Source organism: Aeromicrobium marinum DSM 15272, assembly GCF_000160775.2.
Classification (GTDB): domain Bacteria; phylum Actinomycetota; class Actinomycetes; order Propionibacteriales; family Nocardioidaceae; genus Aeromicrobium; species Aeromicrobium marinum.
This window is the reverse complement of sequence record NZ_CM001024.1, coordinates 769,801-825,441: the sequence shown is the minus strand read 5'-3', so window position 1 is coordinate 825,441 and position 55,641 is coordinate 769,801. Positions and strand designations below refer to the sequence as shown.

General features: G+C 71.9%; 55 protein-coding genes (2 of these 55 cut by a window edge). 20 read left to right on the top strand and 35 right to left on the bottom strand.

Annotated elements, in window-relative coordinates:
* The 8 genes from ffh to HMPREF0063_RS04315 all read right to left on the bottom strand — a co-directional run.
* A protein-coding gene (ffh, locus tag HMPREF0063_RS04350) for a signal recognition particle protein (RefSeq protein ID WP_007077440.1) crosses the window boundary here: on the bottom strand, nt 1-286 show its 5' end (the start). 1,250 nt of this gene lie to the left of the window's left edge; only the first 286 of its 1,536 coding nucleotides appear in the window; its start codon is at nt 284-286; its stop codon lies beyond the left edge, outside the window.
* 18 nt (nt 287-304) lie between these two features.
* A complete protein-coding gene (locus tag HMPREF0063_RS04345; protein ID WP_007077439.1) occupies nt 305-2,521 on the bottom strand; it encodes a [protein-PII] uridylyltransferase in 2,217 nt (738 codons plus the stop codon).
* Nucleotides 2,522-2,556: 35 nt separating this feature from the next.
* Nucleotides 2,557-2,895 carry a P-II family nitrogen regulator gene (locus tag HMPREF0063_RS04340; RefSeq protein ID WP_007077438.1) on the bottom strand — a complete coding sequence of 113 codons (339 nt, stop codon included), beginning with the start codon at nt 2,893-2,895 and terminating at the stop codon, nt 2,557-2,559.
* Nucleotide 2,896: 1 nt separating this feature from the next.
* On the bottom strand, nt 2,897-4,138 hold the full coding sequence (locus HMPREF0063_RS04335) for an ammonium transporter (protein ID WP_007077437.1): 1,242 nt from the start codon (nt 4,136-4,138) through the stop codon (nt 2,897-2,899).
* Between the two features lie 124 nt (nt 4,139-4,262).
* Entirely contained in the window at nt 4,263-5,369 is a 1,107-nt protein-coding gene (gene ftsY, locus HMPREF0063_RS04330; protein WP_007077436.1) for a signal recognition particle-docking protein FtsY, read from the bottom strand.
* 30 nt (nt 5,370-5,399) lie between these two features.
* Nucleotides 5,400-5,828, bottom strand: a complete 429-nt coding sequence (locus HMPREF0063_RS04325) for an acyl-CoA thioesterase (RefSeq protein WP_007077435.1) — start codon at nt 5,826-5,828, stop codon at nt 5,400-5,402.
* Entirely contained in the window at nt 5,825-9,382 is a 3,558-nt protein-coding gene (gene smc, locus HMPREF0063_RS04320) for a chromosome segregation protein SMC (protein ID WP_007077434.1), read from the bottom strand. The genes HMPREF0063_RS04325 and smc overlap by 4 nt, the downstream gene beginning before the upstream one ends.
* Before the next feature lie 58 nt (nt 9,383-9,440).
* The gene (locus HMPREF0063_RS04315; RefSeq protein ID WP_040320091.1) at nt 9,441-9,641 is read right to left on the bottom strand and encodes a hypothetical protein; all 201 of its coding nucleotides are present in this window, start codon (nt 9,639-9,641) and stop codon (nt 9,441-9,443) included.
* A 100-nt stretch (nt 9,642-9,741) separates the two neighbouring features.
* Between HMPREF0063_RS04315 and HMPREF0063_RS04310 the strand changes: the two genes are divergently transcribed.
* Together HMPREF0063_RS04310 and HMPREF0063_RS04305 are read left to right on the top strand one after the other, a co-directional pair.
* The gene (locus HMPREF0063_RS04310) at nt 9,742-10,248 is read left to right on the top strand and encodes a PH domain-containing protein (RefSeq protein WP_007077432.1); all 507 of its coding nucleotides are present in this window, start codon (nt 9,742-9,744) and stop codon (nt 10,246-10,248) included.
* Entirely contained in the window at nt 10,232-11,551 is a 1,320-nt protein-coding gene (locus HMPREF0063_RS04305; RefSeq protein WP_007077431.1) for a PH domain-containing protein, read from the top strand. The genes HMPREF0063_RS04310 and HMPREF0063_RS04305 overlap by 17 nt, the downstream gene beginning before the upstream one ends.
* A 3-nt stretch (nt 11,552-11,554) precedes the next feature.
* Here the strand turns inward: HMPREF0063_RS04305 and dusB are convergent, their stop codons facing one another.
* From dusB to HMPREF0063_RS04290, 3 genes are read right to left on the bottom strand one after another with little or no spacing between them, the layout of a single operon-like run.
* Nucleotides 11,555-12,853: a tRNA dihydrouridine synthase DusB gene (gene dusB, locus HMPREF0063_RS04300; protein WP_007077430.1), complete on the bottom strand. Its 1,299-nt coding sequence runs from the start codon at nt 12,851-12,853 to the stop codon at nt 11,555-11,557.
* A complete protein-coding gene (locus HMPREF0063_RS04295; protein ID WP_040320090.1) occupies nt 12,841-13,425 on the bottom strand; it encodes a hypothetical protein in 585 nt (194 codons plus the stop codon). Before HMPREF0063_RS04295 ends, dusB begins: the two co-directional genes overlap by 13 nt.
* Before the next feature lie 25 nt (nt 13,426-13,450).
* Entirely contained in the window at nt 13,451-14,839 is a 1,389-nt protein-coding gene (locus HMPREF0063_RS04290; protein WP_007077428.1) for a glycine--tRNA ligase, read from the bottom strand.
* Nucleotides 14,840-14,964: 125 nt separating this feature from the next.
* Here HMPREF0063_RS04290 and HMPREF0063_RS04285 point away from each other — a divergent pair, with 125 nt between their 5' ends.
* From HMPREF0063_RS04285 to HMPREF0063_RS04265, 5 genes are read left to right on the top strand one after another with little or no spacing between them, the layout of a single operon-like run.
* Nucleotides 14,965-15,939: a metal ABC transporter substrate-binding protein gene (locus HMPREF0063_RS04285; RefSeq protein ID WP_040320089.1), complete on the top strand. Its 975-nt coding sequence runs from the start codon at nt 14,965-14,967 to the stop codon at nt 15,937-15,939.
* A complete protein-coding gene (locus tag HMPREF0063_RS04280) occupies nt 15,936-16,709 on the top strand; it encodes a metal ABC transporter ATP-binding protein (protein ID WP_007077426.1) in 774 nt (257 codons plus the stop codon). The genes HMPREF0063_RS04285 and HMPREF0063_RS04280 overlap by 4 nt, the downstream gene beginning before the upstream one ends.
* Nucleotides 16,709-17,551 carry a metal ABC transporter permease gene (locus HMPREF0063_RS04275; protein WP_007077425.1) on the top strand — a complete coding sequence of 281 codons (843 nt, stop codon included), beginning with the start codon at nt 16,709-16,711 and terminating at the stop codon, nt 17,549-17,551. Before HMPREF0063_RS04280 ends, HMPREF0063_RS04275 begins: the two co-directional genes overlap by 1 nt.
* 16 nt (nt 17,552-17,567) lie before the next feature.
* Nucleotides 17,568-17,966, top strand: a complete 399-nt coding sequence (locus HMPREF0063_RS04270) for a Fur family transcriptional regulator (protein ID WP_007077424.1) — start codon at nt 17,568-17,570, stop codon at nt 17,964-17,966.
* A gap of 31 nt (nt 17,967-17,997) precedes the next feature.
* Nucleotides 17,998-18,435, top strand: coding sequence for a GNAT family N-acetyltransferase (locus HMPREF0063_RS04265; protein ID WP_007077423.1), 438 nt, complete (start codon nt 17,998-18,000; stop codon nt 18,433-18,435).
* A gap of 18 nt (nt 18,436-18,453) precedes the next feature.
* Here the strand turns inward: HMPREF0063_RS04265 and HMPREF0063_RS04260 are convergent, their stop codons facing one another.
* Both HMPREF0063_RS04260 and cimA read right to left on the bottom strand, forming a co-directional pair.
* On the bottom strand, nt 18,454-19,224 hold the full coding sequence (locus HMPREF0063_RS04260) for a hypothetical protein (protein WP_007077422.1): 771 nt from the start codon (nt 19,222-19,224) through the stop codon (nt 18,454-18,456).
* Between the two features lie 11 nt (nt 19,225-19,235).
* Nucleotides 19,236-20,789 carry a citramalate synthase gene (gene cimA, locus HMPREF0063_RS04255; RefSeq protein WP_050760996.1) on the bottom strand — a complete coding sequence of 518 codons (1,554 nt, stop codon included), beginning with the start codon at nt 20,787-20,789 and terminating at the stop codon, nt 19,236-19,238.
* Between the two features lie 203 nt (nt 20,790-20,992).
* Here cimA and HMPREF0063_RS04250 point away from each other — a divergent pair, with 203 nt between their 5' ends.
* Complete coding sequence (locus HMPREF0063_RS04250; RefSeq protein ID WP_156794035.1) at nt 20,993-21,664, top strand: hypothetical protein; 672 nt, start codon at nt 20,993-20,995, stop codon at nt 21,662-21,664.
* Between the two features lie 21 nt (nt 21,665-21,685).
* Here the strand turns inward: HMPREF0063_RS04250 and HMPREF0063_RS04245 are convergent, their stop codons facing one another.
* From HMPREF0063_RS04245 to HMPREF0063_RS04235, 3 genes are read right to left on the bottom strand one after another with little or no spacing between them, the layout of a single operon-like run.
* Entirely contained in the window at nt 21,686-23,098 is a 1,413-nt protein-coding gene (locus HMPREF0063_RS04245; protein ID WP_007077420.1) for an aspartate ammonia-lyase, read from the bottom strand.
* 36 nt (nt 23,099-23,134) lie between these two features.
* On the bottom strand, nt 23,135-24,229 hold the full coding sequence (locus HMPREF0063_RS04240) for a branched-chain amino acid aminotransferase (protein ID WP_040320521.1): 1,095 nt from the start codon (nt 24,227-24,229) through the stop codon (nt 23,135-23,137).
* Nucleotides 24,230-24,273: 44 nt separating this feature from the next.
* Nucleotides 24,274-25,359, bottom strand: a complete 1,086-nt coding sequence (locus HMPREF0063_RS04235) for a 3-isopropylmalate dehydrogenase (RefSeq protein WP_007077418.1) — start codon at nt 25,357-25,359, stop codon at nt 24,274-24,276.
* Nucleotides 25,360-25,793: 434 nt separating this feature from the next.
* Between HMPREF0063_RS04235 and HMPREF0063_RS04230 the strand changes: the two genes are divergently transcribed.
* Nucleotides 25,794-26,357, top strand: a complete 564-nt coding sequence (locus HMPREF0063_RS04230) for an O-methyltransferase (RefSeq protein ID WP_040320085.1) — start codon at nt 25,794-25,796, stop codon at nt 26,355-26,357.
* Here HMPREF0063_RS04230 and HMPREF0063_RS04225 read toward each other — a convergent pair.
* The 3 genes from HMPREF0063_RS04225 to HMPREF0063_RS16535 all read right to left on the bottom strand — a co-directional run bounded on the left by HMPREF0063_RS04225 (nt 26,338) and on the right by HMPREF0063_RS16535 (nt 28,347).
* The gene (locus tag HMPREF0063_RS04225; RefSeq protein ID WP_007077416.1) at nt 26,338-26,763 is read right to left on the bottom strand and encodes a hypothetical protein; all 426 of its coding nucleotides are present in this window, start codon (nt 26,761-26,763) and stop codon (nt 26,338-26,340) included. The two genes, HMPREF0063_RS04230 and HMPREF0063_RS04225, sit on opposite strands and share 20 nt — an antisense overlap.
* A 694-nt stretch (nt 26,764-27,457) precedes the next feature.
* Nucleotides 27,458-28,210, bottom strand: a complete 753-nt coding sequence (gene yczE / locus HMPREF0063_RS17065) for a membrane protein YczE (RefSeq protein ID WP_245527736.1) — start codon at nt 28,208-28,210, stop codon at nt 27,458-27,460.
* On the bottom strand, nt 28,207-28,347 hold the full coding sequence (locus HMPREF0063_RS16535; protein WP_007077413.1) for a hypothetical protein: 141 nt from the start codon (nt 28,345-28,347) through the stop codon (nt 28,207-28,209). Before HMPREF0063_RS16535 ends, yczE begins: the two co-directional genes overlap by 4 nt.
* A 60-nt stretch (nt 28,348-28,407) precedes the next feature.
* On the opposite strand from HMPREF0063_RS16535, the gene yczR reads away from it, so the two are divergent.
* The 6 genes from yczR (at nt 28,408) to HMPREF0063_RS04185 (ending at nt 33,221) form a co-directional block, all read left to right on the top strand.
* Entirely contained in the window at nt 28,408-29,847 is a 1,440-nt protein-coding gene (gene yczR, locus HMPREF0063_RS04210) for a MocR-like transcription factor YczR (RefSeq protein ID WP_007077412.1), read from the top strand.
* Nucleotides 29,848-29,920: 73 nt separating this feature from the next.
* Nucleotides 29,921-30,565, top strand: a complete 645-nt coding sequence (locus tag HMPREF0063_RS04205; protein ID WP_040320083.1) for a hypothetical protein — start codon at nt 29,921-29,923, stop codon at nt 30,563-30,565.
* Nucleotides 30,562-31,194 (top strand): hypothetical protein, encoded by a 633-nt coding sequence (locus tag HMPREF0063_RS04200; RefSeq protein WP_050760906.1) that lies wholly within the window; start codon nt 30,562-30,564, stop codon nt 31,192-31,194. The genes HMPREF0063_RS04205 and HMPREF0063_RS04200 overlap by 4 nt, the downstream gene beginning before the upstream one ends.
* A gap of 31 nt (nt 31,195-31,225) precedes the next feature.
* Entirely contained in the window at nt 31,226-31,522 is a 297-nt protein-coding gene (locus HMPREF0063_RS04195; protein WP_007077411.1) for a hypothetical protein, read from the top strand.
* Nucleotides 31,519-32,868: a hypothetical protein gene (locus HMPREF0063_RS04190; protein ID WP_007077410.1), complete on the top strand. Its 1,350-nt coding sequence runs from the start codon at nt 31,519-31,521 to the stop codon at nt 32,866-32,868. Before HMPREF0063_RS04195 ends, HMPREF0063_RS04190 begins: the two co-directional genes overlap by 4 nt.
* Entirely contained in the window at nt 32,865-33,221 is a 357-nt protein-coding gene (locus HMPREF0063_RS04185; RefSeq protein ID WP_007077409.1) for a hypothetical protein, read from the top strand. Before HMPREF0063_RS04190 ends, HMPREF0063_RS04185 begins: the two co-directional genes overlap by 4 nt.
* Before the next feature lie 24 nt (nt 33,222-33,245).
* On the opposite strand, the gene ilvC is transcribed toward HMPREF0063_RS04185, so the two are convergent.
* Genes ilvC through HMPREF0063_RS04170 form a run of 3 tightly spaced genes read right to left on the bottom strand, consistent with a single transcriptional unit; the run spans nt 33,246 to nt 36,631 of the window.
* Nucleotides 33,246-34,271, bottom strand: coding sequence for a ketol-acid reductoisomerase (gene ilvC / locus HMPREF0063_RS04180; RefSeq protein WP_007077408.1), 1,026 nt, complete (start codon nt 34,269-34,271; stop codon nt 33,246-33,248).
* Between the two features lie 36 nt (nt 34,272-34,307).
* Nucleotides 34,308-34,838: an acetolactate synthase small subunit gene (ilvN, locus tag HMPREF0063_RS04175; RefSeq protein ID WP_007077407.1), complete on the bottom strand. Its 531-nt coding sequence runs from the start codon at nt 34,836-34,838 to the stop codon at nt 34,308-34,310.
* Nucleotides 34,835-36,631 carry an acetolactate synthase large subunit gene (locus HMPREF0063_RS04170; protein WP_007077406.1) on the bottom strand — a complete coding sequence of 599 codons (1,797 nt, stop codon included), beginning with the start codon at nt 36,629-36,631 and terminating at the stop codon, nt 34,835-34,837. Before HMPREF0063_RS04170 ends, ilvN begins: the two co-directional genes overlap by 4 nt.
* 264 nt (nt 36,632-36,895) lie before the next feature.
* On the opposite strand from HMPREF0063_RS04170, the gene HMPREF0063_RS04165 reads away from it, so the two are divergent.
* On the top strand, nt 36,896-37,210 hold the full coding sequence (locus tag HMPREF0063_RS04165; RefSeq protein WP_156794033.1) for a hypothetical protein: 315 nt from the start codon (nt 36,896-36,898) through the stop codon (nt 37,208-37,210).
* Nucleotides 37,211-37,213: 3 nt separating this feature from the next.
* Here HMPREF0063_RS04165 and HMPREF0063_RS04160 read toward each other — a convergent pair whose 3' ends face one another.
* The 4 genes from HMPREF0063_RS04160 to HMPREF0063_RS04145 form a co-directional block, all read right to left on the bottom strand.
* Nucleotides 37,214-38,611 carry an SDR family NAD(P)-dependent oxidoreductase gene (locus HMPREF0063_RS04160; RefSeq protein WP_007077404.1) on the bottom strand — a complete coding sequence of 466 codons (1,398 nt, stop codon included), beginning with the start codon at nt 38,609-38,611 and terminating at the stop codon, nt 37,214-37,216.
* Nucleotides 38,612-38,735: 124 nt separating this feature from the next.
* The gene (gene ilvD, locus HMPREF0063_RS04155; RefSeq protein WP_007077403.1) at nt 38,736-40,448 is read right to left on the bottom strand and encodes a dihydroxy-acid dehydratase; all 1,713 of its coding nucleotides are present in this window, start codon (nt 40,446-40,448) and stop codon (nt 38,736-38,738) included.
* A gap of 14 nt (nt 40,449-40,462) precedes the next feature.
* Nucleotides 40,463-41,158: a hypothetical protein gene (locus HMPREF0063_RS04150; protein ID WP_007077402.1), complete on the bottom strand. Its 696-nt coding sequence runs from the start codon at nt 41,156-41,158 to the stop codon at nt 40,463-40,465.
* The gene (locus tag HMPREF0063_RS04145) at nt 41,155-41,817 is read right to left on the bottom strand and encodes a SatD family protein (RefSeq protein ID WP_007077401.1); all 663 of its coding nucleotides are present in this window, start codon (nt 41,815-41,817) and stop codon (nt 41,155-41,157) included. Before HMPREF0063_RS04145 ends, HMPREF0063_RS04150 begins: the two co-directional genes overlap by 4 nt.
* A gap of 56 nt (nt 41,818-41,873) precedes the next feature.
* On the opposite strand from HMPREF0063_RS04145, the gene HMPREF0063_RS04140 reads away from it, so the two are divergent.
* Together HMPREF0063_RS04140 and HMPREF0063_RS04135 are read left to right on the top strand one after the other, a co-directional pair.
* Nucleotides 41,874-42,719, top strand: coding sequence for an ATP-grasp domain-containing protein (locus HMPREF0063_RS04140; RefSeq protein ID WP_007077400.1), 846 nt, complete (start codon nt 41,874-41,876; stop codon nt 42,717-42,719).
* A 50-nt stretch (nt 42,720-42,769) separates the two neighbouring features.
* Entirely contained in the window at nt 42,770-43,642 is an 873-nt protein-coding gene (locus HMPREF0063_RS04135) for an alpha/beta fold hydrolase (RefSeq protein WP_007077399.1), read from the top strand.
* A gap of 11 nt (nt 43,643-43,653) precedes the next feature.
* Here HMPREF0063_RS04135 and HMPREF0063_RS04130 read toward each other — a convergent pair whose 3' ends face one another.
* Genes HMPREF0063_RS04130 through HMPREF0063_RS04110 form a run of 5 tightly spaced genes read right to left on the bottom strand, consistent with a single transcriptional unit; the run spans nt 43,654 to nt 49,021 of the window.
* Entirely contained in the window at nt 43,654-44,016 is a 363-nt protein-coding gene (locus HMPREF0063_RS04130; RefSeq protein WP_007077398.1) for an MmcQ/YjbR family DNA-binding protein, read from the bottom strand.
* Nucleotides 44,013-45,524: an Asp-tRNA(Asn)/Glu-tRNA(Gln) amidotransferase subunit GatB gene (gene gatB, locus HMPREF0063_RS04125; RefSeq protein ID WP_007077397.1), complete on the bottom strand. Its 1,512-nt coding sequence runs from the start codon at nt 45,522-45,524 to the stop codon at nt 44,013-44,015. The genes HMPREF0063_RS04130 and gatB overlap by 4 nt, the downstream gene beginning before the upstream one ends.
* Nucleotides 45,521-47,005 (bottom strand): Asp-tRNA(Asn)/Glu-tRNA(Gln) amidotransferase subunit GatA, encoded by a 1,485-nt coding sequence (gatA, locus tag HMPREF0063_RS04120; RefSeq protein ID WP_007077396.1) that lies wholly within the window; start codon nt 47,003-47,005, stop codon nt 45,521-45,523. The genes gatB and gatA overlap by 4 nt, the downstream gene beginning before the upstream one ends.
* Nucleotides 47,005-47,310 carry an Asp-tRNA(Asn)/Glu-tRNA(Gln) amidotransferase subunit GatC gene (gene gatC / locus HMPREF0063_RS04115; RefSeq protein ID WP_007077395.1) on the bottom strand — a complete coding sequence of 102 codons (306 nt, stop codon included), beginning with the start codon at nt 47,308-47,310 and terminating at the stop codon, nt 47,005-47,007. The genes gatA and gatC overlap by 1 nt, the downstream gene beginning before the upstream one ends.
* A gap of 46 nt (nt 47,311-47,356) precedes the next feature.
* Nucleotides 47,357-49,021, bottom strand: coding sequence for an NAD(P)/FAD-dependent oxidoreductase (locus HMPREF0063_RS04110; protein ID WP_007077394.1), 1,665 nt, complete (start codon nt 49,019-49,021; stop codon nt 47,357-47,359).
* Nucleotides 49,022-49,055: 34 nt separating this feature from the next.
* On the opposite strand from HMPREF0063_RS04110, the gene HMPREF0063_RS04105 reads away from it, so the two are divergent.
* Both HMPREF0063_RS04105 and ppk2 read left to right on the top strand, forming a co-directional pair.
* Entirely contained in the window at nt 49,056-49,403 is a 348-nt protein-coding gene (locus tag HMPREF0063_RS04105) for a DUF2568 domain-containing protein (protein WP_040320081.1), read from the top strand.
* 45 nt (nt 49,404-49,448) lie between these two features.
* Complete coding sequence (gene ppk2 / locus HMPREF0063_RS04100) at nt 49,449-50,345, top strand: polyphosphate kinase 2 (RefSeq protein ID WP_007077392.1); 897 nt, start codon at nt 49,449-49,451, stop codon at nt 50,343-50,345.
* A 6-nt stretch (nt 50,346-50,351) separates the two neighbouring features.
* Here the strand turns inward: ppk2 and HMPREF0063_RS04095 are convergent, their stop codons facing one another.
* From HMPREF0063_RS04095 to HMPREF0063_RS04080, 4 genes are all read right to left on the bottom strand, one after another.
* Nucleotides 50,352-51,383, bottom strand: coding sequence for a hypothetical protein (locus HMPREF0063_RS04095; protein ID WP_007077391.1), 1,032 nt, complete (start codon nt 51,381-51,383; stop codon nt 50,352-50,354).
* A 37-nt stretch (nt 51,384-51,420) separates the two neighbouring features.
* A complete protein-coding gene (gene ligA / locus HMPREF0063_RS04090; RefSeq protein WP_007077390.1) occupies nt 51,421-53,769 on the bottom strand; it encodes an NAD-dependent DNA ligase LigA in 2,349 nt (782 codons plus the stop codon).
* A gap of 165 nt (nt 53,770-53,934) precedes the next feature.
* Complete coding sequence (locus HMPREF0063_RS04085; protein ID WP_040320516.1) at nt 53,935-54,891, bottom strand: uroporphyrinogen decarboxylase/cobalamine-independent methonine synthase family protein; 957 nt, start codon at nt 54,889-54,891, stop codon at nt 53,935-53,937.
* On the bottom strand, nt 54,888-55,641 hold the 3' portion of the coding sequence (locus HMPREF0063_RS04080; protein WP_040320080.1) for a hypothetical protein. 275 nt of this gene lie beyond the right edge of the window; the window shows 754 of its 1,029 coding nt (coding positions 276-1,029); its start codon lies off the right edge, out of view — the gene reads right to left on this strand; the stop codon is at nt 54,888-54,890. The genes HMPREF0063_RS04085 and HMPREF0063_RS04080 overlap by 4 nt, the downstream gene beginning before the upstream one ends.

Sequence of the window (55,641 nt, the reverse complement as noted above, 5' to 3'; positions counted from 1 at the left end):
CGAAGCGGATGCGGCGGGTCTCGCCGCCGAGGATGCCGATGAGCTCCTCGTTGACGATCTTGACGACCTGCTGCCCGGGGTTCAGCGCACGGCTGACCTCGACCCCGGCGGACCGCTCCTTGACGGTCGCCACGAAGTCGCGGACCACCGACACCGAGACGTCGGCCTCGAGCAGGGCCAGGCGGATCTCGCGGGCGGTCGCGTCGATGTCGGCCTCGGTGAGACGGCCCTTGCCGCGCAGGTTCTTGAACGCGGACTGGAGGCGGTCTTGCAGGGAGTCGAACACGACGACCAGCCTAACCGGTCACGCGAGCGCGACCTCGATCGCGGCACGGAGGTCCTCGGCCGGGCCGGGGCCCAGCTCGTGGCCCGTCTCGTCGACGACGTAGAACACGTCACGGGCCTCGCTGCCGTAGGTGGAGATGTGGGCCGACCGGATCGAATGACCCAGCCCGGCGATCGTGCGGCAGACCTGCCAGATCAGGCCGCGCCGGTCGGTCGCCCGCACGTCGATCATCGTCGCCGTGGCCCTGGCGCGGACCAGCAGCCGGACCCGCGGATCCTCACCGTCGGGAGCCGGCCGGTCGAAGCGGGTCACCAGGTCCAGCTCACCGTCGAGCACGGTTCGAACCCGCTCGCGCAGGCGGACGACGTCGACCTCGGCCCGGGTCACCTCCCACAGCGACGCCGCCGCACCGTCGTGGGTCGCGCTGCGCACCGACAGCAGGTCGAGGCCCGCCACCGCGAGGGCACCGGCGATGCGCGCCATCAGGCCCGGCTCGTCACGGGTGACCACGGTGATGAGCGATCCACCCTGGTGCGGTGCCGCGGTCAGGGCGAAGCCGCGCTCGACCCAGGTCGAGGTGTCCGGATAGGGGACCTCGGCGGGCCACCCTCCGTAGTCGTCCGGGTCGACCGCCGGCCGGCCGGCCAGATGATCGGCCGTCTTGACCACCAGGCCCTCGACGAGGCCGCGCCTCCACCTCGACCACGCCGTGTCGCTGGTGGCGGTCGCGTCGGCCGCCGTCAGGGCCGCCAGCAGGGTGAGGAACTCGGCGTCCTCGACGACGTCGGCCAGGTTGGCGACCGTGGTGGGGTCCTCGATGTCCCGCCGGGTCGCGACGGTCGGCAGCAGCAGGTGCCACCGGACGAGTCGGCCGATGACGGCCGCGTCGGCCTCGTCGAAGCCCCACCGCCTCGCGATCTCGACCGCCATCGGTCGGCCGACGGCCGAGTGGTCACCCTCGCGGCCCTTGCCGATGTCGTGCAGCAGGGCGCCGACCGCGAGCAGGTCGGGGCGCTCGACCCCGCGCATCCGGGCCGCCGCGGCCACGCAGGTGCCGATGCTGTGGCGGTCCACGGTGTGCCGGTGCACCGGTGAGGACGAACCCCGCAGCCGGATGCCGGACCACTCCGGCAACCACCGGTCGACCACCCCGGCGATGTCGAGCTCGTCCCACACCGGCACCAGGCCGGGACCCGACGTCAGGAGGTCGACCACCGCCCGTCGGGCCGACGCCGGCCACGGCTCCGGCAGGTCACCCAACGTCGCCGCCAGTCGGACCGCGGACCCCGATCCCAGTGGGCGGCCGGTCCGGGCCGCCACCACGGCCGCCCGCAGGGCGACCTCGGGGTCACGCCCCGGGTCGGCATCGGCGGTGACGATCACCTCCTCGTCCAGCAGCCCGACGCCCGGCGCCATCGGGGCCACGACGGGTCCGCTGGCGCCGATCCGGGTCGACCGGGGCTTGACCACGTCGTCGAGCCGCCGCCAGGTCAGGGCGCACAGGTGCGCGATCCGCCGGCCGGTCGACCGGACCCGGAGGTCGAGGTCGGCCGGCGCGAGCCCCATCAGACCGGCGATCTCCGGCACGAAGGCGGGATCCAGCAGGTCGGAGTGGCGGCCGGTGACCTCCTGCAGCACGTCCCGCACGTCCAGCAGGTCCCGCCGCAGGGACTCCAGCTCGCCGTGCGGCACGTCGACCAGCCAGGTCGCCACGAGGCCCCGCATGATGACGGCGTCCCGCAGCCCGCCGGCGGAGTTCTTCAGGTCCGGGATCGCCGCGTGCGGCACCCAGCCGGACCGGGCGATGCGGTGCTCGCGGTCGTCACGGATCTGCTCGACCCGCTCCCGCGCGTCGCGCCGGTAGTCCGCCAGCACCTCGCTGCGCAGCGCCATCACCATGCCGGCGTCACCGGCGACGGTCCGGGCGTCCAGCATGCCGAGCGCCACCCGGTGGTCGTCCCGGGCGGCCTGCCGCATGCCGCCGGTGTCACGGACCGAGTGGTCCAGCGCCACCCGGTCGTCCCACAGCGGGTACCAGATCTCGGCGGCGATCCGCGCCACCTCGGCCTCGGGCACCGCGGGATCGTGCACCAGGGCGACGTCCACGTCGCTGTGCGGCGACAGCTCGGACCGGCCGTAGCCGCCCACCGCCACCAGCGCGACGCCGTTGCCGGCGCGGGGGTCGCCCGTCGCGGGGACCGCCGCCGCGAACAGGTCACGCAGGCGGCGGTCCATCGCCAGCGCCCGCTCGGCGCGGGCCTCGGCGAAGGTCAGACCGCGGCCTCGTCGGTCTCGCCGGTGCGCACCCGCACGACCGACTCGACGCCGACGACCCAGACCTTGCCGTCGCCGATCTTGCCGGTCTGCGCCGCCGAGGTGACGGTGCCGACGACCAGGTCGACGTCGGCGTCGTCGACCACGACCTCCAGCCGGATCTTGGGCACGAGCGAGACGTCGTACTCCGCCCCCCGGTAGACCTCGGTGTGGCCCTTCTGCTGGCCGTAGCCGCTGGCCTCCGTGACGGTCATGCCGGCGACACCGGCCGCGGCAAGGGCCTCACGGACCTCTTCCCACTTGTGCGGCTTGATCACCGCGGTCACGAGCTTCATCTCATGCTCCCGTCTTGAAGGGCGAGCCACCCGAACTGGTGTAGTCGTACGCACTCTCCAGGTGCTCTGCCTGGTCGATGCCGGCCAGCTCGACGTCCTCGTCGACGCGGAAGCCCATCGTCTTGTGGATCACGGTACCGATCACCCAGGTGAGGACGAACGAGTAGCCCAGCACCGCGAAGGTCGCGAGGGCCTGCTTGCCCAGCAGACTGAGGTCCCCACCGTAGAACAGGCCGTCCCCGACCGCGAGGAAGCCGATCAGGACCGTCCCCACGATGCCGCCGACCAGGTGGACGCCCACGACGTCGAGGGAGTCGTCGTAGCCGAGCTTGTACTTGAGACCGACGGCGAGCGCGCACAGCACGCCGGCGACGACGCCGAGGGCGATCGACCCGAGCGGCGAGATCGAGCCGGCGGCCGGGGTGACGGCCACGAGACCGGCGATCGCACCGGACGCCGCACCGAGGCTGGTGCCCTTCTTGTCGCGCACGCTCTCGACGAGCAGCCAGCCGAGGATCGCGGCGCCGGTGGCCACGACGGTGTTGACGAACGCCAGACCGGCCAGCCCGTTGGCACCGACGGCCGACCCGGCGTTGAAGCCGAACCACCCGAACCACAGCAGGCCTGCGCCCAGCAGCACGAACGGCAGGTTGTGCGGGCGCATGGGTTCGCGCCGGAAGCCGATGCGCCGGCCGAGCACCAGGGCCAGGGCCAGACCGGCGGCACCGGCGTTGATGTGCACGGCCGTGCCGCCCGCGAAGTCGATGGCCTCGAGCTCGGTCGCGATCCATCCGCCCGTGTCGCCGAAGTCGAAGACCCAGTGCGCGACCGGGAAGTAGACGACCGTCATCCAGACGACCACGAACACCGTCCACGCCGAGAACTTCGCGCGGTCGGCGATCGCACCGCTGATGAGGGCGACCGTGATGATGGCGAACATCAGCTGGAAGCCGATGAAGACGTACTCGGGAATGGTGCCGGCGAGGCTGTCGACGTCGACGCCGTCGAGCCCGGCCTTGCCGAACCCGCCCAGCAGCGAGCTGCCGTCAGGGCCGAAGGCCATGGTGTAGCCGTACAGGACCCACAGGACGGGGACGACGGCCAGCGCGATGAAGCTCATCATCATCATGTTGAGCACGCTCTTGGCGCGGACCATGCCGCCGTAGAAGAACGCCAGCCCGGGCGTCATGAGCAGCACCAGGGCCGAGCTGGTCAGGATCCACGCGGTGTCGCCGGTGTCCATGAAACCTCCGTCAAGCAGGGTCGGGCCGAGTCGCGCCGACGACCCCCAGCGTCGCGCTCGCTCGTTTCCGGTTGCGCACCATCGTGTTACGGCCGTGTTACCCCGTCGTCCTCACCGGACGGACTCACCCCAGCAGGGCGTCCACGAACTCCTCGGCGTCGAACGGAGCCAGGTCGTCCGGGCCCTCGCCCAGGCCGACGTACTTCACCGGGACGCCGAGCTCGCGCTGGACCGCGACCACGATGCCGCCCCGGGCGGTGCCGTCGAGCTTGGTGAGCACGATGCCGGTGACGTCGGTGACCTCGCCGAAGACACGGGCCTGGGTGAGACCGTTCTGACCGGTGGTGGCGTCGATCACCAGCAGCACCTCGGTGACCGGGGCCTGCTTCTCGATGACCCGCTTGACCTTGCCCAGCTCGTCCATGAGGCCGGCCTTGGTGTGCAGGCGTCCGGCGGTGTCGACCAGCACCACGTCAGCGCCGTCGGCGATCCCGCGCTGGACGGCCTCGAAACCGACGCTGGCGGGGTCGCCCCCCTCGGGCCCCCGCACGACGCCGGCACCGACCCGCTCCCCCCAGGTCTGCAGCTGGTCGGCCGCGGCCGCACGGAAGGTGTCGGCCGCGCCCAGCACGACCGTGCGCTCCTCCGCCACGAGCACCCGGGCCAGCCGTCCGACGGTGGTGGTCTTGCCGGTGCCGTTGACGCCGACGACCAGGACGACCCCCGGCCTGCCGTCGGCACCGGTTGATCGCAGGGACCGGTCGAGCGACGGGTCGACCAGCGCCAGCAGCTCCTCGCGCAGCGCGACACGGGCCGCCGCCGGGTCGTGCACACCCTCGACCCGCAGGCGGGTGCGCAGCCGGTCGACCAGCTCGGTGGTGGGACCGACCCCGACGTCGGCCGCCAGCAGGGTCTCCTCGATCTCGGTCCAGGCGTCCTCGTCGAGCGTCGACCGCCCCAGGATCGCGAGCAGACCCTGGCCCAGCGTGCTGTTCGACCGCGCCAGCCGGGCCCGGAGACGGACCAGGCGGCCCTGCGGGGACTCCGGTCGCTCCACCGTGTCGGTGGCCTCGGCGAGCTGCTCCGGGTGGTGGATCTCGGCCTCGGTCTCGGCCAACGACTCCGGGGTGGGCGGCAGCTCACCCCGACCCCGACGCACGAGGAGGGAACCACCGACGCCGAGCAGGACGACGGCGACGGCCAGGACGACAAGCAGGATCTCGGTGGTCACCCACCCACCCTAGAGCGGCGAGGGCCGGGTTCAGGTGAGGGGAGCCAGCGCCTCGCGGATCAGCTCGGGCACCGGGGTGGGGGTGCGGTCCGGCCCCGCCACGTACACGTGGACGAATCGTCCGACCGCCGCCGGCTCGTCGCTCTCGCCCTGGAAGAGACCGATCTCGTAGACGACGCTGGACGTGCCGAGCCGGGTCACCCGCAGGCCCGCCTCGACGTCCCCGGGGAACCTCAGCTCGCGCAGGAAGCGGCAGCCGGTCTCGGCGACCACCCCGTAGGTGTCCAGGGCACGGATGTCGGTGCCGGTGGCCTCGATCAGGTAGCCGTTGACGGCGGTGTCGAAGTACGAGTAGTAGACGACGTTGTTGACGTGTCCGTAGACGTCCTCGTCCTCCCACCGGGTGCTGATGCGGCGCAGCACGGGGAAGTCGCCGCGGACCGGCTCGGTCGTGCTCATCGGGCGGACTCCTCCTCGCGCAGCCGCTGGCTGATGACCGCGGAGACACCGTCGCCGCGCATCGAGACGCCGTACAGCGCGTCGGCGACCTCCATCGTCCGCTTCTGGTGGGTGATGACGATGAGCTGGGAGTTGGCCCGCAGCTCCTCGTAGATCTCCAGGAGCCGGCCCAGGTTGGTGTCGTCGAGGGCCGCCTCCACCTCGTCGAGGATGTAGAACGGGCTCGGCCGCGCCTTGAACAGCGCCACGAGGAAGGCCACGGCGACCAGCGAGCGTTCTCCGCCGGACAGCAGCGACAGCCGCTTGACCTTCTTGCCGGGCGGCCTGGCCTCCACCTCGATGCCCGTGGTGAGCATGTTCTGCGGGTCGGTCAGGATCATCCGGCCCTCGCCACCGGGGAACAACCGGCTGAAGACCCCCTCGAAGGCCGCGGACACGTCGTACCAGGCCTCGGTGAAGACCTGCTCGACCCGGGCGTCGACCTCCTCGACGATGTCGAGCAGGTCCTGTCGGGTGCGCCGGAGGTCGGCCAGCTGGTCGGACAGGAACTGGTGACGCTCCTCCAGGGCGCTGAACTCCTCCAACGCCAACGGGTTGACCTTGCCCAGCATCGCCATGGCGCGTTCGGCGGTCCGCAACCGCTTGACCTGCTCGTCCCGGACGTAGGGCACGGGCGGCAGCGTCACGTCGGGGTCGGCGTCCGGCTCGATGCTGGCCGGCACGGGGACCTCCGGCCCGTACTCGGCCACGAGCGCCTCGACCTCGAGGCCGAGCTCCTCGAGCGCACGGGCCTGCAGGCCCTCCAGCCGCATCCGCAGCTCGGCCCGGGCCAGCTCGTCGCGGTGGACCGAGTCGGTGAGCGTGTCGAGCTCGCTGCTCAGCTCCCGCAGGCGCCCGCGGACCTCGCGCAGCTCGATCTCGCTGCCGCTGCGCGACTGCTCGATCTCGGACCGCAGGGTCGCCGCGCGGTCGATCGAGATCTCGAGCTGGGCCAGCACCAGGTCGGTGGCATCGATGACGACCCGCGCCGTCGCCGCCTCCCGCACCTGCCGTTCGCGGCGCGCCTGGGCGATCCGGCGGGACTCCCGCTCGGCCTCGGCCGCCTCGAACAGGGCCGTGACCTGACCCTCCAGCGCCCTGGCCCGCTCCTCGTTGGTGCGCAGGGCCAGACGTGCGTCGGTCTCGGTCCGGCGTGCGGCCGACGCCTGTTCGGCCAGCTGCTCCAGCTCGGTGGTGTCGGGCTCGGTCTCGGGGGCGGACTCCGCCCGGGTGAGGCGGTCCTCCATCTCGGCCAGTCCGGCGACGTCCCGCTCCCGGGCGGCCTCGGCGACCTCGATGGCCTGCGTCAGACGCTCGGCCTCGCCACGCGCCGCGCGCGCGGTCGACCCGAGCCGGCCGAGCGACTCGGCCACCGCGGCCATCTCGGCGTCGGACTCGTGCAGCTGCTCCAGCAGGTCGTCGACCGCCTTCTGTGCGACCGCGCGCCGCTCGACCACCTGCTGCTGCTCGAACCGCAGCCGCTCGGACTCGTGCACGACGGCAGCCAGGTCGGACCGTGCCTCGTCGATCGCGGCCTTGACCTCGATGAGGCTCTGCGTGGAGGAGGACCCGCCCGACGCGAAGTGGGCCCCGAGGACGTCGCCGTCACGCGTCACGGCCGTGACGTCGGAGGCCTGGCGCACCAGGACGCGGGCGCGGTCGAGGTCGTCGACGACGGCCACCTTGAACAACAACCGCCGCAACGCCCCGGCCAGCGCCGGCGGGCCGTCGACGAGGTCGACGGCGTAGGTGGCTCCGTCGGGGAGACCGGGCCAGGTGGAGTCGTCGACGTCGTCGGTCGTGCCCAGCAGCAGACCGGCGCGACCGAGGTCCTCGGTCTTCAGCTTCTCCATCGCCGAGACGGCCGTGTCGAGGTGGTCCACCGCCACGGCGTCGGCCGCAGAGCCCAGCGCGGACGCCAGCGCGGTCTCGTACCCGGACCGCACGACCAGCAGGGCGGCGACCGATCCCAGCATCCCGCTGATCTGGTCGGTGGCCGCGAGCAGCGCGCCGGCACCGTCCTTGCGGGCCAGGCCGAGCTCGAGCGCCTCGACCCTGGCCGCCAGCGCCGCCTGGCGCCGGTCGGCGACCTGCAGGTCGGTGGCCAGTGCCGCGGCCGCGGCATCGACCTCGCCCAGCGACACCTCGGCCTGCTCCAGCTCGGAGTCCAGGCCCGACTCGCCGGCGTTGAGACCGGCGATCTGGTGCTCCAGGGTCGTGAACTCGTGCTGCGCCTGGTCGGCGCGGTGGACCGCCTCGTCCCGGGCGACGGTCAGTCGTCCGATCTCCTCCCCCGCGGCCTCGGCCCGGCTGCGGATGGCGTTGACCTGCCCGTGCAGACGAGCCAGGCCCTCGCGCTGGTCGGCGGCGGCGCGCAACAGGCCGGCGACCCGCCGCTCCTCGGCGGAGTAGGCGGTCTCGGCCTCGCCGCGGGCGGCCACGGCCGCGTCCAGGGCCGCGCCGGCGGCGGCGACCTTCCCGGCCAGGACACCGTGCTCCTCGGCCGCCCGGCGCGCGTCGGCCTCCAGCTCCTCGGGCTCGCGGCCGGAGCGCTGCTCGTCGGTCTCGACGGCGGCGAGGCGCACCCGCTCGGTGGCCAGGCCGGCCGTTCCCCGGAGCCGCTCGCGGACGCCGGACAACGCGTACCAGGCCTCCTGCGCAGCGGAGAGGCGCGGCGAGTCGTCCCGCAGCCGGTCCTCCAGCTCGGTCTCGGTGCGACGGGCGGCGGCGATCGACGACTCGACCGCGGCCCGTCGGGCCTTCAGGGCCTGTTCGTCGGCCAGCTCGGTCTCGATCACGTGCTGCGCCGAGACGACGTCGTCGGCGAGGAGACGGGCCCGCGCGTCGCGGACGTCGGCCTGGATCACCGCCGCCCTGCGGGCCACCTCGGCCTGGCGGCCCAGCGGCTTGAGCTGTCGTCGCAGCTCGTTGAGCACGTCGGTCAGGCGCGTCAGGTTGCCCTGCGTGGAGTCCAGCTTGCGCAGCGCCTTCTCCTTGCGCTTGCGGTGCTTGAGGACGCCTGCGGCCTCCTCGATGAACCCCCGGCGCTCCTCGGGCGTCGCCCGCAGCACGCTGTCGAGCTGACCCTGGCCGACGATGACGTGCATCTCGCGGCCGATGCCGGAGTCGCTGAGCAGGTCCTGGACGTCCAGGAGACGACAGGTGGTGCCGTTGATGGCGTACTCCGACCCACCGTTGCGGAACATGGTCCGGCTGATCGTGACCTCGGCGTACTCGATCGGCAGCGCCCCGTCGGAGTTGTCGATCGTGAGCACGACCTCGGCCCGTCCCAGCGGCGGGCGGCCGGACGTACCGGCGAAGATGACGTCCTCCATCTTGCCGCCACGCAGCGACTTGGCGCCCTGCTCGCCCATGACCCACGACAAGGCGTCGACGACGTTGGACTTGCCGGACCCGTTGGGCCCGACGACGCAGGTGATGCCGGTCTCGAACTCCAGCGTCGTGGTGGACGCGAAGGACTTGAAGCCCCGGAGCGTGAGGCTCTTCAGGTACACACGGGCTCCTCGGTCGGACGGGTCGAGGACACCCTAGTGCGTCCGCCGCGTCACGAGGTCAGTGAGCGACCGGTTCCATCAGGTCGGAGGCGTTGACGCTCTCGACCCGCTCGCGCAGGGCCTGGAGGAGTCCGTCGTTCTCGGTCTTGAGCCGGCCCACCTCCGCCTCGAGGTCGGCGACGCGCCGACGCAGGGTCGCGGTCTGCTGCAGTTCTGCGGGCGTGGGACCGCCGATGAAACCGACGAGGGCCTTGGCCATGGAGATCCTCCACATAGCGGTACGACGAGGGCGGAAGGTCCGTTCCGCGTCTCCCAGTGTCCCACCGTCGGCCGCCGCGGGTCAAACGTAGGGTGGCGCCATGGACTCCCTCTTCCGGCCCGACGTGGGCACCTGGACCCCGGTGTCGCCCCGGCTCGCCACCGCCCGTCGGGGCCTGGGCCTGGTGTGGATCGTCGTGCTCTGGGCCGCAGCCGCCGCCGGCACCGGGATTCCGGTCGCGACGACCGACGACTGGCCGTGGTGGCCTCTCGCCGCCGTGACGGTCGTGGCCGTGGCCGCGGGCGTCGCCCTGTGGGTCTGGGCCGGACGCAACCGGCGCTCGTGGGGCTACCTGGAGGCCGAGTCCGACCTGCTCGTGACCCGGGGGGTCATGTTCCGCCGACTCGTGGCGATCCCCTACGGCCGGATGCAGTTCGTCGACGTGTCCGCCGGTCCCGTCGCCCGACGGCTCGGCATCGCCACGGTCACCCTGCACACCGCCAGCACCGAGACCGCGGCCGACATCCCCGGCGTGCCGGCCGACGAGGCCCGCCGCCTGCGCAACCGGCTGACCGAGATCGGTGAGAGCCATGGCGCCGGACTCTGAACCCGCACCGTCCGAGGAACGGGGTTCGCGCACCCACCCGGTCACCGGCGTGATCCAGGGCCTGATCTGGAGCGGAGCGATCCTGGTGGCCCTCCTCGGTCAGCAGGTGTTCGGAGGCGACGGCATCGACCTGCCGGGGTGGTACTGGATCGTCCTCGGGCTGCTGGGGGCCGTGGCGGTCGGACAGGCTGCGGGGTTCGCCTCCTGGTGGTTCCTGCGGTACGTCATCGACCACGAGGAGCTGCGGGTCACGTCGGGCGTCCTCACGAAGACGTCACGCCGGGTCTCGTTCGAGCGGATCCAGTCCGTCGACCTCGCCGAGCCGCTCCTCGCGAGGCTCGCCGGCCTCGCGGAGGTCCGGGTCGAGACCGCGGGCGGCAAGGACTCGCGGACGGCGTTGCGGTTCCTCACCAGGCCCCAGGCGATCGCCGTCCGCCGCCTCCTGCTGGAGCGGGCCCACGGTCGAAGCGGTGAGGAGCCCGAGGACGACGTCGACCGGGCGATCCTGGCCCTGGTCACCCCCGACCGGATCGTCATCGGCACCCTGCTGAGCCTGGACTTCGCCCTGGCGGCCGTCGGCAGCGTCGTGGTGCTGTCGTCCCTGCTGTGGACGACCCAGCTGCTGCTGTTCGCCGGCGGCCTCTTCGCCCTCGGCAGCTTCCTCGTGCGGATCGTCTCCGACCGGGTGATCACCCAGTGGGGATTCCGGCTGAGCCGCGGTGGACGCGGGCTGCGCATCGAACGCGGGCTGCTGTCGAGGACCTCCCAGACGATTCCGTTCGACCGGGTGCAGGGCATCCGGGTCACCGAACCGGTCGTCTGGCGACGCTTCGGCTGGCGGCGGCTCGAGGTCGACGTCGCCGGCTACTCGGGGGGCTCCGACGGCGAGTCCGGAGGACTCACCAACAACACCCTGCTGCCCATCGCCGACGCCGACCTCGCGAACACCGTCATCGACGAGCTCGTCCCCGGGATCGCCGTCGAACCGGCGGGCCGGGTCGGCGCGTCGTCGCGGTCGTGGCCGTTCGCGCCGATCGGCTGGCGGTACCGCTGGGTCGCGGCCGACGACTCGGGCTTCGTCGCCCGGACGGGCTGGATCGCCCGGCACACCGATCTCGTGCCGCACGCCCGCACCCAGTCGGTCGAGGTCCGGCAGGGACCGCTGCAGCGTCGTCTCGGGGTCGCCACGCTCGAGGTGCACACGCCCGACGGCCCGGTCAACGCCGACGGTCGTCACCTGCCGCAGTCCGACGCGCTGCGGGTCGCGCTGGAGCAGCTCGACCGCGCCCGCGCCGCCCGGTAGGACTCAGCCGCCCGAGGTCGCGTCCTCGGCCGCCGGGTCGAGGGCACCGGTGAACTCGCGGTCGTCCAGCCAGCCGTCCGGAAGCACCACCCGCTTGGGCGTGCCCTGTCGACCGCGAGGACGCCCCAGCTCGGTGACCGGGAAGGCCTCGGTGGGATCCAGCTCGACGAGCAGCTCGTCGAGCGCGGCGTACGAGGAGACCTGACCCAACCGCTGGCGCACCGACGGCCCGGCGGGGAACCCCTTGAGGTACCAGGCGACGTGCTTGCGGAACTCCACGCAGCCACGCTCCTCGCCCAGCCAGCCCCCGAGCAGCTCGGCGTGCCGGCGCATGATCGCCATCACCTCCCCGAGCGTGGGCAGCGCCGGCACGGTCTCCTCCCCGGTGAAGGCGGCGGCGAGGTCGCGGAAGAGCCACGGCCTCCCGAGACAGCCGCGGCCGACCACGACGCCGTCGCAGCCGGTCTCGCGGACCATCCGGAGGGCGTCGGCGGCCTCCCAGACGTCCCCGTTGCCGAGCACCGGGATCGACACCGCCGCCTTCAGCGCGGCGATCGCCGCCCAGTCGGCCTCGCCGGAGTAGTGCTGCACCGCGGTGCGACCGTGCAGCGCGATGGCCGCGCACCCGGAGTCCTCGGCGATGTGGCCGGCGTCGAGGTAGGTCAGGTGGTCGTCGTCGATGCCCTTGCGGGTCTTCATCGTCACGGGAACACCGAACGGTGCCGCTGCAGCCACTGCCTCGGTGAGGATGCGACCGAGCAGGGTCGCCTTCCACGGCAGCGCCGCTCCCCCGCCCTTGCGGGTGACCTTGGGGACCGGGCACCCGAAGTTGAGGTCGACGTGGTCGACACCGTGGTCGCCGCACAGGATCGCCACCGCGCGTCCGACCGTGGCCGGGTCGATGCCGTACAGCTGCACGGACCGCACCCGCTCGTTGGGGGCGAAGGTCAGCATCCCCAGGCTGGTGCGGTCACCCTCGACGACCCCGCGGGACGTGATCATCTCGCACACGTACAGGCCGGCTTGTCCTGAGGTGCGAGCCTGCGAGCCTCGAAGGGCCTGTCCTGAGGTGCGAGCCTGCGAGCCTCGAAGGGCCTGTCCTGAGGTGCGAGCCTGCGAGCCTCGAAGGGCCTGTCCTGAGGTGCGAGCCTGCGAGCCTCGAAGGGCGCCCTGCTCGGCACAGAGCTGGCGGAAGGCCGCGTTGGTGACTCCGGCCATGGGGGCCAGCACCACCGGCACGTCGACGGTCAGGTCGCCCAGGCGCAGCGGGCCGGGCAGCGCGGCGTCGCTCACGGGCTCCATCGGATGGCGTCGGCCGACGACCCGGGCTGCAGGTCGACCGACACGAGGGCGTTGCCGGCGGCCACCAGGTACACCAGGCACAGCGTCGCCTCGGAGTCGGGCAGGAAGCTCTCGGGCAGGGTGCCGTTGGGGCAGGGCGCGAACTGACCCACCACCTCGTTCGGCGGCAGGAGCACGTTCTTGTCGTCCCTGGCGAAGATCGGCAGGGCGACGCCGCCCAGGCCGGCCGGCCCCTCGTTGACGACCGTCAGGTCGACGTAGAACGGCGTCGACTGCAGGGCTGCCTCGTCGAGCGAGAAGAACCGGAAGTCCTCGATGGCGCCGCGGCGGACCGCCGAGACCGTCACGGTCACGGCGCTGGCCGCTCCGTCGCCGACCTGGTAGACCACCGTGGCCGGCTCGTCCTCGGTGAGCTGCGTGCCGCCGGGGGTGATCTCGACACCCGCCGGCAGGTCGAAGCCGGCGGGCACGGAGGCACGCGGTTCGGGCTCCTCGTCGCCACCCCCACAGGCTGCGAGGAGGGTGACGAGGGCGACGGACACGGCTGCCGCAGCGGTGCGCATGGTCTTCACGAGCCGATTCTGACCCTCGGCCGGGTCAGCAGCCGGGCAGGCGCGCCGCGAGCCACTCGCGGACCTGCGTGAGGGCGACCCGCTCCTGCTGCATGGAGTCCCGCTCGCGGATGGTGACGGCCTGGTCGTCGAGCGTGTCGAAGTCGACCGTGACGCAGAACGGCGTGCCGATCTCGTCCTGGCGTCGGTACCGCTTGCCGATCGCCGCCGAGTCGTCGAAGTCGACGTTCCAGTAGCCCCGCAGCTCGGTGGCGAGACTGCGGGCCGCCGGCGAGAGCTGCTCGTTGCGCGACAGCGGGAGCACCGCGACCTTGCAGGGGGCCAGGCGGGGGTCGAGCCGCAGCACCGTGCGGGTGTCGACACCGCCCTTGGAGTTGGGCGCCTCGTCCTCGGCGTAGGCGTCGACGAGGAAGGCCATCATCGACCGGTTGACCCCGGCCGCGGGCTCGATGACGTAGGGGAACCAGCGGTCGCCGGACTCCTGGTCGAAGTACCGCAGGTCCTTGCCCGAGTGCGAGCTGTGCGTCGACAGGTCGAAGTCGGTGCGGTTGGCGACGCCCTCGAGCTCGCCCCACTCCGAGCCCTGGAAGCCGAAGCGGTACTCGATGTCGACGGTCCGCTTGGCGTAGTGCGAGAGCTTCTCGGCGGGGTGCTCGAAGAACCGCAGGTTGTCGGCCGCGATGCCCAGGTCGGTGTACCACCGCATGCGCTCGCCCAACCAGTACTCGTGCGCCTCCTCGTCGGCGCCCGGGGCGACGAAGTACTCCATCTCCATCTGCTCGAACTCGCGGGTGCGGAAGATGAAGTTGCCGGGGGTGATCTCGTTGCGGAAGCTCTTGCCGATCTGGCCGATGCCGAACGGGGGCTTGCGGCGCGAGCTGGTCATGACCTGGGCGAAGTTGACGAAGATGCCCTGCGCGGTCTCCGGGCGCAGGTAGTGCAGGCCCTCCGCCGACTCCACCGGGCCCAGGTGCGTCTTCAGCAGGCCGTTGAACATCTTCGGCTCGGTCCACTGCCCCTTGGTGCCGCAGTTGGCGCACACCAGCAGGTCCATGCCGACGGCGTCGGGGTCGTCCAGGCCCTTCTTCTCCGCGTACGCCTCCTGCAGGTGGTCCTGCCGGTACCGGCGGTGGCACGACAGACACTCCACGAGCGGGTCGACGAAGGCCGACAGGTGCCCTGAGGCCTCCCACACCGCGGGCGGGAGCACGACGGAGGAGTCGAGGCCGACGACGTCGTCGCGGCCCTGGACCATCGTGCGCCACCACTGGCGCTTGATGTTCTCCTTGAGCTCGACCCCGAGCGGCCCGTAGTCCCACGCGGACTTGGTACCGCCGTAGATCTCACCGCACTGGTAGACGAACCCGCGTCGCTTGCACAGGCTGATGACGGTGTCGATCGTCGAGGTGGCCATGGGTGGGCACTCCGTTCCGGCTGGATGTCGGGGGACGGTCCAGACTAGCGCTCGTGCGGGCAGCGACCCTGACCGGTCAGGTGCTCGATTTGACAATGGTTCCCATGCGCAGGGAGGCTGGTCCCATGCATGACTCCCCCCGCGCCCGGCTCGCCCGCACCGCCGCTGTCCTCACCGCCCCGCTGCTGGTCCTCCCGGCCTGTGGAGCCGCGGCCGACGGCGACGACGGGGTGACCGTCCTGACCTCGGCCTACCCCTTCACGTTCGTCGCCGAGCGGGTCGCCGGCGACCTGGCCACGGTCGAGAACGTCACCGCCCCGGGGGTCGACCCGCACGACGTCGAGCTGACCGGACGGCAGGTGGCCGCGTTCGGCTCGGCCGACGTGATCGTCTACACCGAGTCGTTCCAGCCCGCCGTCGATGCCGCCGTCGAGCAGGCCGACCGCGACGCCGGGGTCGTCGAGCTCGGTGAGGTCGTCGGGCTGCTGGAGGGCGACGAGGAGCACGACCACGAGGGCGAGGAGCACTCCGACGAGGAGGGCCACTCCGACGAGGACCACGAGGGCCACGACCACGGCGGGGTCGACCCGCACTTCTGGCTGGACCCGTCCCGCATGGCCTCAGCGGCCGAGGCCGTCCGCGACGCGCTGGTCTCCGCCGACGCGGACAACGCCGACACCTACCAGGCGAACGCCGCCTCGCTGGTCGCGGAGCTGGAGACCCTCGACGAGGACTACACGGCCGGGCTGGCCACCTGCGAGCGACGCAGCATCGTCACGTCGCACGAGGCCTTCGCGTACCTCGCCGACACCTACGACCTGCAGCAGTACCCGATCGCCGGGCTCAACCCGTCGGACGAGCCGACCGGGGCGCAGCTGGCCGCGATCACCGACCTCGTCGAGGACCAGGGCATCACGACGGTGTTCACCGAGGAGCTGGTCAGCGCGGCCATCGCCGACACCGTGGCCTCGGCCACCGGCGCCAGGACGGCTACGCTCGACCCGATCGAGGGACTGTCCGACGAGACGGCCGACGACGACTACCTGACCATCATGGAGCGCAACCTCGACGCCGTCCGAGAGGCCAACGGCTGTTCATGACCGATCCTGACGAGGCACCCGCGCTGCGCATCCGGGGCCTCGACGTCGATCTCGCGGGTCGACCTGTCCTCCGGCAGGTCGACCTCGACGTCTCCCGGGGCGAGCTCGTGGCCCTGCTGGGGGCGAACGGGTCGGGCAAGTCCACGATCGTGCGCAGCGCGGTCGGCCTGGTCCCCCGTCGGTCCGGCACGATCGAGCTGTTCGGCACGCCACTGGAGTCGTTCACCCACCGGCACCGGCTCGGTTACGTGCCCCAACGGTCGTCGGAGGCCTCGGGGGTCCCCGCCTCCGTCCGTGAGGTCGTCATGAGCGGCCGGCTGTCGTTGCGTCGCTTCCTCGGTCCGGCTCGACGGGCCGACCGTGACGCCGTCGAGGCCGCCGTGGCGAAGGTCGGGCTCGGCGACCACCTGACCACCCCGGTCACCGAGCTGTCGGGCGGCCAGCACCAACGCGCCCTGATCGCTCGCGCCCTGGTCACCGACCCCGATCTGCTGGTGATGGACGAACCGACCGCCGGGGTCGACCAGGCCAACACCGAGGCCCTCGCCGACCTCCTCGCGACGTTCACCGCGGCCGGCGGTGCCGTCCTGCTGGTCGAGCACGAGCTGGGCCCTCTGCGCCCCGTCGTCGACCGGGCCGTCGTGGTCGACCGTGGCCGGATCACCTTCGCCGGCGTCCCCGCCGCCGCCCCCGAGGACGACGCGCACGGCCACCCGCACTCCGGCGCCCCTCCCCGGCTGTCCCCCTTCCCCGGTGAGGCGATCATCTGATGTTGGAGCTGCTGCAGTACGACTTCATGCGGTACGCCCTCGTGGCCGCCGTGGTCACCGGGGTCACCGCGCCCGCGATCGGCACGTTCGTCGTGCAGCGCCGACTCGCCCTGCTCGGCGACGGCCTCGGCCACGTGGCGCTGACGGGGGTGGCCCTGGGTCTGCTGACCGGTCTCGCGCCGGTGCTCACCGCGGTGCTGGTGGCCGCTGCCGGCGCGGTCCTGATCGAGGTGCTGCGGATCTACGGACGGACCAGCGGCGACGTCGCCCTGGCGATGTTGTTCTACGGCGGACTCGCCGGCGGGGTGCTGCTGACGAACCTCGCGGGTGACAGCGCCAGCGTCCTCAACAGCTACCTGTTCGGGTCGATCGTCACGGTCGACCGTGACGACCTCGTGGCCGTGGTCGTGCTGGGCGCCGTCGTCCTCGCCGTGACCCTGCTGCTCACCCCCCAGCTGTTCGCCGTCTGCCAGGACGAGGAGCACGCCCGGGTCAGCGGCGTGCCCACCCGGCTCTACGGCATCCTGGTCGCCGTCCTCGCGGCCGTGACCATCACCGTGGCCATGCGGACCGTCGGCCTGCTGCTGGTCTCGGCCCTGATGGTGGTGCCCGTCGCCGCGGCCCAGCAGGTCAGCCGGACCTTCCGCGGCACCCACCTGCTCGCGATGCTGCTCGGCCTGGCGGCTGCGGTCGGCGGCGTCGTCGTGAGCTTCGAGATCGACACCCAGCCCGGTCCGACGATCGTGCTCCTCGCGCTGGGCACCTTCGCGGTCCTGGCCCTCGGCCGTGGCGTGCGCTCGCGCCTGCTCCGCCGTCGGGACCGACCACTAGAGTTGGCCTGAGGAGGTCTGCACAGCCATGGTCGAAGCACCCCGCAACACCCGCCAGCGCCGAGCGGTCGCCGCGATCCTCGCCGATCTCGACGGGTTCGCGAGCGCCCAGGAGATCCACGACATCCTGCGGCATCGCGGCGAGTCGGTCGGCCTGTCCACCGTGTACCGCAACCTGCAGGCCCTGGCCGACGCCGCAGAGGTCGACGCCCTGCGCAACGACGACGGCGAGGTCCTGTACCGCCAGTGCAGCTCGGGCCACCATCACCACCTGGTGTGCCGCACCTGCGGCCGCACGGTCGAGGTCGAGGGACCCACGGTCGAGCGCTGGGCCGACGGCGTCGCCGAGAAGCACGGGTTCTCCGACGTCGCCCACACCCTGGAGATCTTCGGTTCCTGCGCCACGTGCACCGCGGCCGCCCGTTGACGATGCGCACCGTCCAGGTCGGGGTGGCGTGATGGACCCGACCTTCGTGGCCGGCGACCGACTCTCTGCGGCCGACGTGTACGCCGTCTGGCAGGTCCGCGACCTCGTCTTCGCCGTCGAGCAGCGCTGCGACGAGCCGGACGTCGACGGACTCGACCTGCTGGCCGGCACGACCCACGGCTGGTTCGCCGACGACGCCGGCCTCTCCAGCTACCTGCGCACGTTCGTGGCGACCGACGGCATCCGCCGGATCGGACGGGTCTGCACCCGTCGCGACGCTCGGGGACGTGGACTCTCCGGCCGACTGATCACCGCGGTCCACGACCGGTGGGGCGACGATGAGCTGCGCCTGGGCGCCCAGGCCTACCTCGAGCAGTGGTACGCCGGGTTCGGCTACACGCGGTGCGGCGACCCCTACGTCGAGGCCGGCATCGACCACGTGCCGATGCGGCGTCCCGGGACGTCCTGACCCACGGCAGGCCCGAGGTCAGGGCAGGTCGATCGCGTCGACGGCCACGGCGAGATCGCTCTCGACCGTCAGCCCGTAGGCACGGACCGCCTCGCTCGCCAGGTTGAACTGGTCGGAGTAGCCGAACGAGTAGCTCTGCCCGAGACGGGCGAGGGACGCGAGGATCGACGACTGGTCGATGACGTACTGCACGGCGGCGCTGACCGTGGCGGCGAGGTCCTCCTGCCCCGGCGGCACCGGGGTCGACTCGAACGCGGCCAGTCCCCGTTCGAAGGTCGGGATGACCTCGGCCTCCACCGGCTCCCCCGACGTCAGGGTGTCGGTGCCGACGATGTCCGTGATCCTCAGGGCCAGCACCTCCTCCGCTGCGGCGATGAACGGTTCGGCCACCACCGCGGTGTCGAGCACGGCCATCAGCTCGCGGTACGGGTCCAGCAGGGTCACGGCGGTCGCCTGGGCGTCGCGGTAGGTCGACGAGGTCAGCTCGCCCTCCGGGGTGGCCGGCGCCAGCACCGGCGGATCGGCGATCGCCGTCTCGACCGCTGCCCGCAGATCTGCGGGATCGGCGTCGATGTTCGCGTCGACCACGGCGACCACCCCCGCGCGGAACTCCGTCACCTCCGCGAAGTAGGCCAGGGCCGCCGCATCGGCCTCACCGGTCTGGTCGACCTGGCGCTGCTGCTCGCGGATGATGAGCGCCCCGACGACCGAGATGACCAGCACGGAGATGACGACCGGCAGCAGCACCGCCCACCGGCGCCGCCTCAGGGCCGCCGTCTCCGCCTGCACCGCTCCGGCGATCAGGCGTTGACCCGGGACACGCCGTGACGGCGCAGTCCGTAGGTGAGGGCGTCGACGAGGGCCTGCCAGGAGGCCTCGATCATGTTGGCCCCGACTCCCACCGTGACCCACGAGTCCTTGCCGTCCGACGTCTCGATCAGCACCCGGGTCACGGCGTCCGTGCCGTGCCCCTGGTCGAGGATCCGCACCCGGAAGTCCGTGAGGTGGAACCGGGCGACATCGGGATAGAGCTGGTCGATGGCCTGGCGCAGCGCGTGGTCGAGGGCGTTGACCGGGCCGTTGCCCTCGCCGATGACGGCCAGCCGCTGGCCGCCGGCCACGAGCTTCACGGTGGCCTCCGCCGACGCACCGGCCGCTGCGGACTCCGCGATGACCCGCCACGACTCGACGTCGAAGTAGGTGGGCCGGCCACCCTCCATCTCCTCGGCGAGCAGCAGCTCGAACGACGCGTCCGCGGCCTCGAAGGTGTATCCGGCCTGCTCCAGCTGCTTGACGCGGTCGGTGACCCGGGCCAACCGGGTCGGGTCGTCGGTGAGGTCGAAGCCCAGCTCGCGGCCCTTGAGCTCGATGGTGGCCCGGCCGGCCATCTCCGAGACGAGCAGGCGCATGTCGTTGCCGACCAGGGCCGGGTCGATGTGCTGGTAGAGGTCGGGGTCCACCCGGATGGCGCTGGCGTGCAGGCCGGCCTTGTGGGCGAACGACGACACCCCGGTGTACGGCTGCCGGGCGGACGGCGGGTAGTTGGTGATCTCGGCGATCGCGTGGGAGATGCGGGTGGCATCGGCCAGACGGCCTGCGGGCAGGACCGGACGACCCAGCTTGAGCTCGAGGTTCGCGATCGACGTGACGAGGTCGGCGTTGCCGGTCCGCTCCCCGTACCCGTTGATGCAGCCCTGCAGGTGGGTGACTCCGGCCAGCACCGCGGCCATCGAGTTCGCCACGGCGCACCCGGTGTCGTTGTGGGCGTGGATGCCCAACCGGGTGCCGGTGGCGGCCAGCACGTCGGCCACCACGTCGGTGACCTGGTGCGGCAGCATGCCGCCGTTGGTGTCGCACAGCACGACCACCTCGGCGCCCGCCTCCGCAGCCGCGCCGGCCACCTCGACGGCGTAGTCGCGGTTGGCCAGGTACCCGTCGAAGAAGTGCTCGAGGTCGACGAAGACCCGCTGACCCTCCCCCCGCAGGTGGGTGACGGTGTCGCGGACCATCGCCAGGTTCTCGGCCAGGGTCGTGCGCAGCGCGAGCTCGACGTGCCGGTCGTGGCTCTTGGCGACCAGGGTCACCACGGGCGCTCCGCTCTCGCGCAGGGCGGCCACCAGCGGGTCGTCGGCGGCGACCGCGCCGGCCCGGCGGGTCGCACCGAAGGCCGCGAGCGTCGCGTGCTGCAGGTCCAGCTCCTTGGCGGCGAGGGCGAAGAACTCGGTGTCCTTGGGGTTGGATCCCGGCCAGCCGCCCTCGATGTAGCCCACGCCGAGGTCGTCGAGGTGCCGCGCGATGTGCATCTTGTCCTGCACCGAGAGGTTGAGCCCCTCCTGCTGGGCGCCGTCGCGCATCGTGGTGTCGTAGACGTGGAAGTCGTTCACGGTGGTTCCTCTGACATGAAAAAAGCCCCCCGAGGGTCGGGAGGCAGCGCGTCGGGTCGGTGGTTCAGGACCCGGCGCGCCCGGCAATGATGAGGGCGATGCTCGTCACGAGGGTCAGTCTAGACTCGTCGCCGAGGCTTGCCAAGACCGGCGGCCCGGGACGAGGTGCACCGGTGAGCGTTCCGCTCCGTACGACGTGTCACTGCCTGCACGCCGTGCTGACCGCCGAACCGCTGGACCGGGTCGACGACTGGGCCGTCCCGGAGGCCGGTCTGCTGAGGCGTTTCGGCGCCACGGCCGACGACCTCGACCGGGTCAGCGCCCGCCCGCACGTGATGGTCCTGCACCGGTCCGGGCCGCTCGACACCGCCGCGGCGACCGCCGTCGGAGCCCGGCTCGAGGCGTTGACCATCGCCGAGCAGCACGACGGCGTCGTGCTCGATCTCGGCGTGCCCCGCGTGGTCACCCACCCGGCGTCGGCGACCGACCTGGCCGTTGCCACCCAGTGGGTGGGCTTCGACCTCGCTGACGGCGTGATCGCGTCGCACGGCCTGGAGGCCTTCGGACTGCCGGAGGTGATGTGCCGGGACGTGACGGCCGAGGCTGCGCCGGTCACGCTCGCCGCCCTCACCGGCCTCACCCACCGGCTGCTGACCGAGTGGCCCGAGCACGATCCGGTGGGACCGGCCAGCGTGACCCTGCGCGACGTCGGCTACGGGCTCGGCGACGCGGCCTCGGCCGAGGCGGTGGCCGACACCTCGGTGATGCTCGCGATCACCCACGACTCGGCGACCGACCGCCTGGTCGTCACGTTCTTCGAGGACCCGGCCGTCCTGTTCGGCTGAGCCATCGGTGCACGCCGGGCGCTACGGGGTGGGAGGCTTCGGCCCCAGGTTGGCCAGCGTCTCGGGCCGCAGGATGGCCTCGAGCTGTTCGGCGGGCAGCAGCCGACGCTCCAGCACCAGCTCGACCACCCCCCGACCGGTGGCGAGCGCCTCCTTGGCCAGCTCGGTGGCCACGGCGTACCCGATGAAGGGGTTGAGCGCCGTGACCAGACCGATCGAGTGCTCGACGTCGGCCCGCATCACCTCCACGTTGGCGGTGATGCCGTCGACGCACCGGACGGCGAGGACGTCCACGGCCTGCTGGAGCCGGCTGATGCCGGCCGCCAACGAGAAGCAGATGACCGGCTCGAACGCGTTCAGCTGCAGCTGTCCCGACTCCGCCGCCATCGACACCGTGACGTCGTGGCCGATGATCTGGAAGGCCACCTGGTTGACGACCTCCGGGATGACCGGGTTGACCTTGCCCGGCATGATGCTGGACCCGGCCTGCACCGGCGGCAGGTTGATCTCGTTGAGGCCGGCCCGGGGTCCGGAGGACAACAGGCGCAGGTCGTTGCAGATCTTGCTGAGCTTGACCGCGACCCGCTTCAGGGTGCCCGACACCTGGACGAAGGCCCCGCAGTCCTGGGTCGCCTCGATCAGGTCGACCGCCGTCTCCAACGGCAGTCCGGTGAGGCGGACGAGATGCTCACAGGCGATGTCGACGTAGCCGACCGGTGCGTTGAGCATCGTGCCGATGGCCGTCGCCCCCAGATTGATCTCGTGGAGCAGCCGGACGGCCTCGGACAGGCGGTCCCGGTCCTCGCCGATCATCAGGGCGTAGGTCGTGAACTCCTGACCCAGGGTCATCGGCACCGCGTCCTGCATCTGCGTGCGCCCCATCTTCAGCACCGTGCGGAACTCGACCGCCTTGGCGGCGAACGACGCCTGCAGCCGCCCCATCGCGGCCAGCAGCTCCTCGGTGGCGAGGATCAGCGAGATCTTCACGGCCGTCGGGTACACGTCGTTGGTGGACTGGCTGAGGTTGACGTGCTCGTTGGGGTGCAGCACGTGGTACTCGCCGCGCCGGCGGCCCATCAGCTCCAGGGCGCGGTTCGCGATGACCTCGTTGGCGTTCATGTTGGTCGAGGTCCCGGCGCCGCCCTGGATGACGTCCACGACGAACTGGTCGCGCAGGGCGCCGCTCCGGATCTCCTCGCACGCCGACCGGATGGCCTCGTGCCGCTCGTCGTCGAGCAGGCCCAGCTGGTGGTTGGTCGCGGCGGCCGCCTCCTTGACGGCCGCCAGCGCCTCCACCAGGAACGGACTCTCGCTGATCGGGATCCCGGTGATCGGGAAGTTCTCGAGGGCGCGCAGCGTGTGGACGCCCCAGTAGACGTCGTCCGGCACCTCGCGGTCGCCGATCAGGTCGTGTTCGAGCCGTGTGGGTCCCATGGGACCGACGATAGGCCCGCCCGGACGGGGGCCGGGTCAGGCGACCCGGGTCATCCAGCCGTGTCGGTCCTCGGCCCGCCCGTACTGGATGTCGACGAGCGCGGACCGGATCTCGTGGGTGACCTTGCCCGCGTCGCCGTCGGCGGAGACCGCCTCGCCGCCGTCCCACTTCAACCGGCCGACCGGGGTGACCACTGCGGCGGTGCCGCACGCGAACACCTCGGTGATGGTGCCGTCCGCGACGCCGTCGCGCCACTCGTCGATGCTGACCCGTCGTTCGACCACGTCGTGCCCGAGGTCGGCGGCCAGTGTGATGATCGAGGAGCGGGTGATGCCCTCGAGGATCGACCCGGAGAGCTCAGGGGTGACGATGGAGCCGTCAGCCTGCACGAAGTACAGGTTCATGCCGCCGAGCTCCTCGACCCACCGGTGCTCGACGGAGTCGAGGAAGGCCACCTGCTGACAGCCGTTGCGGGTCGCCTCCTGCTGCGGCAGCAGGCTGGAGGCGTAGTTGCCGCCGCACTTGGCCGCGCCGGTGCCGCCGGCCCCGGCGCGCGAGTACTCCTCGGACAACCAGATGTCGACCGGCTTCAGACCGCCCGGGAAGTACGCACCCGCCGGCGACGCGATGACCGAGTAGGTCACGTGCTGGCTCGGCCGGACACCGAGGAAGGCCTCGGAGGCGAACATGAACGGGCGCAGGTAGAGACTCGTCTCCTCGCCGCTCGGGACCCACGCGGCGTCGGCCGCCACGAGGGCCTCGATCGATCCGGTGAACCAGTCGGTCGGCAGCTCCGGCAGCGCCAGTCGGTGGGCCGACCGCTGCATCCGCTCGGCGTTGTCCTCCGGCCTGAAGCACCAGACCGAGTCGTCGGCGTGGCGGTAGGCCTTCAGCCCCTCGAAGATCTCCTGCGCGTAGTGCAGGACCGCCGTCGCGGGATCGAGCGAGAGCGGCCCGTAGGGCACCACCCGCGCGTCGGCCCACCCGGTCTCGGGGGTCCACTCGGCGAGGAACATGTGGTCGGTGAAGTGCCGGCCGAAACCCGGGTCGGCGAGGACGGCGTCGCGTTCGGCGTCGGTCCGACCGCCGGTGTTCGGCGTGACGGTGCAGCGGAACGGCGTGGAGGTCATGGCGTTCACGGTAGTGCTTTCTGTGCAGGAGGGAAGGGGCGGCGTCAGGCCACCGGTACGCCTCCGGCGACAGCCGCTGCGATGGCTGCGCCGACCTCCTCGGTGCTGCGGGCCGTGGTGGATCCGGCCCGTCCGGCGATGTCGGCCTCGACCGCGGCCGTGATGCGTGCAGCCGCCTCCGGCACGCCGAGGTGGTCCAGCAGCAGGGCGCCGGAGAGGATCGCGGCCGTCGGGTCGGCCCGGTGCTGACCAGCGATGTCGGGCGCCGACCCGTGGACCGGCTCGAACATGCTGGGCGCGGTGCCGTCGGGGTTGATGTTGCCGCTGGCGGCCAGACCGATGCCACCGGTCACGGCGGCCGCGAGGTCGGTCAGGATGTCGCCGAACAGGTTGTCGGTCACGATCACGTCGAACCGTGCCGGGTCGGTGGCGAGGAAGATCGTGGCGGCGTCGACGTGCAGGTAGTCGACGGTCACGTCGGGGAACTCCGCGGCCACGGCGTCGACGGTGCGGCTCCACAGGTGGCCGGCGTGCACCAGCACGTTGTTCTTGTGCACCAGCGTGAGCCGGCGACGCGGGCGCGCCTGGGCCCGTGCGAACGCGTCCCGCACGACCCGCTCGACGCCGAACGCCGTGTTGATGCTGACCTCGGTGGCCATCTCGTGCGGCGTGCCCACCCGGATCGCCCCGCCATTGCCCACGTACGGCCCCTCGGTGCCCTCGCGGACCACGACGAAGTCGATGTCACCCTTGGCCAGGACGCTGTCGGCCAGCGGGGTGGGCACCCCGGGGTAGAGCTTGCTCGGCCGCAGGTTGACGTAGTGGTCGAGCTCGAACCGCAGGCGCAGGAGCAGCCCCCGCTCCAGCACACCGGACGGGACGCCCGGGTCGCCGATGGCTCCCAGGAGGATCGCGTCATGCCCGCGGATCTCGGTCAGCACCGAGTCCGGCAGGGTCTCCCCCGTCGCGTGCCAACGACGGGCACCGAGGTCGTACTCGGTGCGGTCGAAGGCCAGGTCGTACGCCGGCGCGACGACGTCGAGCACCGCCAGGGCCTGGGCGGTGACTTCTGGACCGATGCCGTCGCCGGCGACGACGGCGAGGGAGTGGGTGCGGGTCATGGGCAGCATCCTAGGTCGGCGAGTCTCAGGATCTGAAACTCGCGTCTCGACATGTGGTCAGTTGTCGTCGGGTCGCTCGGCGAGCTCGACCTCGACGGGCACGGCCTCGTCACGCAGGTGGGCCGGTCCCCATTCGAGCGGTCGCTGGTTCATGGTGGTGCTCCTTCTCGGGCGGTGCGGATCGCCAGTACGGATCGACTGGAGGGTGCGGGACCGGGGGTCGACCGCTGGGTCCGCCGGGCCACGAGAGCCGGGGTGCCGGAGAGGAGAAGGAACAGATCAGGTCGTGATCATCGATCCTGCGGCGGAATCAGCGGGCCAACGCCAGAACTCCGCGGCAGGAGAGGCCCTAGGAGGCCCTGCCGCGGCAGGCGATGGATACGACCTGGTTCCGCATGCTGGGCAGCATACCTCGTCGGGCGCCACCGTGCCAGACTGACGCCGTGCCTTCCCCCGTCGAGATCCCTGCACTGGTGAGCCGCACCCTCGACCTCTCGCGTCAGCGCGGATTCATCAGCTCCACCCGGCACGAGACCGGCCGCCTGCTCGCGACGCTCGCGGCGACCCGCGAGGGGACGCTCGCCGAGCTGGGCACCGGCACCGGGGTGGGTTCGGCGTGGTTGTCCAGCGGTGCCGCCGCCGGCACCCGCATCGTCAGCGCCGAGCTGGACACCTCGCTGGCCGCGGACGTGCAGAAGATCTTCGCCGCCGTCGACAACGTCGAGATCGTCCCCGGGGACTGGTCGACGCTGGAGCGGTACGCACCGTTCTCGCTGTTGTTCGTCGACGTCCGCGAGGTCATGGCCGACATCGACGTGCTGGCCGGCCTGATCGAGCCGGGAGGCATCGCGGTGCTCGACGACTTCGTGCCGTCATCGGCCTGGCCCCCCATCGTCGACGGCCAGGTCGACACCATCCGCGAGCAGTGGCTCACCGACGACCGTTTCATCGCCGTCGAGATGATGATCTCGGTCGACGCGAGCCTGCTCATCGCCGCGCGGCGCTGAGCACCCGCCGCAGGGCACCGAATGGGGCCACGAGCAGGCGCCCCACCCGGAAGGTCCAGCTGGCCCGCATCCGCTGGAACTCGACGGCATGGGTCTGCACCAGCGAGTCCTTCTCGACGTGCAGGGCCGCGAGGTCGCGGGCCAGCGCCTCACGGTGCCGGACCTCCTCGTGGTGCCTCCCCCACAGGCGGTAGTAGCGACCGGCGAAGAACTGCGCGCTTCGCAGGGACCGCAGGAAGCTCTCCGTGAAGGGCTCGACCTCTCGGGGCCCGGCCTGCTGCAGGATCCGGGGCAGCACCTGCTCCACCGAGAAGTCGGCCACGAACCCGTCGCGCCGCTCGGCCTGGAAGGCGACGGCGTCCGCGAACCCGCCCACGATCTCACCGGCGATCTCCTCGCCGCCCAACCGGCGGCTGTACCGGCCCGAGAAGTTGCGTCGGCGCGCCTCGTCGAACGTCTCCGCGGTGAGTTACCCCTGCCCGCCGAAATGGTCGTACACGTAGACCGGGCGACCCGCGACCAGGCAGTACTGGACCGTCTTGCCGATGGTCACGACCACGTCGAACCGGTCGAGGACCTCGGCCGTCACGAGAGCGTACTCGTCCTGGCCGGAACCGAAGTGGACGACCTCCAGCCCCTTGTCGCGCAACAGCGCCTTGGCCTCCTCGACCTCGGGGGTCACGTGGTTGGACACGACGAGGATGCGCTCGGGGCTGCCGGACGACACGTAGGGGCTCCGGGCGAAGGCCCGGGGCGCGGGGTTGGAGAACAGGTCGGTGGGAGGTCGTCCGGAGAAGAAAGGAAGAAGCTCGTCTCGGGTCGCGGGCGAGATGAAGGTGCTGAGCGATGCCAGTCGCTCCTCCAGGCCGTGGAGGTAGGGATGCTCGTCCGGGGCGTAGTCCAGCGGCGACATGTGGTGGAACACGAACACGGGCAGGCGCGAGGGCCAGGACCGCATCAGGGAGTCGACGACCGGCAGGGGCAGGACCTGGCTGTTGACCCAGACCAGGTCGAAGTCGTCGAGGGTGATCCCCGCGGCCGACGTCGCTGCCTCGTCGAGCAGGTCGATGCCGTGGTCCCGGAACGCCGCCGCCGCCGGCTCACCGACGAAGGCTGCGTAGACGACGACGCTCGCGCCCCGCGACCGCAGCTCGTCCGCGAGCTCGAGCGTCACGATCGTCGACCCCATGAACTCCTGGACGATCGAGTGGCAGATCAGCACTCGCGTCCCGCTCGTCACGTCCATGGTGACGACCATCTTGGCACGGACGCGGCGTCGTCGTGGCCGCCAGGAAGAACTGCACCAGTGGCCCGATGGCCAGGGCGTAGACCACCGTGCCGACCCCGACCGTGCCGCCGAGCACGAAGCCCAGCACCAGCACCGTGAGCTCGAGCCCGGTACGGACGAGGCGGACGCTGAGGCCGGTGCGCCGCACGACGCCCGACCAGAGTCCGTCCCGCGGCCCGGTGCCGAGGTCGGCACCGATGTACAAGGCACCGGCCAGCCCGTTGCCCACCGTGCCGACGACCAGGAAGCCGATCTGCACGATCAGGTCGTCCGGGGTCGGCACCCACGCCAGCGTCACGTCGGCGGCGATCCCGATCAGCAGCACGTTGAGCACCGTGCCGACGCCGGGGCGTTGACGCAGCGGGATCCACAGCAGCAGCACCGCCGCACCCACCACGATGACGACCTGGCCGAACGTCAGCGGCAGCCGGTCGGCCAGCCCTTCGTGGAACACGTCCCAGGGGTCGAGTCCGAGGCCGGCCTCGACGAGCAGCGCCATGGTCGCGCCGTAGAGCCACAGCCCCACGACCAGCCGCAGCAGACGACCGGACAGCGAGCGGTTCACCGCGGCCACGTCCGTCCGGCCTGCTCGGACTCCGTGCGGGCGGGCGGGGGCCGCCAGCCGTAGCCGTCCCGTGCGGTGACGAGACCGACGGCACCGGCGGCGAGGAGGAGGAGCACGGTCACCACGATCCAGGTCATGGGTCCATCGTGAAGTCAAGTGGCTACCTTTTACATAGCCACTTGTGGGACAGTGGACCCATGACGGAGATCTCGGCCGGACGCCTCGCCCAGCTGCTCGGCCCGCTCGACCTGACCGGAACGGCCTACCGCGAGATCTCCGAGCGGATCCGCCTGCTGGTCGTCGACGGTCGCCTGACCGACGGGGCCCGTCTGCCCAGCGAGCGCGAGCTCGCGGCGTCCCTCGGCGTGAGCCGCACGACCACGGCCCGGGTCTACGCCGAGCTGCGCGAGGCCGACCTGATCAGCTCACGGCGAGGGTCGGGCAGCGTCGTCCGGCTCCCGCTGCACCGGTCGTCGGCCAGCAGCCTCATCATCACGCCCGACGACGCCGACACGATCGCCTGGACCTACTCGGCACCGGTCGGGCCACCCGGGATGGCCCGAGCCTTCGAGCGGGCGGCCGGTGCCCTCCCCGCCCTCCTCGGCACGACGGGGTACCTGCCCGACGGCCTGCCCGCCCTCCGCGAGGTGCTCGCCCAGCAGTACCGCGACCGTGGGCTGCCGACCGACCCGGACCAGATCATCGTCACCAACGGGGCGATGGGAGCCATCTCGCTGATCGCTCGTGCCCTGGTGTCCCGCGCCGACCGCGTCCTCGTCGAGGGCATCAGCTATCCCCACGCCCACGAGGCCTTCGTGGCCGCGGGGGCGCGACTGTCGGCGCTCCCCGTGGACGAGCGGCCGTGGGACCTCGAGGCGGCGAGGGGCCTGCTGCGGTCGGCACCCCACCGCGCGGCCTACCTCGTGCCGGAGTTCCACAACCCGACGGCCGCCGTGATGAGCCACGAGGAACGCTCGGGATGGGCCCGCGAGCTGGCGCGCCACGACGTGCTGCCGGTGGTCGACGAGTCGCTGTACGCGGTGAATCTCGACGGGGTGGACCTGCCCGAGCCGTTCGCCTGCTTCGACCCACGGGCCATCCTCGTCGGCTCGTCGTCCAAGCCGTTCTGGGGCGGCCTGCGGGTGGGCTGGATCCGTACGCCGCGGACCCACGTGATGCCCTTGATCCAGGCCCGGATGCACGACGACCTCGGATCGTCGGCATTCGACCAGCTCGTGCTGACCGAGCTGCTGACCGACGGTGGACAGACCGCAGCGGCCGGACGCGCCACCCTGCGGGCCGCCCGCGACCACCTGCTGGCCGAGCTGGCGCGGCAGCTGCCGGACTTCACGGCGCCGTGCCCCGCCGGCGGCCTCAACCTGTGGGTCAGGCTGCCCGACCGGATGTCGTCGCGGCTGACCGCAGCGGCCGGTCGACACGGCCTCCTGCTCACTCCGGGCCCGCGCTTCCTCGCGGTGGCCGCGCGAGCCGGGGAGCAGCACCTCCGACTGGCCTACACCCAGTCGCACGACACACTCACCGAAGCCGTGGCGCGGTTGTCGTCGGCCTACGACGACGTCCGCGACGGGGTGACGGCACGGCCCGCGCACAGCTCGACCCTCGACCTCATCGCCTGATCCCGCCGGGTGCGGTCTGCGGCTATCGTGGGTCCGTTACATCACTTCGCGCGACGAACCCGGGGATCCTCACGTGACCGCACTCGATGACCTGCCGCACGTCCGGATCGACGCCGATCCCGCGATCTGGCTGCGGGGTCCGTCACCGGACGCGACCGACGACCAGCGACGCGCGTGGATGCTCGGGGCCCAGCACGCCGTCTCGACCGACCTCGACCTCGAGCACGCCAAGGGTGGCGCGGACTACCGGGAGTACCTCTCGCAGGTGCTGACGGCCTTCTCCGACTGGTCGACGCCGGCCAACGTGACCTTCCTCCGGTTCCGGCACCAGGGCGACACGCCGCTGCCGGTCTCGCTCGAGCTGTTCTCGCCCGACGACCTCGCGGAGATCGACGCCGCCACGGACGAGGTGTCCGCTGCGGGCACCTCCGCGGCCGGCCGGGTCGTCGAGGCCTTGGTGACCGATCCCGACCACCCCGCCACGGTGGGCGAGGTCTCCCGCGAGGACGTCGGGGAGAGCGGGTGGCAACGCCTCGTGTACTGGGTCGAGGACCCGAGGGGCGGGGTGGTCGGCCACGTGCGGCACGTCCGGCACTTCGAGTCGTCCGGGGTCGTGGCCGTGGTCCGGTTCGGCGGACTCGATCCCGCCAGGACCCTGGAGGCGCTCGACGACGTCGACCGGCTCGCCCTCGGGATCGTGGTGGGGGACGAGTCGTGACCGCCACCGCCCAGGCCGAGGGATACCTCCTCGCCGTCCCGCCGCCGTGGCGTCGCATCCCACTCGACGCCGGTGCCGAGTCCGCGATCGCAGGCATCGTCGACGACGTCGCGGAGCGCCACACCCCCCGCGGGGTCTCCCCCGACGAGGTCGGGCCCAGGAAGCGTGAGCTGGTCCGCGAGCTGATGACCCAGGTCGCCCGGGCGCGCGACAACGGCGGCGTGGACCTCTACCTGCCGCTCGACGCGATCCACGGGTACACGGTCCAGGCGTCCTTCGTCGTGAGTCGGGTCGTGCCGGACGCGAACCTGTCCGTCGACGAGATCCCGCAGGTGATGGCCTCGCTGCTGCGCGACGGCGCGACCCGCCCGGCCACGGTGGCCGACACCGTGTGGGTCCGTCGCGAGCGGGCCGTACCGCGCGGGGAGGACGACGCCGTCGACTCGGTGCGGGTCGAGTACTTCACCGCAGTCCCGGGTCAGGCACGGTCCTGGGTCCTCGTCTCCTTCTCGTCGGTCGGCGCGCCGATCGTCGGACCGGCCGGCGAGGGCAACATGCTCGTCGAGCTCTTCGACGCCGTCATGACCACCTGGCGATGGCGGTACGAACCGGCGGAGGAGCCCGGATGACCACGACGACGAGCACGGGGGGCAGGACGCCATGGGCGACGCAGACCTGAGGGTCGACTACTACCGCCTCGAGGAGAGCGAGCGGGTGCTCGCGACCCTCAAGAGCGACTTCGACAACATCAAGGACGACACCAGCAACAGCGTGGACGTCTGGAGTCACGCCGACGTGGCCGACGCCATGGGCGACTTCCAGGGCAACATGGACTACAACCGGCGCAAGCTCTCCGAGAAGATCAGCGACTGCGGCGAGAAGATCGCCGCAACGTTGGAGACCTTCCGCGAGGCGGACCAGGACCTGGCTGACTCCTTCGACGAGGAGCGGCAGTGACCCGGCGTCAGGGTGAGTGGCACCTGCTGGGCCACGACAGCGACCCGGTGCCGGGCAGCTGGACCGAGATCGAGGACGAGGCGGCCCGCATCACCGGCATCGCCGAGACGATCGCCGACCAGGTCACGCGGCTGCGCCGGATCGCCGAGGACGACCAGATCCTCCGCGGTGAGTACGCCGACGGGCTGAGGGACTCGTGCGGGAGCCTGGCCGACGACCTCGGCCGCGTCCAGGGCCGCTTCGAGGCGGTCGGTGAGGAGCTCGAGGGCTGGTGGGACCCGGTCAAGACCGCCCGCACCGCGACGTGGAACGCCTTGCAGGACGCCGAGGCCGCCCAGGCAGTGATCGACGCCAACCCCGAGCCCGGTCCACCGCTCCCCGGCGCACCGGCGCCGACCGACGACCAGGAGACCGCGGAACAGATCCGCGCGGGTAAGCACTCGGGCGCCGTGACGGATCTCTCCGCGGCCCGCACCGCCTTCTCCACGGCCATGGACGCCTACGAGGATAAGGCGGGTCGGGTCGCCCGGGCCATCCGGGATGCCTGCGACGACGACTTCAAGGACAGCCGCTGGGACACGTTCAAGAACTGGGTGGACGCCAACGCCGACTGGCTCAAGAAGATCGCCGACATCATCAGCATCATCGTCACGGTCGTGGCGGTCATCGCGCTGTTCTGCACCCCGGCGGGCTGGATCATCGCCCTCGTGGCGGGGCTGGCGCTGCTCGGTCTGGGGATCAGGTTCGCGCTGGCCGCCTCGGGCAACGGGTCCTGGACCGACTTCGCACTCGACCTCGTCGGCATCCTCACCCTGGGGACCGGCAAGATCGCCACGAGTCTGGCGAAGCTGGGACGCGGGATGACGTTGAAGAGGGTCGCTCCCGTGGCCGGCAACCTGGCGCGCACGAAGGCGGTCACCGCGGCCCGGTCGGCCTTCGCCAACGCCACTCTGCGCCACAAACCGATGGTCTGGCTGACCCGCTCCAACCCGCTGTCCCGGTGGATGGCCGGACGCTCGGCCTACACGACCGAGAAGCTCGCCTGGCTGACGAAGGAGCTGCCGACGTCCAAGCCGCTGCAGGGACTGCGGTCGGGCCTGGACATGGAGGCGGCCGCCCTGCGCACCGAGCTCGACGACATCGCGGCGCGCTTCGGGCCCGGTCTGGTCGACGGACTGCACGGAGGCGCGACGACGGTCGCCGAGAACGTGGCGCGGATCGGCACCGGGATCGACTTCACCGACACGATCCTGGGCGACAACACCGCCGTCGACTACGACGGTGTGGGGCCCTACAGCGATCTCAAGGACCAGTGGACCTACGGTCCGGGCGGACACCTGCGATGAGTGCGACGCAGCCGAGGTCGCCCCGCTGGGTCGCGCTTCCCAGCCTCGCCGGTGCGCTCGGCGTCCTCGTGCTGCTGGTCCTGCACCTGCTGCCCGACGGCGCCGATCCGTGGCTCGCGTGGCTCATGGTGCTGGTGCCGCTGACCGCGATGGGCGTCCTGGCGCGGTCGTGGCGGCGGCGACTGCCGGTCACGGCGTACGAGCTCGAGTGGGTCCGCGTCGGCATCGTCGTCCTGTCGATCGCCGGGCTCGCCGGGATCAGCGGCGGCGCGATACCCCTGACCGTTCCGGCCGGCGTCGTCCTCGGGGTCTGGACGGTCCGCGAGCACCGCCGATCCTCCCCTTCGCGCTGAGCGAAGGGGAGGGCCGGGCCGCCGTCAGCGGGCCGCTGAACCCTCGACGTAGTCGGCGTCGGCCTGCTTCCACGCGAAGTGCGAGCGCAGCACCTTGCCGGTCGCCTCGATCGAGTGCCCGGCCTCCTTCTCGCGCAGCGACAGGAACTCGGTCGCGCCGGCGTCCTGGTCGTCGATGAACCGCTTGGCGAAGGTGCCGTCCTGGATGTCGGCGAGCACGGCCTGCATACGCTCCTTGACGCCGGCGTCGATGACCCGCGGACCGGAGACGTAGTCGCCGTACTCGGCGGTGTCGGAGATGCTCCAGCGCTGCTTGGCGATGCCGCCCTCCCACATCAGGTCGACGATCAGCTTGAGCTCGTGCAGCACCTCGAAGTAGGCGATCTCGGGCTGGTAGCCGGCCTCGGTCAGGGTCTCGAACCCGGCCTGGACGAGGTGCGACATGCCGCCGCACAGCACGGCCTGCTCGCCGAACAGGTCGGTCTCGGTCTCCTCGGTGAAGGTCGTCTTGATGACACCCGCCCGGGTGCCGCCGATCGCCTTGGCGTACGACAGCGCCAGGTCCCACGCGGCGCCGCTGGCGTCCTGCTCGACCGCGATGATGTCGGGGATGCCGCGACCGGCGACGAACTCGCGGCGCACCGTGTGACCGGGGGCCTTCGGCGCCACGAGGATCACGTCGACGCCCTCGGGCGCCTCGATGTAGCCGTAGCGGATGTTGAAGCCGTGACCGAAGACGAGCGTGTCGCCGGGCGTGAGCGCCGGGGCGATCGACTCGGCGTACACGTGACGCTGCACCTGGTCGGGCGTCAGGATGACGACGACGTCGGCCTCCTCCACCGCCTCGGCGACCGTGAGGACCCGCAGACCCTCGGCCTCGGCCTTCGCGCGGCTCTTGGAGCCCTCGGCCAGCCCGACCCGCACGTCGACGCCGGAGTCGCGCAGGTTGAGCGCATGGGCGTGACCCTGGCTCCCGTAGCCGATGACGGCCACGTTCTTGCCCTGGATGATGGACAGGTCGGCGTCGTCGTCGTAGAACAGCTCGGGCACGGGGTCTCCTAGGTGGCGGTGAGGGGTCGGGGGTGGTCAGACGGCCTGCGAGCCGGGGACGGCACGCAGGCTGCGGTCGGTGATGGAGCGGGAGCCGCGGCCGATCGCGACCCGGCCGGACTGGGCGATCTCGCGGATGCCGAACGGCTCCAGCACCTTGAGCATCGCGGTGAGCTTGCCGGAGTCGCCGGTGGCCTCGATGGTGACGGCGTCGGTGGCGACGTCGACGACCTTCGCACGGAACAGCTGGACGGTCTCGAGGACCTGACCGCGCGTGGCCGGGTCGGTCTTGACCTTGATCAGCATCAGCTCGCGCTCGACGGCCGAACCGGAGTCCAGCTCGACGATCTTGAGCACGTTGACGAGCTTGTTGAGCTGCTTGGTGACCTGCTCGAGCGGCAGCTCGTCGACGTTGACGACGATCGTCATGCGCGAGATCTCGGGGATCTCGGTGGGTCCGACCGCCAGCGACTCGATGTTGAAACCGCGACGCATGAACAGGCTGGAGACCCGGGCGAGCACGCCGGGCGTGTTCTCGACCAGGACCGAGAGGGTGTGTTGGGTCACAGCTCGTCCTTGTCCCACTCGGGTGCGAGGTCCCGGGCGATCTTGATGTCGTCGTTGCTGGTGCCGGCGGCGACCATCGGCCAGACCATCGCGTCGCGCTCGACCACGAAGTCGATGACGACCGGCCGGTCGGTGATGGCCATGGCCTGCTCGATCACGGCGTCGAGGTCGGCCGGGTCGTCGCACCGCAGCCCCACGCAGCCGTAGGCGTCCGCGAGCTTGACGAAGTCCGGGATCCGGCGCGCGCCGATGGACTCCGGGCCGGTGTTGAGGTCGGTGTTGGAGTAGCGGCCCTCGTAGAACAGGGTCTGCCACTGGCGCACCATGCCGAGCGAGGAGTTGTTGATCACGGCCACCTTGACCGGGATGCCCTCGAGCGCGCACGTGGCGAGCTCCTGGTTGGTCATCTGGAAGCACCCGTCGCCGTCGATGGCCCACACGACCCGGTCGGGGTCGCCGACCTGTGCGCCCATCGCGGCCGGCACGGCGTAGCCCATCGTGCCGGCGCCGCCGGAGTTGAGCCACTGACGCGGCCGCTCGTACTCCACGTAGTGCGCCGCCCACATCTGGTGCTGTCCGACACCGGCCACGTAGATCGCCTCGGGCCCGGCGATGGCGCTGATGCGCTCGATGACCGTCTGGGGGGCGAGCCCCTCGGCGGGAGCGTCGTAGTCGACCGGGAACTTGGCCTTGACGCCCAGCATCTGCTCGCGCCACGCGGTGTAGTCGCCGCGGACGCCGTCCTCGGCCTGGGCCGCCAGGGTCGTGACGAGGTCCGCGATGACCTCCTTGCAGTCGCCCACGATCGGCACGTCCGCGGCGCGGTTCTTGGAGATCTCGGCCGGGTCGATGTCGGCGTGGATGATGCGCGCGAGCGGCGCGAAGGTCTCGAGCACCCCGGTGACCCGGTCGTCGAAGCGGGCGCCGAGGCTGATCAGCAGGTCGCTCTTCTGCAGGGCCGCCACCGCGGCGACCGTGCCGTGCATGCCGGGCATCCCCAGGTGCAGCTCGTGGGAGTCCGGGAAGGCTCCCCGGGCCATCAGCGTCGTGACCACCGGGATGCCGGTGGCCTCCGCCAGCAGCTTCAGCTCCGCCGACGCGTCGGCCTTGATGACGCCCCCGCCGACGTAGAGGACCGGGCGCTCGGACTCGGCCATCAGTCGGGCCGCCTCGCGCACCTGCTTGCCGTGCGGACGGGTCGTGGGGCGGTAGCCCGGCAGGGCCAGCTCGTGCGGCCACTCGAACGTCGTCGTGGCCTGCAGGGCGTCCTTGGCGATGTCCACCAGGACCGGACCGGGTCGGCCCGTGCCGGCGATGTGGAACGCCTCGGCGATCACCCGGGGAATCTGGGCGGCATCGGTGACCAGGTAGCTGTGCTTGGTGATCGGCATCGTGATGCCGCGGATGTCGGCCTCCTGGAAGCCGTCGGTCCCGATCAGGTGGGACGACACCTGGCCGGTGATCGCGACGATCGGCACCGAGTCCATGTAGGCGTCGGCGATCGCGGTGACCAGGTTGGTCGCACCGGGACCGGAGGTCGCCATGCAGACCCCCACCCGTCCGGTCGCCATCGCGTAGCCCTGGGCCGCGTGGCCCGCCCCCTGCTCGTGACGCACCAGGATGTGGCGGATCGTGGAGTCGAACAGCGGGTCGTAGGCCGGAAGGATCGCGCCGCCGGGAATCCCGAAGATGACCTCGACGTCGGCATGCTCCAGCGCGCGGACGAGAGCCTGGGCACCGCTGACCTGCTCGGTGGGGGGATCGATCTGCAGACCTGTCGTCTGGCCGGTCATGGGGTGTCCTTCGGTGGGTGCTCGGTGGTGCGTGTACGGGCGGTTCGTCACATAAAAAAACCCCTCGGCCGTGAGGCAAGCGAGGGAGACGTGGGACCCTGCGGGGTCGTCACGTCATACGGGTACGAGAAGGTGCGCGGACACGCGACCAGTGTGACTCCCGGCCACGACGTGGTCAAGTCGCGAGACGACCGGTACCACGATGTGGACCCAGTCTCGCCGTTCACCTCTTCCGGAGGCTCCCGAGACGCTTCAATGGACCCCATGAAGAAGACGCTGGCAGCCAGCCTCACCGTGTCCGTGCTCGTCATGACCGCCGCCTGCGGCGGAGGCGGGCGCCCGTCGGTGGACGAGCTGCGCGACTCGATGGTCTCCGGCGACACCGTCATCCCCGTGCCCGAGCAGGCGGCGGAGTGCTTCGCGGAGGTGCTGGTCGACTCCGACCTGTCCGACGAGACGCTGCAGGCCATCGTCGAGCAGGACGAGGACTACGAGGGCTCGGACGAGGAGCAGGGCAAGCTGCAGGACCTGTCGGCCGACGTGGTCGAGCAGTGCGCCGGCGAGCTCGGGGCCGAGTAGCCGTCACCAGGGGGACGCGACGTAGTCCTTGAGGAACACGCCGTGGACGTCCTCCCCCGCCTCGCCACGCACGATCGGGTCGTAGACCCGGGCGGCGCCGTCGACCAGGTCCAGGGGCGCCTTGAAGCCCTCGGCCGCCAGCCGCACCTTGGTCACGTGGGGCCGCTCGTCGGTGATCCAACCGGTGTCGACGGCCGTCATGAGGATGCCGTCGTTCTCCAGCATCTCGGCGGCACTGGTGCGGGTCAGCATGTTGAGCGCCGCCTTGGCCATGTTGGTGTGCGGGTGGCCCGGGCCCTTGTAGCGGCGGCCGAACTGACCCTCCATCGCCGACACGTTGACGACGTGCTTGCGACGGGCCGGTGACGCGGCCAGAGCCGGCCGGAGCCGACTGACGAGGATGAACGGCGCGACGCTGTTGCACAGCTGCACCTCCAACAGCTCGAGGGCGTCGACCTCGCCGACGGTCTGCACCCAGCTGTTGGTGTCGACCACGTCCGGCAGCAGCCCACCGGCATCGATCCGCTCCAGGTCCGCCGATCCGGCCGACAGCGCCTGGGCGGTCAGCTCGTCGGCGGTGCGGGCGTCGCCGGCCAGGACCGGGTGGGCCCCGACCGAGCCGACGAGGGCCGCGGGGTGGGCGTCGCTGGTGTGCCCGAAGGTCACCAGCTCGACGGGGCTGCCGAGAGGCAGCGGGGCGGACTCGGCGTCGGCGATCGGCTGGTAGGCCCCGGGGGTCCGCTTGACCGTCTGGGCGGCGTTGTTGATGAGGATGTCCAGCGGACCGGCCGCGGCCACCTCGTCGGCCAGACCGATCACCTGGGACGGATCACGAAGGTCGATGCCCACCACCTTCAGCCGGTGCAACCAGTCGTCGGCGTCGGGCATCTGCGAGAACCGGCGGACGGCGTCCCGCGGGAACCGGGTCGTGATGGTGGTGTGGGCACCGTCGCGCAGCAACCGCAGGGCGATGTACATGCCGATCTTGGCGCGGCCCCCGGTCAGGAGCGCACGACGTCCCGTGAGGTCCGTGCGCGCGTCCCGACGCGCATGGTTCAGCGCGGAGCACGCCGGACACAGCTGGTGGTAGAAGGCGTCGACCCGCGTGAACTTGTCCTTGCAGATGTAGCACCCCCGCGGCACCAGCAGCGTCCCCGCCGTGGCCCCGGGCGCGGTCGACGTCAGCGGCAGCCCGGCGGTCTCGTCGTCGATGCGCTGGGCCGACCCGGTGGCCGTGAGCTCGACGACGGCACGGTCGGCCGCCGCCTCCTCCTCCCGCTTGCGCCGGCGTCGCTCACGCTTGGCGTCCTTGAAGAATCCGCCGGTCGCCCGGCGCAGGGCGATGTAGGTGGGATCGTCCTCGTCGAGCGCCGCGGCCCGGCCGAGCACGTCGAGCGCCACGGCCAGCTCGTCCTCGCTGACCCGCTGGGAGTGACGTTTCTGCCCCGGATCGCTGGATTCTGGGGCCGAAACGTCACTCCCAGCGGGGGCGGAAGGTGCTGCGGGGTCGGGAGTGCCGGTCACGTCAGGTGCACACGGCGCCGTCGGCGGCCGACGACACCAGCTTGCGGTACTTGGCCAGCACGCCGGTCGTGTACTTGGGCGGCATCGGCTCCCAGCCGACCTTGCGTGCCTCCAGCTCCTCGGCGTCCACCTCGACCTCGAGGGTCCGGTTGGCCACGTCGAGGGTGATCGGGTCACCGTCGCGCACGAAGGCGATGGGCCCGCCGTCGACGGCCTCGGGAGCCACGTGACCGACGCAGAGGCCGGTCGTACCGCCGGAGAACCGGCCGTCCGTCAGCAGCAGCACGTCCTTGCCGAGCCCGGCCCCCTTGATCGCGCCGGTGATGGCGAGCATCTCGCGCATCCCCGGCCCGCCCTTGGGGCCCTCGTTGCGGATGACCACCACGTCGCCGGCGACGATGGTGCCACCGGCCAGAGCGTCCATCGCGGCTCGCTCGCCGTCGAACACGCGGGCCGTCCCGCGGAAGACGTCGGAGTCGAATCCCGCGCTCTTGACGACCGCCCCCTCGGGAGCGAGCGAACCGTGCAGGATGGTGAGCCCGCCGGTGCGGTGGATCGGACGGTCGACCGGGCGGATGACGTCGCCGTCGACGGTCGACTCGATGTGCGCGAGGTTCTCCGCCATCGTCCGTCCCGTGACCGTCAGGCAGTCGCCGTCCATCAGACCGGCGTCGAGCAGGGCCTTCATGACGACGGCGATGCCGCCGACCTTGTCGACGTCGTTCATGACGTACCGGCCGAACGGCTTGAGGTCGCCCAGGTGGGGCACCTTGTCGCCGATGCGGTTGAAGTCCGCCAGGGTCAGGTCGACCTCGGCCTCCCGCGCGATGGCGAGCAGGTGCAGGACCGCGTTCGTCGAGCCGCCGAGCGCCATGACCAGGGCGATGGCGTTCTCGAACGCCGGCTTGGTCATGATCTGGCGCGCCGTGATGCCGCGGCGCAGCAGCCCGACCACGGCCTCGCCCGAGGCGATCGCGAACTCGTCGCGACGGCTGTCGATCGCCGGCGGGGCCGACGAGCCCGGCAGGCTCATACCGAGGGCCTCCGCGGCCGAGGCCATCGTGTTGGCCGTGAACATCCCGCCACAGGCACCCTCGCCCGGGCAGATCGCGCGCTCGATGCGGTCGACCTCCTCGCGGGTGATGAGCCCCTTGAGGCAGGCTCCCACCGCCTCGAAGGCGTCGATGATCGTGACGTCCTTGCCGTCGACGTTGCCCGGCATGATCGATCCGGCGTAGACGAACACGCTGGCCAGGTCGAGCCGGGCCGCGGCCATCAGCATGCCCGGGAGGCTCTTGTCGCACCCGGCCAGCAGCACCGAGCCGTCGAGCCGCTCGGCCATCATCACGGTCTCGACGGAGTCGGCGATGACCTCACGACTGACCAGCGAGAAGTGCATGCCCTCGTGGCCCATGCTGATGCCGTCGGAGACGCTGATGGTCCCGAACTCCAGCGGGTAGCCGCCGCCGGCGTGCACCCCCTCCTTGGCACGCTTGGCGAGCCGGTCCAGCGAGAGGTTGCACGGGGTGATCTCGTTCCAGCTCGACGCGACGCCGATCTGGGGCTTCGGCCAGTCGTCGTCGCCCATCCCGACGGCGCGCAGCATGCCGCGCGAGGCGGTCGCCTCGAGTCCGTCGGTGACGGTGCGGCTGCGGGGCTTGATGTCGACGGCGTCGTCGCCTGCGGGCGGGTCAGTGGGGGTCTGGCTGGACATGCGCCCAAGGGTACTCAGAACAGCGGGACGAACAGCAGGGCGAGGCCCCAGCTGACGAAGCTGCCGACCAGCACGTACTCGGCCTTGGTGCCCGACGGCTCGTCACGCGAGATCTCGGGGTACCGCAGGATGCCCTTGGCGGCCACCAGCGCAGCGAAGGCCGCGAACTGACCTGACACCGCGAGGGCGAAGACGAAGATGCGCTCCAACGGTCCGAGGATCCGGCCGCCGGCCAGGGTGCGCTCGGTGGCGAGCACCTCGGTGCCGGCGCCGTCGAGCACGGCTCGGACCACCACGTTGGCCGAGCGCTGCAGGAACAGCAGCACGCCGATGCCCAGTGCGAACCGGTCGAGGCCGACCTCGGCCAACCCGGGGACGTCGAGGGAGTCGAACCAGCGGTCGAGCGGGGCCGACCCGGTGGGCAGGTACTGGCCGGCTCCGACCGCGACGAGGACGGCCGCCACGAGGACCGCCAGGGAGGCCGTTCGCCACGCCCGGTCGCGCTGCCCCTGCAGCCACAGGCTGGTGACGGCCGTACCGGCGGCGGCCACCCAGGCGGTGTGCCATCCCAGCCCCAGGCCGATGCCTGCGCCGACGAGCACGGCGCCGGCCACGGCGACGGGCAGGTCGGCGCGCCGACCGGTGGCGGTGTCGCGGCGTACCAGGTCGGCCGACCCGACGGCGGCCAGCACGAGCGCCAGCGCGATCACGACGCGCCCGCCGTGGTCGCTGCGCTGATCTGCTCGAGGCCGTCGAGCACGCTCCACGCTCCCGCCCGCCGCAGGCTCTGGGACACCGCCGAGGCCGAGATGCCCTCGCGCGCCGCGAGGTCCTTCTGCGTCTCACCCTGCAGGAGACCGAGCACGAGACGCCGCTGGCGCTCGTCGCAGCGACTGACCAGCTCGTCGCGCGCCAGCAGGTAGGCGTTGACCATCCCGACCTCCTCGTCGCCGGACTCCACCAACCACGTCCGGAGGCCGGGGTGCCGGCCGTCCTCTCGGCGCTTGACCTCGACGACCGCCTCACGGGCCGACCACCAGGCCGGTCCGTCCTGGGTCAGACCGTAGTCGGAGGTGCCGACGATCTCCAGCCTCCCCCGCCCCAGGCCCGCGCGGCAGTCCCAGGGCAGGGGCAGCGCGAGGCGGATCAGGAGGGTGGCCCGCAACGCGTCGGCCACGGTGGCGTAGACGGCCTGGAACTCGTCGCCGATCGTGGGCTCTGGATCCTGAAGGGCCGGCACCGCCTCGGCGGCCGTGGCCAGGGCCACCAGCAGCGCGTCCTGCACCTCACGCCGCGACGTCGCCCGGCGTGATCCGACCAGGTCGCCGATCACCGCCACCACCGATGAAGTCGATACCTTCATATCCATGTGATGAAGTGTAACGCTTCACTTGATGGAAGTGAAGCCCGCTCTAGAGTGCACCCATGCGCATCGCCGTCGCCACGAGCCGTGACCACCGCACCGAGGATCCCGACCTGCCCCTCCTGAGAGCCGCCGCCGAGGACACGGGGGTACGGCTCGACGTGGTCCCGTGGGACGACCCGGACATCGACTTCGACCACTACGACCTGACGATCATCCGGTCCTGCTGGGACTACGTGCCGCGCCGCACGGAGTTCCTCGCCTGGACCGAACGCGTCCCCCGGTTGCACAACTCCGCGGCCGTCGTCGCGTGGAACACCGACAAGACCTACCTCCGCCAGCTCGAGCGCTCCGGCGTCACGATCATCGGGACCCAGTGGTCGGTGCGCACCGGTGACGACCTGGGCGACCACGCCGAGTGGGTCGTGAAGCCCACGATCTCGGCCGGCTCGGCCGACACCGCCCGGTGGTCGACCGCGGCGGAGGTGCACGCCCACAGCGAACGGCTGCTCGACGCGGGCCGCCCGACCATGACCCAGCCCTACGTCGACAGCGTCGACACCCACGGCGAGACGGCCCTGGTGTACCTGGGTGGCACCTTCTCCCACGCCATCCGCAAGGGGCCCATGCTGGCCCGCGGACAGGCCGCCCGGGCGGCACCGGAGATGCGTGAGGCGATCAGCCCCCGGACCCCCACCTCCGACGAGCTGGCCCTGGGCCGACGGACCCTCGACGTGACCTGCGACCTGCTCGACACCGAGCTGCTGTACGCCCGGGTGGACGTGGTCACCGACCGCGACGGACAGGTCCGCCTCATGGAGCTGGAGCTCACCGAGCCCTCCCTGTTCCTGCCGCACTCGACCGACGGTGCCGCCCGGCTGATCGAGGCCGCGGTGCGCCGGGGCTGACCCGGACGCGCCGGACCGACGACCGCGGGTCGCCGTGGGATGATGCTGCCGTGACGACCTCGTTCCTCCGCCTGTACGACGTGACCAGCGCCGACGGGACCCGGCTGCGCGCCTGGACCAACGACGGCGACGGCCCGGTCGTGATCGTCTCGAACGGGCTCGGCACGCCGCCCCAGGCCTGGCCCCTGCTCCTGCAGCCGGGCAGCGGCCTCCGGGTCGTCGGCTGGAACCACCGCGGCGTCGGCGGATCCGAACGGCCCGCCAACGGACGCATCGACATGGACGCCCACATCGAGGACATCACCGCGGTGATGGACGACATCGGCGTCGAGTCCGCCGTGGTCGTCGGGTGGTCGTTCGGCGTCAACGTGGCCTTCGAGCTGGCCTACCGCGATCCGTCGCGGGTCCAGGGCATCCTGGCGGTCGCCGGCGTCCCCGGTTCCACCTTCTCGACGATGCTGGCTCCGCTCAAGGTCCCGCCCCGGGTCGCCGAGAACCTCATGGTCACCCTGACCCGGGCCACCACCGTCACCGGGCACGGCATCGCCCCGCTCAGCCGTCGGTGGCCTTGGACCCGGTTCACCGCCGACCTGGTCCGCATGTCCCGGTTCATCTCCCCCGCCGCCGACTCCGCCGAGCTGCAGACCGTGCTGCAGGAGTTCTTCACCACCCATCCGGCGTGGTACGCCCGACTCGCGCTGTCGGCCTCGGAGCACTCCCGGGTGTCCCTGTCGGGCATCACCGTGCCGACGACGTTCCTCGCCGGCACGCGCGACCTGCTGGCCGGATCGGCCGCCATGCGGTCAGCTGCCGAGCGCATCCCGGGGGCCCGCTTCCGCGAGATCCGGGCGACCCACTTCATCCCCGTCGAGCACCCCGAGCTCGTCCTGGCCGAGCTGAGGGCCCTCATCGAACGGGTCTGACCTTCCGGCCGTCAGGAGGGATCCGCGCGGCGGCGCTGGGCCGGTCGGGCCACCGTCTGCCACGCGTCGGCCATCAGGTCCGCCACCTCGTCCCAGTCGGTGTCGGCGTCCAACCGCACGCCGAGCCAGCCCCGTCCGCCGACGTAGGGCGGTGCGAAGAACCTCGCGGGGTCCTGCGCCACCAGGTCGGCCTGCCGGCCGGGTGGGGCGGCGAGCCACACCGCGACGTGGTCCGCACCGTGGTGGTGGTCGTCGAACGACGCGAACTGCGGCGCGCGGCCGATGAACCACGCCGCCGTGCCGTGGCTGACCCGTTCGGTCGCCTCCGGCAGGGCCAGGGCCAGCGCGCGCACGCGTTCCACGAGGACTGTCACGACAGCTTCTGCAGGACCAGCTCGCGGACCCGACCGGCGTCGGCCTGTCCGCGCATCTCCTTCATGACGGCGCCGATCAACGCTCCTGCCGCCGCCACCTTGCCGTCGCGGATCTTCTGGGCGACGTCGGGGTTGGCCTCGATGGCCCGGTCGACCGCGTCGCCGAGGGCACCGTCGTCGGAGACGACCTCGAGGCCCCGGGCGACGACGACCTCCTCCGGGGAGCCCTCACCGGCGATGACGCCGTCGAAGACCTCCCGTGCGAGCTTGTCGTTGATGCGTCCGGCGTCGATCAGCGCCTGGACACCAGCGACGTCGGCCGGCGAGATCCCGAGGTCCGCCAGCTCGCGTCCCGTGTCGTTGGAGCGTCGCGCCAGGTCGCCCAGCCACCACTTGCGGGCGATCTGCGCGGACGTGCCGGCCTCGATCGTGGCAGCGACCAGGTCGAGCGCTCCGGCACCGATCGTGTCGCGCATCTCGAGATCGCCGAACCCCCACTCGCCCTGCAGTCGCCGGAGCCGCTCCGCGGGCGGTTCCGGCAGGGTGGTCCTCAGCTCCTCGACCCAGGCCCGGCTCGGCGCCACCGGCGCCAGGTCCGGCTCCGGGAAGTACCGGTAGTCGTCGGCGTCGGACTTCTCACGTCCCGGCGAGGTGCTGCCGTCGGACTCGTGGAAGTGCCGGGTCTCCTGCAGGACCGATCCACCGCCGTCCAGCACCGCCGCGTGCCGGCCGACCTCGAACCGCACCGCCCGCTCGACCGAACGGAACGAGTTCACGTTCTTGGTCTCGCTGCGGGTCCCGAGCGTGCTCGTGCCCGACGGCTTGAGCGAGAGGTTCACGTCCGCGCGCAGCGAACCCTGGTCCATGCGGGCGTCGGACACCCCGAGCGCCACCATCAGGTCACGCAGGTGGTTGACGTAGGCGCGCGCGACGGCCGGAGCGTGCTGGGCCGGCACCTCGATCGTGCGGGTCACGATCTCGATCAGCGGGATCCCGGCACGGTTGTAGTCCAGCAACGAGTGGTCGGCGCCCTGGATGCGCCCCGTCGCTCCCCCGACGTGCAACGACTTGCCGGTGTCCTCCTCCATGTGCGCGCGCTCGATCTCGATGCGGAAGGTCGAGACCGATCCGTCGTCGAGCACGACCTCCACCTCGGTCCAGCCGTCGGCCGCGATCGGCTCGTCGTACTGCGAGGTCTGGAAGTTCTTCGGCATGTCGGGGTAGAAGTAGTTCTTGCGGGCGAACCGGCACCACTCGGCGATCTCGCAGTTGAGCGCCAGTCCGATGCGGATCGCGGACTCGACCGCCTTGGCGTTGACGACCGGCAGGGCACCGGGCAGGCCCAGACACACCGGGCACACCTGGGTGTTCGGCTCGGCGCCGAACTCCGTCGGACAGCCGCAGAACATCTTGGTGGCGGTGTTCAGCTCGACATGGACCTCCAGGCCCATCACCGGGTCGTACCGGGTGATCGCCTCGTCGAACGGCACCAGCGAAGTGGTGGTCATCGGATCTCCTCCGGGCTCAGGTGCTGGCCCCACGTGTCGACGAGCATCGCCTCCAGCGCAGCGGCGACGTTGTACAGCCGGTCGTCGGCCAGGGCGGGGGCCAGGAACTGCACCCCGACCGGGAGGCCGTCGGCGAGCCCGGCCGGTACCGAGATGCCGGGGACGCCGGCCAGGTTGGCCGGGATGGTCGCCACGTCGGCGAGGTACATCGCCAGCGGGTCGTCGAGCTTGTCGCCCAGCGGCCACGCCGTGGTGGGGGCGGTCGGCGAGATCAGCACGTCGACCTGATCGAACGCGGCGGCGAAGTCCTGGGCGATGAGCGTCCGCACCTGCTGGGCCGACCCGTAGTAGGCGTCGTAGTAGCCGCTGGACAGGGCGTAGGTGCCCAGGATGATGCGCCGCTTGACCTCGTCGCCGAAGCCGGCGTCGCGCGTCGCGGCCATGACCTGCTCGGCGCTGGGCTGCTCGACCCCCTCGGGGAAGGTGCGCAGCCCGAACCGCATCGCGTCGAACTTGGCGAGGTTCGACGACACCTCGCTCGGCATCACGAGGTAGTAGGCGGCGATGCCGTGGACGAAGTTCGGGCACGACACCTCCACGACCTCGGCGCCGGCGCCGGTGAGCAGCGCGACGGCCTCGTCGAAGCGGTCGCGCACCCCTGGCTGGAACCCCTCGCCACCGAGCTCACGGACGACGCCGATGCGCAGGCCGGCGACGTCCGCGCGTCGGGCGGCCGCCACGACGGGCGGCACCGGAGCGGTCAGACTGGTGGAGTCGCGGGGATCGTGGCCGGCGATCAGCTCGTGCAGGAGGGCGGCATCGAGCACGGTGCGCGTGACCGGCCCGGCCTGGTCGAGGCTGCTGGCCATCGCGACGAGGCCGTAGCGACTCACGCCGCCGTAGGTCGGCTTGACCCCGACCGTCCCCGTCATCGCCCCGGGCTGGCGGATCGATCCGCCCGTGTCGGTGCCGATCGCGAGCGGGACCTCGAAGGCGGCCACGGCGGCCGCGGAGCCGCCGCCCGAGCCACCGGGGATCCGGCCGGTGTCCCAGGGGTTGCGGGTGGGCCCGAACGCGGAGTGCTCGGTCGACGAGCCCATCGCGAACTCGTCCATGTTGGTCTTGCCGACGATCGGGAGGCCGGCGGCGCGCAGACGACTGACGACCGTCGCGTCGTACGGCGGGACCCAGCCGTCGAGGATGCGCGACCCGCAGGTGGTCGGCTGGCCGACCGTCGTGACGATGTCCTTGACCGCGATCGGCACGCCGGCCAGGGCCGGCAGCTGCTCGCCGGCGGCGCGGCGGGCGTCGACGTCACGAGCCGTCGCCAGGGCCCCCTCGGCGTCGACGTGGAGGAAGGCATGGATCGCGCCGTCGACGGCGTCGATCCGGTCGAGGCTCGCCTGCGTGGCCTCCACCGAGGTCAGGTCGCCGTTCGCCAGACGGGCCGCCAGGTCGGCGGCGCTGAGGGTGTGCACCATCAGTCCTCCCCGAGGATGCGGGGGACGAGGAACCGCTGGTCCTCGCTGGCGGGGGCACCGGCCAGCGCGTCGTCCGGGGTCAGCCCGGGCACCACGATGTCCTCGCGGAACACGTTGACGATCGGCTGCGGGTGGCTCATCGGGCGGATCTGTGGTCCGGCGGCGTCCTGGACGGCCGCGACGTGCTGGAGGATCGCGGGCAGCTCACCGGCCAACCGGTCGAGCTCGGCGTCACTGAGGTCGATGCGGGCGAGACCGGCGAGGTGGGCCACGTCCGCCCGCGAGATGCCCGAGGGCTCAGACATGAGGTTCCTTGCAGGGATGGGGTGGGACCGACCCATCGTAGGGGGTCTACTCCGGCGCGGGCGCGAGGTGGGCGTGGACCTGGGCGACGGCACCGGCGCCCTCACCGCTGGCCGAGGCGACCCGCTTCATGGACCCCGCCCGCACGTCCCCGGCCGCGAAGATCCCCGGCACGGAGGTCTCGAGCGGTGCCGGCGGGGCGCCGTCCGGCCAGGCGTGCACCGGGAGGTCGCGCCCCGTCAGGACGAACCCCCGGTCGTCCCGCAGGACCGCGTCGGGCAGCCACCCGCACCCCGGGTCGGCGCCCAGCAGGAGGAACAGTCCGTCGGCCGGCTCCCGCTCCACCGATCCGTCGTCGGCCGCCAGGGCGATCCACTCCAGCCGGCCCGCTCCGCCTCCGTCGACGACGCGGGAGCCGGGCCGCACCGTGATCCGCCGGTTCGTCGCGATCTCGTCGATCAGGTAGGCCGACATGGTGTCCTCCAGCCCGCTGCGTCGGATGACGATCGTCACGTGCCGGGCGAACCGGGCCAGGTGGATGGCGGCCTGACCGGCGGAATTGCCCCCGCCCACGATGAACACCTCCCGGCCCTCCATCTCACGAGCGATCCCGGTGGCGGCGCCGTAGTGGACACCCGCTCCCACGAGGTCCTCCAGCGGCTCGACGCCGAGCCGGCGGTAGTGGACCCCGCACGCCAGCAGGACGGCCCTCCCCCGCACCACACCGTCGCGGTGCACGATCTCGTGCACGCCGCCCGGGCGCAGTCCGACCACCTCGCGGCCGGTGAACATGCGGGCACCGAACCGCGTGGCCTGCAGCCGCGCACGGAACGCGAGTCGCATGCCGGACACCCCCCGCGGAAACCCCAGGTAGTTGCGGATCATCGAGCTCGTGCCGGCCTGACCGCCCACGGCGCCCGCGTCGAGCACGACGGTCGTGAGGCCCTCCGACGCCCCGTAGACGGCCGCCGCGAGACCGGCCGGACCGGCACCCACCACGACGAGGTCGGCCACGTGGTCCTCCCCCAGGTCGGCCGGCGATCCGTACATGAGGGAGGCGACGGAACCGGCGGTCGCCCCCACCAGCGGCGGCCGGCCGAACGCGACGACGACGGGCAACGCCGCACCGCGACCGACCTGCTCCAGCACCTGCCGCCCGGTCTCGGTGTCGGGTCGGTAGCGCGTGTACGGCAGGCCCATCCGGTCGAGGAAGTCCCGGATGCCGGCCACCTCGGGCTGGGCGCCGTCCTCCACGATCTGGACCCCCGTGACCTCGGAGGTCGCCGCCGAGACCGCCCAGTCCGAGAGGTACTCCACGATCGCGGTGTGGAACTCCTCGTCCCGCGGACCCTGCGGGATGATCAGGTAGGTGTCGATGTGTCCGGCCGCCAGCGTCGGCCGGAGCACCTCGGTCGCACGGAAGAACTCGGCGAAGGCGATGAGCACCAGCCGCCGGCTCGTCGGCGTCACGACGCGCAGCCGGTCGAGGAGCTCGGGCGCACCGCCGTCGATCTGGAAGTCGACCCCGATCAGGGCGATCGCCCGGCCGCCGGCACACAGCCGGTCCACCTCGTCGGCCGCCGCCTCCGGGCCGACCACCGAGACGATGTCGTAGTCGCGGCCGTACCGGGTGGAGAACTCCGCCTCGAGGGAGTCGGCGGACGTCGGCGTGCCGACCAGCAGGATCACGGGGTCGGGCCGACGCTCAGTCATGCCCAGACCGTACCGGTGCGCCTAGGCTGCTCGGGTGAATCCTGAGAAGCCGGTCGGGGTGGGGCCGCTGGACGGCGCTGCGCTGGTGTGCGAGGCCGCCATGTTCGCCCTGCTGGTCGCCGTCGGGACGCAGCTCGCCGGCGGCTGGCGGGGGTGGGCGCTCGGCATCTTCCTCGGCCTGTTCGCCGTGGCCCTGTTCGTCCAGTGGTCCAGCGAGGCGTCGGCCCGCCGACTGGACCAACCGGCCCGGTTCGGCGTGCAGTCGCTCATGTTCCTGACCGTCGGCGTCTACGCGGCCGCGGCCGGACTGCTGGTCTGGGGCGTGCTCTGGGCCGCCGTCTCGATCTCGGTCTTCGCCCTGCTGTGGCGCCGCGGGGGCTGACGGTGCCGTCACCTCCCGTTCACCCGATCGGCCTAGCGTCCGCTCATGCTCGATCTCTCCCGTGTCGACCTGCCGGTCGGTCACACCGTCCGCGACGATGACGACGACGACCCCGTCCTGCTGAGTCCCGACGGCCTCGCGGTGGACACGTGGAGGGAGGGGTACCCGTACGGCGAGCGGCTCGACCGGACCGTCTACGAGCACGACAAGCGACTGCTGCAGATCGAGCTGGTCAAGCTGCAGCACTGGGTCGAGGAGACCGGGCAGCGCCTGGTCCTGGTCTTCGAGGGGCGTGACGCCGCGGGCAAGGGTGGCACGATCAAGCGGTTCACCGAGCACCTGAACCCCCGAGGCGCGCGCGTGGTCGCGCTGACCAAGCCCACCGACCGTGAGCAGAGCCAGTGGTACTTCCAGCGGTACGTGCCGCACCTGCCGGCTGCCGGCGAGATCGTCTTCTTCGACCGGTCCTGGTACAACCGCGCCGGGGTGGAGCGGGTCATGGACTTCTGCACGCCCGACCAGTACACCGAGTTCCTGCGCCAGGCGCCGGCGTTCGAGAAGATGCTCGTCAACGACGGCATCCACGTGGTCAAGTTCTGGTTCTCGGTGTCGCGCTCGGAGCAGCTGACCCGGTTCACGATCCGCCGGATCGATCCCGTCCGGCAGTGGAAGCTGTCGCCGATGGACCTCGCGTCGTTGGACAAGTGGGACGACTACACCGCGGCCAAGGAGTCGATGTTCAAGAAGACCGACACGAAGCACTCACCGTGGACGGTCGTGAAGAGCAACGACAAGAAGCGAGCCCGGTTGGAGGCGATGCGCCACGTGCTGGACCGGTTCGACTACCCCGGCAAGGACCGGGAGGTGGTCGGAGCGCCGGACCCCCTCGTGGTCGGCGCGGCGGCTGACCTGTTCGACGCCACCAACGAGAACGTGGACTGATCCCGGTCAGGCGGGGCCGGTCAGCAGCCGCGCCACCTCGTCGGACGCGTAGAACGGTCCGAGCTCGGCGCGCAGCAGCTGCTCGAGCTCGCCGGACTCGATCATCGAGCCTGCGATCCCCGGCGCCAGGCGCACGGCCCAGTCGACCAGCTCGGCCCGGTCCAGCTCGAGCTCGACCAGCAGCTCCGCCGGGGTGTAGCCGCCGAAGCTGTCGAAGAACCGTGCGACCGCGGCGTGCCCGAGGGCGACGACCTCGGGCCGGGCCAGGACCGCGACGAGCAGGTCGTGGCCCGCGCCGACCACGCCCGCCAGCGGGTCCTCCTCGCTCGCACCGCCCGACCTGATCGGCTCGGCCGCGACGAGGTCCCACACCTGCAGGATCGCCTCGCGCGTGGTGGGGTCGTCCAGGGTGTCCAGGATGATCCGGTTGAGACGACGGACCGCCAGGGTGCCGCCCTTGCCGGCCGCGTCGGCGAGCAGGCCGTCGAGCTGCTTGTCCGCCGCCCCCACGACCCCGGCCGCGGCGCGGGTGCCGAACGAGACCAGCGAGCCGAGGCCGGGGACCCGGTCGGCGACGGCCTGGTTGGTGGCCAGCACCTCTCCGACCACCCGGCCCATGAATCGCGAGGCGGTGGCACCGACCGCAGGGCTGGACGTCAGCTGCTCCAACGCTCGCCCGAGCACCGGCGTCAGGTCCATGACCTCGTCGACCAGCCGCTCGACCTCGTGGCGGTCGACGAGGTCGGACAGGGCGAACGACTCCTCCGGCCCGGCACGGACGAGGTCCCGCGCCAGCTCCACGAAGGCGGCGACCGCGGGGCTGCCGGGGCCGTCGGTCAGGGCCCGCCCGACGATCTCGGCCACGACCTCGCGGTCGACCAGGTCCGCGATCTGACGGCTCCCGACAGTGTCCAGCAGCTGCTCGGCGAGTCCGGCGACGGTGGCCGCCAGGTCGTCGCCGGTCAGGCGTCGGAGGTGGAAGGCGACCTGGGCATCGAGGAGACGGTCGGCGAGAGCCGCGGCGTCGGAGGAGGACACGCCTCGAACCTACGGCACGTCCGCCCCGCCGGGCGGGTCACTCGGCCGGTCCGCGGTCGAGCAGCTCGACGAACCCGGCCTCGTCCAGGATCGGGATGCCGAGCTGTTCGGCCTTCTCGGCCTTGGAGCCGGCGTTCTCGCCCACCACGACGTAGTCGGTCTTCTTCGACACCGAACCGGCCGCCTTGCCACCGCGCACGAGGATCGCCTCCTTGACGGAGTCGCGGGTGAACCCCTCGAGGGAGCCGGTGACCACGATGGTGAGCCCGCTCAGCGGGCCGGGTTCGGCATCGGCGGCCCCGGGCCCCGGGTGGTCCGGGATGTGCAGCCGGACCCCCGCCGCCTCCCACCGGCGCAGGATCTCGACGTGCCAGTCGACGGTCAGCCAGTCCTTGACCGAACCGGCGATCGTGGGACCCACCCCGTCGACGACCGCGAGCTCGTCCTCACCGGCCGCCTCGATGGCACGGACCGAGCCGAAGTGCTGGGCCAGCGCCCGCGCCGCGACCGGGCCGACGTGCCGGATGCTCAGCGCCACGAGGAACCGCCACAGCTCCTTGGTGCGGGCCTTGTCGAGCTCCTCGAGCAGGGTGAGCGCCTGCGCCGACGGCAGGATCGTGCGGTGGTCCTTGCGGACCCCCGCCGCACGGCGCTCGGCGGCCGACGCGTCCTCGAAGCCGGGCGGATAGGTGGTCTCGACCCGCTGGAACGGGCGCCGCCGCACGGGCTCGCCCGTGGTGGGGTCGATGCGTGGTTGGCCGGTCTCGGCGTCACGCACCACGACCTCGATCGGGACGAGAGTCGCGAGGTCGAGCTCGAACAGTGCCGCCTCGGTGCGCAGGGGCGGTTCGGCCGGGACCTCCGGCTGGGTCAGTGCGGCAGCGGTGACCTCACCGAGTGCCTCGATGTCCAGGGCCCCCCGCGAGCCGACGTGCTCGACCCGACCGCGGACCTGCGCCGGACAGGTGCGCGCATTGGGGCACCGCAGGTCGATGTCGCCCTCCTTCATCGGGCGCAGGGCGGTGTCGCACTCCGGGCAGCGGGTGGGCATGACGAACTCGACCTCGGAGCCGTCGCGCAGCTCGGCGACCGGGCCGAGCACCTCGGGGATGACGTCGCCGGCCTTGCGCAGCACCACGGTGTCGCCGATCAGCACGCCCTTCTCACGCACGACGTCCTGGTTGTGCAGCGTGGCCTGGCGGACGACGCTGCCGGCCACGTGCACCGGCTCCATCATCGCGAAGGGCGTGGCGCGGCCGGTGCGACCGACCGACACCACGATGTCGAGCAGGCGGGTGTGCACCTCCTCCGGCGGGTACTTGTAGGCGATGGCCCAGCGCGGTGCCCGACTGGTCTCGCCCAGCTCGGGGTGCAGGGCGAGCTCGTCGACCTTGACGACGACACCGTCGATCTCGTGCTCGATGGCCGCGCGGCCGGTGCCCAGCTCGGCGATACGGTCCACGACCTCGTCGACACCGTCGAGCACCCGGCCGTGCGGGCTCACCGGCAGCCCCCAGGACGCCAGGAGGTCGTACACCTCGCTCTGGGCCGCCACCGGGGGGTCGTCCCAGGCGCCGATGCCGTGCACGTAGAGCGACAAGGACTCGATGCGGGCGAGCCCGGCCTCGAGCTCCAGGCCGTCCTTCTTGGACAGCAGCTGGCGCAGACCGCCCGCCGCGGCGTTGCGCGGGTTGGCGAAGGCCGGGAACCGTCGGGCGGCGCTGGCCTCGGCCCGTCCGGTCTCCTGACCCCGGGCGGTCGCGTCGGCGACGACCCGCTCGCGCAGGTCGGCCTGCAGGGCGTTGAGCCGGCGGAAGGCCTCGACCGCGATGAACACCTCGCCGCGCACCTCGACCAGCGCCGGATGGCCCTCGCCGTCGAGCTCGCGCGGCACCCCGGCCAGGCGGGCCGCGTTGGACGTGACGTCCTCGCCGACCCGGCCGTCTCCACGGGTGGCGGCGGAGACGAGCCGGCCGTGCTCGTACCGCAGCGACACGGCGAGACCGTCGATCTTGGCCTCGGTGAGCCAACGCACGGGCCGGCCGGCCGCCTCGGTGGTCTTGGTGCACCAGGCCCGCAGCTCGTCGGCACCGAAGACGTTGTCGAGACTGAGCATCCGCTCGGCGTGCACGACGGGGGCCAGGTCGGTGGTGGTGGCCGCCCCGACGTTCAGCGTCGGCGAGTCCTGCCCCTGCAGCTCGGGGTGCCGGCGCTCGACGGCCTCCAGCTGCCGGAGCCAGCCGTCGTAGGTGGCGTCGTCGACCAGGGAGGCGTCCTGGCCGTAGTAGGCCTCACGTGCCTCGGCGATGCGCTCGAGGAGCGTCGTGACCTCGGCGCGAGCCTCGTCGAGGTCCGGCACGGGTCCAGGAGATTCGTCGGTCGCCATGGCACGACGATATCGGCGCCCGCGGACATCCCCCACCCTCCCGCCGGGGCGGTGGATTCGCGACCGAAAGGGGGTGGCAGGTGGCGACGCGACCGAATACGGCCTCATACGGTCGCAGATCCACCGCCGGGGGCTTTCGGTCGCAAATCCACCGCCCCGATGGGGTCAGGTGGTGAGGCGGGCCGCCGTGGTGAGGGCTGCGGCCGCATGGGCCGGGCTCGCGCCGGCGAGCCCGCACGTGGGTGTGACGACGACCCGGCCCTGCCTCGAGTCCTCGCCGAAACCCATCCGGTCGAAGAAGGCGTCGACCCGCCCCCGCAGCACCCGGTCGGAGAGGTCCGCGTCGGTGGACGGCACGACCCCCGGCCACAGATCGACCCCGGACTCGAAGATCTCGGCCCACACGTCGGTCGGCCGGGCGAGCCCCTGGTCGAACGAGATCGCCGCGAACCCCGCCCCGGCGAGCAGTGCGACGGGCACCTCGGCGGCGCACACGTGCACGACCGGCGTCGCGCCGGCCCGCCGGATCGCCTCGGTGACCATGCGCAGCGCGGCGTCGACCTCCGGCGGGTGGACGGCGCGATGCCGGGAGAACCCGCTCGCCGTGGGGACACCGGCGCCCAGCACCGCCGGCAGGGCCGGCTCGTCGACCTGCACGACGATCTGGGCGTCCGGCAGTCGGCGCCGCAGGTCGGCGATCTGGCCCCCCAGACCCTCGGCCAGGGACTCCGCCAGCTCACGACGCGCACCGTGGTCGGCCAGCACCTTGTCCCCCAGTGGGCGCTCGATCATCGCGGCGAGCGTCCACGGCCCGGCCACCTGCTGCTTGAACCGGCCGACGTGCCCGTGCGCGAGCTCCTCCACGAGGTCGAGGTCGCGGGCCAGCAGCGACCGCGCTCGCCGGTGGTCGAGGCCCGGAGCCGGGGTGAACCGCCATCCGGCGGGCTGGAGGTCGAGCCCGAGCCCGTCGAGCATGGCGCCGGAGCGTCCGATCATCCCTGCCGGTGCGCCGCGCGCGGGCAGCTCGGGGACGAACGGCAGGTCGCCGACCGTGTCGAGGACGATCCTCAGCGTCTCGGCGAGGTCCTCGCCCGGCATCGAGCCGATCCCCGTGCCGGTCATGGTGCGACGCACGCCGTGGTCGAGGCGACCTCGAGGACGCCGTCCTCCACCGAGACCTCGAGGAGGGCTCCCCCGTCGAAGGTCGACGTCCCGTCGCCGGCGCGGAGCTCGAGCTGCTCGGCCTCGAGCTCGATGTCGACGTCGTCGAGGCCGCGATCCACGACCACGAGCTCGACGCGCGCGGCCACCTCCCCCGTGTCGACGGACCCCAGTCCGACCGTGCGCTCGACCCGCCGCTGGACCTGGCCGTCGACGGCGTCACAGTCGGACACACCGACGACGATCCGGTCGCTCCCCGCCGGGTCCCTCGTCCCGACCGCTGCGACGACGTCGTCGACGAGCACGTCCTGCCGGTCGGCGGCAGCCGCCGGGAACTCGCCCTGCTCCGCGTCGGACAGTCCCAGGTAGAGGGCCCCGCCGACGACGGCGACCAGCAGCACCCCGACGGGGAAGGCCGCCAGGAAGAGCACCGGCCGCCGCTCACGGAACCGCAGGATCCCGGGGAGCCGCTGCTCGACGTCCCGCGCCCGCAGCTCGCCCGCCACCCGGGGCACCCCGGCGGCCGCGGCGACGGTCGCCAGGTCAGCATCGGTCCAGAAGGCGCCGTTCAGACGGATGCGCCGGCCGCGGCCGGCCCCGGACTGCAGGACCAGCAGGGCGCTGCTGTTCTGCGAGACCGGTGGCCGGTAGTCGGCGAGGATGCCCCGCAGGTCGTCCGTCGGCAGCACCGTCCGTCGGACGAACCAGCTG

Coding starts and splice junctions, on each gene's coding strand:
- HMPREF0063_RS04345 (WP_007077439.1), bottom strand. CDS start 2,521: ATGGACCGCCGCCTGCGTGACCTGTTCGCGGCGGCGGTCCCCGCGACG.
- HMPREF0063_RS04340 (WP_007077438.1), bottom strand. CDS start 2,895: ATGAAGCTCGTGACCGCGGTGATCAAGCCGCACAAGTGGGAAGAGGTC.
- HMPREF0063_RS04335 (WP_007077437.1), bottom strand. CDS start 4,138: ATGGACACCGGCGACACCGCGTGGATCCTGACCAGCTCGGCCCTGGTG.
- HMPREF0063_RS04325 (WP_007077435.1), bottom strand. CDS start 5,828: ATGAGCACGACCGAGCCGGTCCGCGGCGACTTCCCCGTGCTGCGCCGC.
- HMPREF0063_RS04315 (WP_040320091.1), bottom strand. CDS start 9,641: ATGGCCAAGGCCCTCGTCGGTTTCATCGGCGGTCCCACGCCCGCAGAA.
- HMPREF0063_RS04310 (WP_007077432.1), top strand. CDS start 9,742: ATGGACTCCCTCTTCCGGCCCGACGTGGGCACCTGGACCCCGGTGTCG.
- HMPREF0063_RS04305 (WP_007077431.1), top strand. CDS start 10,232: ATGGCGCCGGACTCTGAACCCGCACCGTCCGAGGAACGGGGTTCGCGC.
- dusB (WP_007077430.1), bottom strand. CDS start 12,853: ATGGAGCCCGTGAGCGACGCCGCGCTGCCCGGCCCGCTGCGCCTGGGC.
- HMPREF0063_RS04290 (WP_007077428.1), bottom strand. CDS start 14,839: ATGGCCACCTCGACGATCGACACCGTCATCAGCCTGTGCAAGCGACGC.
- HMPREF0063_RS04285 (WP_040320089.1), top strand. CDS start 14,965: ATGCATGACTCCCCCCGCGCCCGGCTCGCCCGCACCGCCGCTGTCCTC.
- HMPREF0063_RS04280 (WP_007077426.1), top strand. CDS start 15,936: ATGACCGATCCTGACGAGGCACCCGCGCTGCGCATCCGGGGCCTCGAC.
- HMPREF0063_RS04275 (WP_007077425.1), top strand. CDS start 16,709: ATGTTGGAGCTGCTGCAGTACGACTTCATGCGGTACGCCCTCGTGGCC.
- HMPREF0063_RS04270 (WP_007077424.1), top strand. CDS start 17,568: ATGGTCGAAGCACCCCGCAACACCCGCCAGCGCCGAGCGGTCGCCGCG.
- HMPREF0063_RS04265 (WP_007077423.1), top strand. CDS start 17,998: ATGGACCCGACCTTCGTGGCCGGCGACCGACTCTCTGCGGCCGACGTG.
- cimA (WP_050760996.1), bottom strand. CDS start 20,789: ATGCGCGACGGCGCCCAGCAGGAGGGGCTCAACCTCTCGGTGCAGGAC.
- HMPREF0063_RS04245 (WP_007077420.1), bottom strand. CDS start 23,098: ATGGGACCCACACGGCTCGAACACGACCTGATCGGCGACCGCGAGGTG.
- HMPREF0063_RS04240 (WP_040320521.1), bottom strand. CDS start 24,229: ATGACCTCCACGCCGTTCCGCTGCACCGTCACGCCGAACACCGGCGGT.
- HMPREF0063_RS04235 (WP_007077418.1), bottom strand. CDS start 25,359: ATGCTGCCCATGACCCGCACCCACTCCCTCGCCGTCGTCGCCGGCGAC.
- HMPREF0063_RS16535 (WP_007077413.1), bottom strand. CDS start 28,347: ATGACCTGGATCGTGGTGACCGTGCTCCTCCTCCTCGCCGCCGGTGCC.
- yczR (WP_007077412.1), top strand. CDS start 28,408: ATGACGGAGATCTCGGCCGGACGCCTCGCCCAGCTGCTCGGCCCGCTC.
- HMPREF0063_RS04195 (WP_007077411.1), top strand. CDS start 31,226: ATGGGCGACGCAGACCTGAGGGTCGACTACTACCGCCTCGAGGAGAGC.
- HMPREF0063_RS04185 (WP_007077409.1), top strand. CDS start 32,865: ATGAGTGCGACGCAGCCGAGGTCGCCCCGCTGGGTCGCGCTTCCCAGC.
- HMPREF0063_RS04170 (WP_007077406.1), bottom strand. CDS start 36,631: ATGACCGGCCAGACGACAGGTCTGCAGATCGATCCCCCCACCGAGCAG.
- HMPREF0063_RS04165 (WP_156794033.1), top strand. CDS start 36,896: ATGAAGAAGACGCTGGCAGCCAGCCTCACCGTGTCCGTGCTCGTCATG.
- ilvD (WP_007077403.1), bottom strand. CDS start 40,448: ATGTCCAGCCAGACCCCCACTGACCCGCCCGCAGGCGACGACGCCGTC.
- HMPREF0063_RS04145 (WP_007077401.1), bottom strand. CDS start 41,817: ATGGATATGAAGGTATCGACTTCATCGGTGGTGGCGGTGATCGGCGAC.
- HMPREF0063_RS04140 (WP_007077400.1), top strand. CDS start 41,874: ATGCGCATCGCCGTCGCCACGAGCCGTGACCACCGCACCGAGGATCCC.
- gatB (WP_007077397.1), bottom strand. CDS start 45,524: ATGACCACCACTTCGCTGGTGCCGTTCGACGAGGCGATCACCCGGTAC.
- gatA (WP_007077396.1), bottom strand. CDS start 47,005: ATGGTGCACACCCTCAGCGCCGCCGACCTGGCGGCCCGTCTGGCGAAC.
- gatC (WP_007077395.1), bottom strand. CDS start 47,310: ATGTCTGAGCCCTCGGGCATCTCGCGGGCGGACGTGGCCCACCTCGCC.
- HMPREF0063_RS04110 (WP_007077394.1), bottom strand. CDS start 49,021: ATGACTGAGCGTCGGCCCGACCCCGTGATCCTGCTGGTCGGCACGCCG.
- ppk2 (WP_007077392.1), top strand. CDS start 49,449: ATGCTCGATCTCTCCCGTGTCGACCTGCCGGTCGGTCACACCGTCCGC.
- ligA (WP_007077390.1), bottom strand. CDS start 53,769: ATGGCGACCGACGAATCTCCTGGACCCGTGCCGGACCTCGACGAGGCT.
- HMPREF0063_RS04085 (WP_040320516.1), bottom strand. CDS start 54,891: ATGACCGGCACGGGGATCGGCTCGATGCCGGGCGAGGACCTCGCCGAG.